Consider the following 57,671-nt stretch of genomic DNA (forward strand, 5'->3'; position numbering starts at 1 on the left):
AGTGGGGGTGGGGGGGTTTGGATTGCCTTCTTCCCCTCTAGGGGGTGGTCGTCCCCCGCGTCGCATTGCAGTCGCAGGGAACGGCAATGCCGGAACAACAGCCCCCACAATCAGGAGCGCTTGCCGGCGAGCCTGCCGCGTAACCAGTCGACCAGCACAAACACCACCAGGCTCGCCCCCATCACCGGCAGACACCATGCCAGCATGACTGCCAGCAGCAGCACCCCTCCCTTCCAGAACAACGGCAACGCAGCCCAGGCACGGCCCAGGGTCTGACCAGGCACCGGCGCAGCAGGCCGGCGACTCCACCACATGCGATAGCCCAGCACGATCATGAACATGAGTGCCATGCCCATGGATGCCATCAGCACTTGATTCACGACACCGAACAGGACGCCCATATGTGCGTCGATGCCCCAGCGGATCAGTTTGGATACCAGCGGAAACTCGGCAAAATCGGCACGGCTGGTCACCTGCATCGTTGCGGGGTCCACGGCCACGGTATCGACCTGGGTTGGCCAGCTCCGATCGATTTCACTGATCCGCCAGGCCTGCCGGTCATTGCGGGGCGGGCGTATTTCGAGCATGCCGGCATCGATGCCGGCTGCACGGGCTGCCGCCAGCACCGCATCCAGTTGGGCGGCCTCGCCTGCAGGCGCATGCAGAACGTGGGACGACACGGAGGTGTGCCCACTGTGCCCGCCATGTTCCGCATGGATCATGGCATTGTCATGGGAGGCATGCCCTTCATGCCCGGCATGTGGATCCGTCGGCGCGGGCGCATCGATCGGTCTGTCCAACTCCACGGTGATGGCCGGTGTGATCCATCCCATGGCGTTGCGCAACATATCCACCCGTTCGCCGGCCCAGCGCGACCAGGTCAGCCCGGTTGCAGAGAAGAACACCAGCCCGAGCGCCAGCCACAGCCCGATCAAAGCATGCAGGCGACGGTGCCTCAAACGGGGGTTACGTGTTGCCACGTCAGCCTGGTTGCGCCGGCCTCCCTGCCACCACAGAACAAGTCCACCCAGAATGGCAATCCACAACCAGGAGGCAGCCAGTTCACTATAGTTGCGCCCCAGGTCGCCCAACAGCAGGTTGCGATGCAGATAATCCAGAGTCATGCGCAGCGGCAGGATGCCACTGGTACCGTAGACGATCTCCTCGCCCAGCACAGTCAGGGTTGCAGGATCAACAAATACGGCACGGGTTTCGGATTCCCCCAGGCCTGGCTGGGTAAACATCACTCGCGTGGTCGCCCCCGGAGCCGGCGCTGGCCGTATCGCAAACAGGCGCGGGTCCTCGCCGACTGCCATGCGCGCAGCCTCGACCTGGAGGGCCAGCGGCTGTGGCGGCCCTTCAGCGTCACTCTGCAACATATCGGCATAGACATACTGCTCGAGCTGGGGCGTCAGTACATAGAGCGTACCCGTCAAGGCAGCAATGAAAATGAACGGGCCGACGAAAAGACCGATATAGAAATGCATGCGCGTCACGAACGCGACCAGCGCATGCCTGCTGGAATTGAGGGGCTTCATGATTCAAACCTGTATCGATACGGTCGCACAGCATGGCAACCGGAGCGGAAGCGCCATCGGACGCTCCCCCGCAAGCAGGATCAGGCAAAGCCGGGTGGGGCCCGCTGCCCAAGCGGAGGGCCGATTGCGGGCTGTACGGGAATGGCCTGGAATATCGGCAACAACACGATATGCCAGGACAGGAGCAACCTGCCCACGCTGTCACCTGTCCGCATAGAATCCAGAACAGGCTGGCTCATGACGCCAAACATACAGTCCGGCACCGTGTCGCCATCAGCCCCTTGGATCGCTTCGCCTTCCCATGTTTTCTGCACAACAGCCAGGGTTCGGTCCGAACTCAGGCACAGACTCAGCCCCAGCCAGGTGGCATTGCGCGCCGTCCGGTCAGGCATGTATCCGAACGGCACCAGGGCCCGCACCAGCACGGCCAGCACGAGCGCCCACAGCAGCAGACGCAGCGTGAGCGGACGCGAAAGAAGGTGGGAGGGAAACATGGCCGCGATTCTAGCATCGGCTCCAGATGCCTTTGCGCCTATATAACCAGACCCGTTATCCACCGGAAACCAGTGGTCTTTCTTCTGTGGCATCGCTCATCCGAACAATTGATGGCAGCCCCTAGTGCCGCGGGAACTGTGTCGCCGGCACCAGCACACCCTTCACATCATGCGGTTCTGCGCGCAGATACTGGGGCGCGACCGGCACCGTCCGACCCAGTGCCGCGGCGGCATGCCACGGCCAGCGAGGGTCGTACAGCACACCCCGGGCAATGCCGATGGCATCGGCCTGTCCCTGGTCGAGAATGGCCTGCGCATGATGGGGATCAGTGATCAGGCCCACGGCAATCACCGGCGTGCCGACCTGCCGGCGTATCTCCTCCGCAAACGGCACCTGGTAGCCGGCACGCAACGGGATCTGCTGCAACGTGCTCAAGCCGCCACTGGAAACGTGGATGAAATGGCTGCCCCGCTGCTCCAGTTGCCGGGCCAGCTCTATGCTCTGGGCCACATCCCAGCCCCCCTCGGCCCAGTCGGACGCCGAGATCCGCACGCCCACGGCTCGCGACGCGGGCACGGCAGCTCGTACGGCATCGAATACCCGCAGGGTCAGGCGCAGCCGGTTTTCGAGCGTCCCGCCGTAGTCATCCTCGCGCCGGTTCGCCAGCGGCGACAGGAACTGATGCAACAGGTATCCATGCGCGGCATGGATCTCGATCACCTCGAAACCCAGCGCATCGGCACGGCGGGCAGCGGCGGCGAAGGCCTGGACGATATCGTCCAGCTCGGACAGGGTAGCCGCCTGCGGTGCCGGCCCGTCCGGCAGGAACGGCAGGTCCGAAGGCGCAATGGTCTGCCAACCATGCGGATCACCGGGCGGCAGCGGCAGGCCTCCTTCCCAGGGACGCGCCACGGAGGCCTTGCGCCCGGCATGTGCCAGTTGGATGCCCAGCGGCACATGGCTGTAGCGACGCACCGCAGCCAGCACACGTGCCAGCGCAGCCTGCGTGGCGTCATCCCACAGACCAAGATCGGCCCAACTGATGCGGCCACGCGGCTCGACGGCCGTCGCCTCGAGGATCAGCAGACCGGCACCGGACTGGGAAAGCCCCCCCAGATGCTGCACATGCCAGTCGGACGCCAGGCCATTTTCGGCCGAATACTGACACATGGGCGCAATCACGATGCGATTGGGAATCTCGACCGGACCGAGTGCCAGGGGTGAAAACAGGGATGTCATGCCAACGCTCCACCAGAATGAAAAAGGTCTATCGACTATAGAAGCAAATTGCTGCCGGCGGTCATGACGATCCGGCACACCCTCATTCCATCCACTTATATCCAGGAAGAAGCACCTGGTAAATGCCTCAATGGCGCAAAAAGACCGCTTGTGTTACAAACGATGCATACCGTTTCGGTTATGCTCACTTTTCCTCAACTTGTCCGGAAGGACGATGTCAGATCCCAACTCTAGCGGGGCGGATACCGCCCAATCTTCCAAATCTCCCAAGCCTTCCCTGCTGGACCGGCTCCAGAACATGCTGCGGCGCGAGCCCAGCGATCGCGAAGGCATCAAGAACCTGCTCGACGACGCGCGTGCGCGCGACCTGATCGATGCCGAGTCCTACGCCATGATCAAGGGTGCACTCGCCATCTCGGAGCAAACCGTTGACGATGTCATGGTGCCACGTTCGCGCATGGATATGCTCGAAGTCACGCAGCCGATCAATGAGCTGGTCACCACCATCATCGAGACGGCGCACTCGCGTTTTCCCGTCTACGAAGATGATCGCGAAAACATCCTGGGTATCCTGCTGGCCAAGGACTTGCTGCGCAGCCTGCTCGACCCCGAGCAGGACATCCGGACCCTGCTGCGGCCGGCCATGTTCGTCCCCGAAACCAAGCGGCTCGACGCGCTGTTGCACGATTTCCGTCGCACCCGCAATCACCTGGCCATCGTCATCGACGAACATGGTGGCATTTCGGGGCTGCTGTCGATGGAGGACGTGCTGGAACAGATCGTCGGTGCCATCGAGGACGAATACGACGAGGACAGCGAGCAGACCATTTTTTCCGAGTCCGACAACCGTTGGCGTGTCCTGGCCACGACCGACATCGACCAGTTCAATGCCACCTTCGGCACCGATCTGCCCGAGGACGAATACGACACCATCGGTGGCTGGCTGGCAAGCGAACTCGAACGCATTCCCCAGCGTGGAGACCAGTGCGCTCGCGGCAACCTGACCATCGAGGTGATCCGCGCCGATAGCCGGCGGGCATTGTGGCTGCGTGTCGAACGCAACCAACCCGGAATCCAGCCTGCGCCGGACGCCTTACCCAACGACTGACCTGGAACGACGAAACAGAAGCATGCGCACACTCCTGCTGATCCTGATTGGCGCTCTGTGCGCGCTGAGTTTCTCCCCAGGCCCATTGCCTGCCAGCCTGCTGTCGGTACTCAACCTGCTGTGCCTGGCCTTCCTGGCACGGCTTGTCCTGCAAGCCCGCTCGTTACGGCGGGCCGCTGCCGACGGCTGGGGATTCGGCACCGGCCTGTTCGGTGTCGGTCTCTACTGGCTGTACATCAGCATGCACGATTACGGCAACATGCCCGCTGCGCTGGCGGGCCTGGCGGTCTTCGTGCTGGCGGCCTTGCTGGCGCTGTACCCGGCATTGGCCTGCTGGCTGACGCGGCTGCTGGCAGGGGCCGATCCCTTGCGCCGCCCCATGACGGCAGCCTTTGTCTGGGCAGCCTGCTGGACCGGGGCTGAATGGCTGCGAGGCACGCTGCTGACCGGTTTCCCCTGGCTCAATGCAGCTTATGCCCATGTCGACAGCCCCTATGCCGGCTGGGCACCCGTGCTGGGCAGCTACGGTGTTGCGTTCATGGCGACCCTGAGTGCCGCCGCCCTGGCACTGCTCACATTGCCTGCCGAGCCCCAGTACGGGCAACGCAATGGCGGTACGCGCAAGCTGAGCCCCTTGCTGATCGTATTTCCTGTCCTGCTGACCGGCTGGTGGAGCCTGTCCAACCGCTGGGCGGAACCCTATGGCGAACCGCTGCAGGTCCGGCTGGTTCAGGGCAATATCGACCAGGGCGTCAAGTTCAACCCCGAAACGCTGGCCGCGACACTCGCACATCATCAGCAGCTCAGCCTGAGCCCTTTCCCTGAGAACACGCCGGAACTGATCGTCCTGCCCGAAACCATCGTGCCGGCCTTCCAGAACCAGATCGATCCGATGCTGTGGGACGACTGGCGCATGCTGGCACGCTATACCGGCGCAACCGTCATGCTGGGCGCGCCGCTGCTTGACCCTGCCCGTGGCGAATACGCCAACAGTGTCATCGGCATCGATCGCGACACCTCCCGCGAGGCCCTGTTGTCGGGCCGGCCAGACATGCGCTATGACAAACACCACCTGGTGCCTTTCGGCGAATTCGTACCGCCCGGATTCCGCTGGCTGGTCGACAGCATGCGCATTCCACTCGGGGATTTCACCCGGGGCACGACCGCACAGGCCCCCTTCCCGCTAAAAGGACAGTACCTGGCCCCCAACATCTGCTACGAAGACGTCTTCGGCAACGAACTGCTGCCTGCCCTGCAACCAGATGCAGCAACAGGAACACCGGGTGCCACGATTCTGGTCAATGTCAGCAACCTGGGATGGTTCGGCGATTCATGGGCCCTGCGCCAGCATCTGCAGATCGCCCGCATGCGTGCGCTCGAAACCGCCCGCCCCATGCTGCGGGCCACCAATACCGGCGTCACGGCCGCCATCGATGATGGTGGCATCGTGATCGGCCAGTTGCCAGTCTACGAAGCGGGCGTGCTTGATGCGCAGGTACAGGGCATGACAGGCCTGACACCCTATGCCCGCTGGGCCGACCGACCGGTCCTCATCCTGTGTGGACTGATCCTGGCGCTGGCCCTGCTGACGCGCCTGCGTCGACGCGACTGACCCAGCCATTGCAGCGTGTCTTTATAGCCTGTCGAAAGGTCGACGGGGCCGTTCATGCAATCTGGAAATAATCTTTCAATTTCCCTGTATTTCACCCAGAGCGAAATTCTGCCTAAGCTGTCGGCATCCGATTCCTGAATATCCGATACCACGGCCTATCCCATGACAGAACTACGCTCGGGCATCCTGCCCTACTCCGGCCCCTCGCGCTGGAATATCGACCAGATCGTCGCTGAACTCTACACGGTGCGTGCCCGCTGGCGCAGCCGCCAGCAGCGCAACCAGGAAGAAACCAACCGCGAATTTCCCTCACGCGAGGTGCTGCGCCGACTGGTGCAGCAACTGACGGGAGCACTGTTTCCGATGCGCCTCGGTCCGGCCGACCTGAAGCAGACCCGCGAAAACTACTACATCGGCCATACGCTGGGCACGGTGCTTGACGAATTGCTGGCACAGGTAAAACTGGAACTGCGCTACGCAGCTCGTCATACCGACCCCACGCCCGAGGAAGAACAACGCGCCGTGGATATCGTGGCCGACTTCGCCGCGCAGTTGCCGGACCTGCGCGCACTGCTGGATACCGATGTGCAGGCCGCCTTCGACAACGACCCGGCCGCACGCAGCGTGGACGAGGTCCTGCTCTGCTATCCGGGCATCACGGCCATCATCCACCACCGCCTGGCCCATGCTCTGTATCGCCTCGGTGCCCCCCTGGTGGCCCGCATCGTGGCCGAGATCGCCCACGGCGACACCGGCATCGATATCCATCCGGGCGCGGTTATCGGTGGCAGCTTCTTCATCGATCATGGTACCGGGGTCGTCATCGGCGAGACCACGGTGATTGGCGAGCGGGTCCGCCTCTATCAGGCCGTGACACTCGGGGCCAGGCGTTTTCCGACTGACCAGAACGGTGTGCTGCAAAAGGGTGTTCCCCGCCATCCTGTGATCGAGGACGATGTGGTGATCTATGCCGGTGCCACGCTGCTGGGCCGGATCACCGTCGGCAGCCGCTCAGTCATCGGTGGCAATGTCTGGCTGACACACAGTGTCGATGCCGACACGCACATCACGCAGAACAGCCTGCTCAACACACCGGCAGCCGACATCCTGGCCGAGCATGCGGGGTAACTCACTACGGGCCCGACCAAGTAGTCCATACCGCAGGCTTTGCAGACACAGCACCGTCAACCCAGCCGTTGCAGATCCATCAGTACCTTGCGGGTGGCCAGTTCCCGGCCGCTGAGATGCTGCTCCAGCCGTTCGCGCAATTGCTGGCGCAATTGCGGTGCCAGCGCGGGATCCCCGAAATCCGGCATGGCCTCGTCCACACCATAGCCATTCTCGTGCAGCAGGATCCATTCGAAGCGACGCAACGCCGCCGCCGGGCGCAACCCGGCAGCCAGGGACAGCAGCGCATACTCGTAGGCATCATACAGCGCAGGATGGGGGTCTTCGCGCGGCAGCATGCGCAGCAGCAGTTCGTTGAGGTACCAGGCCGACATCCAGGCCGTACCTTGCAGCGGACGAATGCCTGCAGCCTCGCCATGCGTCATGGTCTTGACCTCGGCGGCACCGGTCCAGGACAGCAGCAGCGGCTGAAAGGCCGACAATACGGGACGCAACTGGGAGTGGGGCCGCTTGGCACCTTTCGCGACCAGTGCCAGCAAGCCATGCTCACGGGAAAAGGCCTGCACGACCAGCGATGTTTCCTTCCAGGCAGTGCTGTGCAGAATATAGGCTGGGGCATCCTGCACCCGCTGGGTCCGTGCCCGCGGGCGTGCCGGGCGGCGCTCACGCCCGGCGGCCGGACCGGCCTCGGGCGCAACAGTCGCCACCGGGCTATTCATACCCCAGTTCGCGCAACGCGCTTTCCTTGTCCGACCAGCCCTTGCGCACCTTGATATAGACCTCGAGATGCACGGGCTTGTCGAGCAGTTTGATCAGTTCCTGGCGTGCCTCGGTGGCAATGCGCTTCATGTGCTGCCCGCCCGCGCCCAGCAGAATGGGGCGATGGCTGTCGCGCTCGACTACGATGCAGGCCGCCACGCTGGCCCCCTTTTCGGTTTCTTCCCATTGCTCGATGACCACGGTACAGGCGTAGGGCAACTCGTCACCGACCAGGCGGAAGATTTTTTCGCGAATCAGTTCAGCCGCGATGAAACGGGTCGAACGGTCCGTCAGCGCATCCACTTCGAACATGGGCTCGCCTTCCGGCAGGCGTTGCGCAATTTCCGTGAGCAGGTGATCCAGTTGGCGCGACTTGAGCGCACTGACAGGCACCACGGCATCGTAGGGATACAGGCTGGCCAGCTTGCCGACATAAGCGAACAGGTCGTCGCGGTTCTTGAGGGCATCGATCTTGTTGACAGCCAGGATCACCTTGGTGCCATCCTTGGGCAACAACGGCAGCAGATTGGCATCGCCCGCCGACCATTTGCCAGCTTCGACCACATGCACCACCACATCGACATCGGCCAGCGTCTGCGTGACCACCCGGTTCATCATCCGGTTCATCGCGCCGCCATGGCGGGTCTGGAAGCCGGGGGTATCGACAAACACGAACTGCTCGTGCTCGCGTGTCAGCACGCCATGGATACGGTGCCGTGTCGTCTGCGCCTTGCGCGACACAATCGATACCTTGGCACCGATCAGGGCATTGCTGAGCGTGGACTTGCCGACGTTGGGTCGACCGACCACAGCCACAAAACCACAACGGAAAGGCGTACTCATCGGGATTCTCCTTGTGCCGCCCGTCCATGGGTAGCCTTGAACTGTGCCAGGCGCTCGGCCTGCTGGCGCGCCTTGCCGGCGGCCTGCCGGCGCTTGATGTCGACCGGCGACAATGGCAGAAGCTGCTCGAGCACCAGCCCGGCAGCCGTCTGCTCGGCAGCACGGCGGCTGCTGCCGGTAGCACGGATATGAATATCGAAAGCCGGTACGGCACACTCGACCTCGAACTGCTGATCATGGGCTACGCCGTGAATGCAAACCACCTGATACTGCGGCAATTCGAGATGACGCCCCTGCAGCCACTCCTGCAGCAGCGTCTTGGCATCCTTGCCCTGCGTATCGGGATCGACCTTGTCGAGCAACTCTCGGTACAGGCCGGCAATGACCTGCCGCACAGCCTCGAAACCCTGGTCGAGATAGATGGCCCCCAGAATGGCCTCGACGGCATCGGCCAGGATCGACGGCCGGCGAAAGCCACCACTCTTGAGTTCACCCTCGCCCAAGCGCAGATAGCCTGACAGGTCCAGCCGCTGCGCAATATCGGCCAGCGTGGACTGCTTGACCAGGCTGGCCCGTACGCGCGACAGGTCACCCTCGTCGATGTTCTGGAAACGCTCGTACAACAGCGCTGCCACCACGAAATTGAGTACGCCGTCGCCCAGGAACTCAAGGCGCTCGTTGTGGTGGGCGCTATGGCTGCGATGGGTCAGCGCCTGCTGCAGCATGGCAGGATTGGCGAAGGTGTAATTGAGGCGGCGCTCTAGGGCGGCAAACGACATGCGAAGGTTTATCTATTGAAAACGGTTAATCGAAGCGGCCAATACGGCCCAGGTCGCTGAAGTTCATCCAGATGAAGAATGCCTTGCCGACAATGTTCTGGTCGGGCACGAAACCCCAGTAACGACTGTCCTGGCTGTTGTCGCGGTTGTCACCCATCACGAAATAATGTCCTTCCGGCACCTTGCAACGCACACCATTACGGGCATATTCGCACTGGTCACGGAAGGGAAAGTTGGTGATCGGGCCCAGCGCCTGGTAATTGCGCTCATCGAGCAGGATGCTGTGATCGACATCGCCCAGGTGCTCCTGGTAGCGCGTGGTATACAGCATGCGATCCGGCTCGAAATATTCATCGGCACGTTCATGCTTGATTTCCTGGCCGTTGACAAAGAGCCGCTTGTCCAGATAAGCGACCTCGTCGCCCGGCAATCCGACGACGCGCTTGATGTAATCGACCTCGGGTTCGACAGGGTAGCGGAACACGATCACATCGCCACGTGCCGGCTGACCGGTTTCGATGACCTTGCGGTCGAGCACGGGCAAGCGCATGCCATAGCTGTACTTCTTGACCAGGATCAGATCGCCCGACTGCAACGTCGGCAGCATGGAGCCGGAAGGGATGCGAAACGGCTCGACCACAAAGGAGCGCAGCACGAACACAAACAGGATGACCGGAAAGAAGCTGACGCCATACTCGATCCACCAGGGAACGTGACGGGCTTCTTCGAGGGCGCGTTCACGCTCCTGTGCCACCACTTCAGCCGGACCGGCCGCAATCGCATCATAATGGGCCATGACATCAGCCACGCGCTGGCGGCGCCTGCGGCGCCAGACTGCCACATCCAGCCCCCAGATCACACCGGTGACCAGCAGCAGGATGAACAGGATCAGGGCAAAGTTCCAACTCATTTTTCTTCCACCTGCAAAATGGCCAGGAAGGCTTCCTGCGGGATTTCGACACTGCCGACCTGCTTCATGCGCTTCTTGCCGGCCTTCTGCTTTTCGAGCAACTTCTTCTTGCGACTGATATCGCCACCGTAGCACTTGGCCAGCACATTCTTGCGCAGGGCCTTGACGTTTTCACGGGCAATGACCTCGGCCCCGATGGCTGCCTGGATCGCCACATCGTACATCTGGCGCGGGATCAGGCCACGCATCTTGGACACCACCTCGCGGGCCCGGTAGCGGGCGTTGGAACGGTGCACGATCAGCGACAGCGCATCGACCCGGTCACCGTTGATCAGAATATCGACCTTGACCACATCGGCGCTGCGATACTCCTTGAACTCGTAGTCCATCGACGCGTAACCGCGCGAAACCGACTTGAGACGATCGAAGAAATCGAGCACGATCTCGGCCAGCGGGATTTCATAGACCAGGTGTACCTGCCGGCCATGGTAGGACATGTCGATCTGGGTGCCGCGCTTGGCGGTACACAGCGTCAGGACCGGTCCCACATATTCCTGCGGCATGAACAGCGTGACCGTGACCACCGGCTCGCGGATATCGAGCAGCTTGCCCACTTCGGGCATGCGTGCCGGACTGTCGACCGAGATCGTGGTGCCATCGCGCAGATCGACCTGATACACCACCGACGGCGCGGTCGTGATCAGGTCCATGTCGAATTCGCGCTCCAGGCGCTCCTGCACGATTTCCATGTGCAACAGCCCCAGGAAGCCGCAACGCACGCCGAAGCCCAACGCCTGGGACACTTCGGGCTCGTACTGCAGGGCGGCATCATTGAGCTTGAGCTTGTCGAGCGAATCGCGCAGCGCATCGTACTGACTCGACTCGACCGGGAACAGGCCGGCGAACACCTGCGGCTTGACTTCCTTGAAGCCTGACAGTGCCGCGCTGGCCGGCTTGTTGGCCAGGGTAACGGTATCACCGACCTTGGCGTGTGCCAGATCCTTGATCCCCGTGATCAGGAAACCGACCTGACCTGCCGACAGGCTCTGGCGCTGTTCGGCCTTGGGCGTGAACACACCGATCTGCTCGCAGGGATGCGCGGCCCCTGTCGCCATCAACAGGATCTTGTCACGTTGCTTGAGTGAACCGTTGAAGACCCGTACCAGCATGACCACACCCACATAGTTATCGAACCATGAGTCTACGATCAGCGCCTGCAGAGGGGCATCCGGATCGCCTTTCGGCGCAGGAATGCGTTCAACGACAGCTTCGAGGATATCGTCGATACCCATGCCTGTCTTGGCACTGGCAGGAATGGCGCGTGTGGCATCGATGCCGATCACGTCTTCGATTTCCTCGACAGCCGCCTCGGGATTGGCCGACGGCAGATCCATTTTGTTGAGCACGGGGACGACTTCGACATCAAGGTCAATGGCGGTATAGCAGTTGGCCACAGTCTGCGCCTCGACCCCCTGCGATGCATCGACCACCAACAACGCACCTTCACAGGCTGCCAGGGAGCGGCTGACCTCATAGGAGAAGTCGACGTGTCCCGGGGTGTCGATCAGATTCAGATAATAGGTGTGACCATCACGGGCCTTGTAGCTGAGCGAAGCCGTCTGTGCCTTGATGGTAATGCCGCGTTCGCGTTCGATGTCCATCGAATCAAGCACCTGCTCGGACATTTCGCGGTCCTGCAGGCCACCACAGCGTTGGATCAGGCGGTCAGCCAGGGTCGACTTGCCATGGTCGATGTGAGCAATAATCGAAAAGTTGCGTATACGCTGCATGTAGTGTGAAGGGCAATCAGAGAGAGGTCCGTCAGCCAGGACAAAAAAAGGGGCGCAGCGCGCCCCTTCGCGTCAATCCGCCATTTTAGCGTTACTTGGCGGGCTGCACAGCGACCCATTGCGTCTGCTCGCCCCGACGCACCAGCAATGCGGCAGCACGGGACGTATCCAGCCCCGTGACCAGTTGGTTGAACTGGCTGGGTGACGTCACATCCTGGTCATTGAGCGCCAGGATGACATCCCCCTGGGTCAGGCCTGCCGATGCTGCGGCCCCCTCGGCCGACTGCACCAGCACGCCACCACGCACACGCATGCGTTCGCGGGCTTCGGCCGTCAGTTCCGTCACCGCCAAGCCCAGTGCGTTGGTCTGCGCAGGTGCGGCATTCTCGGTACTTTCACTGTCGGCGACAGCGGCATTGCCATCTTCCATCTGGGCCACAGTGACCTTGAGCGTACGGGCACGGCCCTTGCGCCAGACTTCAAGCGAAGATTCGGTGCCCGGCTTGACCTGGCCCACGATGCGCGGCAGGTCAGACCAGCGAGTGATCGGCTGCTTGTTGAACTTGATGATCACGTCGCCCGCCTCGACACCCGCCTTGTCGGCAGGACCATCGGGCTCGACCATGCTGACCAGTGCGCCTTCCGCCTTGGGCAGGCCAATGGCATCGGCCACTTCCTTGCTGACTTCACCGATCTGCACGCCGATACGACCCCGGGTCACATGACCGGTAGCACGCAACTGGTCGACCACCTGCATGGCCTCGTCGATGGGAATGGCCAGAGAAATGCCCATGAAGCCGCCACTGCGCGAGATGATCTGCGAGTTGATACCCACCACTTCACCGTTCAGGTTGATCAGCGGGCCACCCGAATTGCCGGGGTTGACGGCCACGTCGGTCTGGATGAACGGCAGGTACTCGCCCGTATCACGACCTGTAGCACTGACGATACCGGCCGTCACAGTGGATTCGAGTCCGAACGGAGAACCGATGGCCAGCACCCATTGCCCCTTGCGCAGCAACTTGGGATCGCCGATCTCGAGTGGCGTGATGTTCTGGTCGGAATCGATCTTGACCAGCGCCACGTCGGTACGGGCATCGGAGCCGATCAGTTTGGCCTTGAATTCGCGGCCATCGCTGAGCGTGACGAAAATGTCGGTTGCCTCATCGACCACATGAGCGTTGGTCAGGATATAGCCATCATTGGAGATGAAGAAGCCCGAGCCCACGCCACGCGGCACGGTGCGCTCTTCCTGCGGTGCCTGGGGTTGCTGCGGCTGTTGCTGACGACCGCGCGGACCGGGTGCGCCCTGTCCACCCGGATTGAAATCCGGGCCAAAGAACCAGCGGAACATGTCGTAGGGATCACCATTGCCGCCAAAATTGCGCACAGGAACGGTCGCAGTGGTACGGATGTTGACGACGGCAGGATCAGTCTTTTCGACGATCTGGGTGAAATCAGGCAGACCAGTCACCGACTGGGCCATTGCGGCCGGCGCCTGCAGCAGGCTGATGGCAGCCGCCGCGGCGGCAATCAGCCGCAGAAAACGATGAGAAACTTTATCAATATGCATGTGTCATGCTCCGAAAATGATACTGCAATACCAGATGGGGACTGGCATACGATTATCAACGGGGCGCTGCATCCTGCCTGGGCACATATTCACTATCCTGCACCAGGCGCTGCAGTGTCCGGGCCGGCACCTCGCCGACCGCTGTCAGCCAGAAATCCGCCAGCCGCGCTCCATATACATGGACAGCGCCAAACTGCAAAGTTCCCTTGGGATGGTGTTCAGCATCCTGATCTTTGTAAAGTTCGATAAAGACCGACAATGCAGACAGGCCATCAGACAAAACCCATTGGCTGACAGGGCGTTCCGGCCCCATCATGCGTTCGACTTCCAGCACGGGCTTGAAGCCTGGCGGCACGGGAATGCGCCAGCCCTGTCCCGCCAGATCGACCGATGCCACCACCGGCTCCACCACTTTCCAGTCGCGCGGGGCCCAATCGCTCTTGAGCCAGTCAGTCTGCACCTGATCACCCAGTTGCAGCATATTGAAAGCGACCTGCTCGACCAGTTGACCATCGGTATCGAACGTCTGCCGTTTGAGCAGAAGATCATTGTCGGTATCGACGCACAGGCGGTAGCCATAGCGCAGGTCATCTACCGGCTGCAAGGCGACCCAGTTGCAGGTATGGCCCGCAACGCGTTCCTGCTCGCCTGTAGGCACGACGTTGTAATGGCTGCCGATATCGTGGCTGTCTTCGCGCAGCAGGCCTGGAAAGCGATCCTGGCGATGCTTTTCCATGTAGACCGTTTTCTGCTCCGGCATCAGGCACTGCACTTCATCGTTGTGGCGCAGAAACTCGCGACGCTCACCATCGAGAGACTCGACCCGCTCCCGCTCGCCGGTACCATCCAGGATATGAACAATACGTGATGCGTACAGTTCATTGCCATACTGGCGAGTGAAAATACCGCTGTAATCCAGGCGGGATGCAGCACGCTGGATACGATCCAGCAATGCCACCGCGTCCTCGTCGACCTGCGGAGCATCCTGTGGCGCAGGAGCCTGTGCCTGTGCCAGGCCCGCCGCCAGGAACAGGCACAGCGCCACGCACCTTTGCGCCAGACCGCCTCGCTTGCTCCCCGCCATCGCCAGACGCGCCGACATTATCGGGGCACCCCGTAGGATGCCTGCTGCACCATGCCGCTGCCTGCAAACTGCCGATGCGCATCGAGATATCCATGCAGCTTGCTGGCATCTGCGGCATCGACGGGACCGGTGGAGGCCTCGGCCAATATCCGTGTACTGTCAGGCGATGGGGTCACCATATACGGCTGGGCGATCCAGACGACCGTGGCCACGGCTGCGGCGACGGCCAGTCCGGACAGGCCGGCACGGGCAAAACGCTGCCTGCGCGACAGCGAGACGATGACCGCCTCCTGTTCCAGCGCAGCCGCCATGTTCGCCCGAAAGCGTGCACTGGGCCCCGCCGAAAGCTGTTCACTGCGCAGCACGTCGCCGATCAGGTGCCAGGCTTCCCATTGTGTTCGCCCGGCTGCGGTATGCAGCACTTCCGGCAGCGGCCCCGCATGTTCGCCATCCATCCAGGCAGACAGCAGCTCCTGCCGGTTCGGCGAGGCAGCCTGATCGTCAGTTTTTACAGCAGCTTGCATTTTGTGTGACTCCTACCAGCGACGCTCGGCGTCGGTATCCAGCAATGGCCGCAGGCGTGCGGATATAGCTTCGCGTGCCCGGAAAATTCGTGAACGCACCGTGCCAATCGGACAGCCCATGCTCTGTGCAATGTCTTCATAGCTCATGCCTTCTATCTCGCGCAAAACGATTGCCGTACGCAACTCGTCCGGCAAGGTTTCGATCGCCTCATTGACTGCAGCGGCGACCTGACGACTTGCCAGCACGGATTCAGGGGTGCTGATATCCGTTAGGTTGTCTGTTTCGTCAAAAGTTTCACCGTCTTCCGTTTCGATTGCGCTGGGCGCACTCGGACGGCGACCTGCCGATGACAGCCAGTTGCGAGCCGTATTGATGGCGATCCTGTAGAGCCAGGTATAGAAGGCACTATCGCCGCGAAACTGGGGCAGCGCCCTGTAGGCCTTGATAAAGGCTTCCTGCACGACATCCTCGACCTCGGCCTGATCGCGCACCATGCGGGACACCAGCCGCATGATCTTGCGCTGGTACTTGAGCACCAGCAGATCGAATGCGGTCTTGTCCCCGCGCTGAACGCGAACGACCAGCTCGTTATCCACATCGCGTTCGCTCATACATATTCCTGTTGACGGACATCTGCCATGCGGCGCTGCCCCTGCCACATGGCGATGACCTGAAGCCGACGCCAGGCGGGTGCCGGCATGCTGTCACGCCACAGCGTAAACCAGAACGGCCTGCCCGTGGAGGCAACAGCAGAAGTGCCATCATTGCACGGCTGCAATTGGATGCGCAGCCAGCCCGGCCCCCGGGCAAAACCAAGCGCCCTGCCACTACGCCAGCCGGTACAGGCCGTCCGCACCTGCCAGGGTGCGCCCGGCGCTGCGGCCACCGCAGCGATGCGTTGCCGCCATGCATGCCGGCATGCCGCCAGCACCAGGCAAGATGCCACCAGCAAGACCAACCAGGACACCATGACAGGCAAGTCCCGGCTCAGCAGCAAAATGGAGAGGAGAAAAAACAGCGCCAGCAACAACGCTGCCAGCGCCATGAAACGGGATGGCCGGACAGTGGTATGGACCGTCCGGAATGCTGTCTTGGAAACAGGCCCCCGTGCCGCCGTCAACTCAGACCTTGCGCACGGCCATGGAACCGTTGGTTCCGCCGAAGCCGAAAGAGTTGGACAGGGCGATGTCGATCTTCATCGACCGCGCCTCGTTGGCGCAGTAGTCCAGATCGCAATCCGGATCCTGATTAAAGATATTGATGGTCGGTGGCGAGATCTGGTTGTAGACGGCCAGCGTCGTGAACACAGCCTCGATACCGCCTGCCGCGCCCAGCAGGTGGCCGGTCATGGACTTGGTGGAGTTGACCGTGAGCTTGCGTGCGTGATCGCCAAAAGCCAGCTTGAGTGCCTCGGTTTCGTTGCGATCACCCAGCGGCGTGGAGGTGCCGTGCGCATTGACATACTGCACTTCGTCGGGATTGAAGCCGCCATTGCGCATCGCATTGAGCATGCCACGGCGTGGACCATCGCGATCCGGCGCGGTGATGTGGTGAGCATCGGCGCTCATGCCATAGCCAGCCAGCTCACCATAGATGCGGGCACCACGTTTCTTGGCATGCTCATACTCTTCGAGCACCAGCACGCCAGCGCCTTCGCCCAGTACGAAACCGTCGCGATCCCTGTCCCAGGGGCGCGACGCCGTTTGCGGATCATCGTTGCGAGTCGACAGTGCACGCGCGGAGGCAAAGCCACCGACACCCAGGGGCGACACACTCGACTCGGCACCGCCGGCCAGCATGACATCGGCATCGCCGTATTCGATCAGGCGGCCTGCATCGCCGATGCAGTGAAGGCCTGTGGTGCAGGCGGACACGATCGAATAGTTGGGCCCCTTAAGGCCAAACTGGATCGACAGGTGTCCGGAAATCATGTTGATGATGGATGCCGGCACGAAGAACGGCGAGATACGCCTCGCGCCACGTGCCTGGTATTCGATCTGAGTCTGCTCGATCAGCGGCAGGCCACCGATACCGGAGCCAACCACCACGCCGATGCGCTCGGCGTTTTCCTCGGTGACGACAATGCCGCTGTCACGCCATGCCTGCATGCCTGCGGCCACTCCATAATGGATGAAGGTATCCATATGGCGGGCTTCTTTTTCGGAAATGTACTGGCCGATATCGAATCCCCTGACCTCGCCGGCGATGTGGCAGTTCAGGCCCGAGGCATCGAAACGGGTGATCCGGTCAATGCCGGAGCGTCCATTGACGATGTTGTCCCAGGCGGTGGCAATGTCGTTGCCTACGGGAGAGACGATGCCCAGGCCGGTGATGACGACGCGTCGCTTCACGCAAGACTCCTAAAACATACAAACAATGCCTCCATGCGGCACCATCGGCTGGCAGCATGCTGAGACGCACGCCTTTGCCAGAGGTGCAGCCTGGCGACAAAAAAAGGTGGCCGAGGGATCCGGGAAGCATGAGCCGCTTCTGCGCCCATCATGCAACACGCCGGACCCACCTGCGCCACCCATGTAGACTGGGTCATGCCACGATGGCATGACCAGCTTCGAACATGCAAGATTACTGCTTGGAATTGGCAGTAATGTAGCCGATGGCCTGTTGCACGTTGGTGATTTTCTCGGCTTCCTCGTCGGGAATCTCGGTTTCGAACTCGTCTTCGAGTGCCATTACCAATTCGACCATGTCGAGTGAATCGGCACCGAGGTCGTCAAGAAAGGAAGATTCGTTCTTGATCTCGGCTTCGTTGACGCCAAGTTGTTCAGCGACGATCTTCTTGACGCGCTGTTCGATGCTTTCCATGCAGATCTCCAATAAGGGACAAGTCCCGCGAATTATAGCCAAGCGTAGGCGCTTGCATACACCGGCCATGACAAAAAACCGCATTGAATGGGAAAAAAAGCCTTCCGGACGCTGTTTGTCCGGGTAAGCCCCATGCTCAACGCACCTCAAAATCCTGTTTCCAGCCCTGTACAGCGAGTGTATCTGGCCAGATACGGCTTTATTCCATATACATGCCGCCATTGACGTGCAGCGTTGCCCCCGTTACGTATTCGGCACGGGGACTTGCCAGAAAACCAACGGCATGGGCGATATCGGCAGCCGCCCCCAGGCGACCCAGCGGAATCTGGCCCAGCAGGGCGGCGGTCTGGTTTTCGCTCAGGCCACGCGTCATATCCGTTTCGATGAAGCCGGGTGCGACACAGTTTACCGTAATATTACGACTGCCCAGCTCGCGCGCCAGCGCGCGGCTCAGGCCGGCCACACCCGCCTTGGCGGCTGCGTAGTTGGCCTGTCCGGCGTTGCCGCTGGCACCCACCACCGACGTGATGTTGATGATGCGACCCCAGCGGGCTTTCATCATGTTGCGCAGCACGGCGCGCGACAGACGGAAAACGGCAGACAGGTTGGTATCGATCACGTCCGACCATTCGTCGTCTTTCATGCGCATGGCCAGCATGTCGCGCGTGATGCCCGCATTGTTCACCAGGATGTGGGGACCGGCAGCAGCTTCCTTGTTCAGTTCGGCCACCAGCGCCTCACTGGCTGCTGCATCGGTGACATTCAGTACGACGCCACGCCCGCCGAAGGGTGCCAGAGAAGCGCTGATCGCCTGGGCACCGGACTCGGAAGTTGCCGTACCGACCACGACCGCACCGGCACGCGCCAGCTCGAGTGCAATGGCCTGGCCGATACCGCGAGTGGCACCGGTCACCAGCGCAACCTTGCCAGTCAGTTCAAGAGTGGTTTCAGACATGTTCATGCTCCCAAAGCAGTCAGGGCGGCATCAAGCGATGCCGGATCGGTAATCGACAATGCGGTCAGGTCGGCATCGATGCGCTTGACCAGTCCGCTCAGCACCTTGCCAGGGCCGCACTCGACCACGTGCGTGATGCCCTGTGCCTTCATGGCCTGGATGGTCTCGACCCAGCGCACAGGGTGCCAGGCCTGCCGGACCAGCGCATCGCGGATGGCATCCGGTGCAGCCTGGACAGCCACATCGACGTTATTGATGACAGCCACCTGCGGTGCCTTGATCTCGACACCGGCCAGCGCCGACTGCAACACCTTGGCGGCCGGCTCAAGCAGGCTGGAATGAAAGGGGGCAGACACAGGCAGCAGCAGGGCGCGCTTGGCACCGGCTGCCTTGGCAGCCTCGCAGGCGCGCTCGACGGCCGCCTTGGCCCCAGCGATCACGACCTGAGCCGGCGCATTGAAATTGACGGCCTCGACCACCTCGCCCTGCGCGGCCTGCTGGCAGACGGCAACGACAGCCGCATCATCCAGCCCCAGAATGGCGGCCATCGCCCCGGTACCCACCGGCACGGCGGACTGCATGGCATCGGCACGCACGCGCACCAGGCGCACGGCATCCTCAAGCGACAGCACACCTGCCGCCGTCAAGGCGGCATATTCGCCCAGACTGTGCCCTGCCATGACGGCGGGTTGTGCACCGCCAGCAGCCAGCCAGGCGGCATGGATCGCCACATCGGCAGCCAGCATCACGGGCTGGGTGTTGGTCGTCAGGTTGAGCTGCTCGGCAGGGCCCTGTGCGATCAGCGCAGCCAGATCCTGACCCAGCGCCTGACCGGCCTGCTCGATGATCGCTGACACAGCCGCATTGCCGGCCCATGCATCAAGCATGCCGACAGACTGGGAGCCCTGACCCGGAAAGACAAAAGCAATTTTCATGGATGGATTTGCCTCGTTTGCGAATGATTGGTTGCAGAGAAATCGCGCCGCCCGGCAACATTACATGCGGGCCAGCACGGATCCCCAGGTGAAGCCGCCACCCACACCCTGCATCAGCACATGTTGTCCTGCCAGAATGCGGCCTTCGCGCCGCGCGACATCCAATGCCAGCGGTACGCTGGCAGCCGATGTATTGGCATGGCGATCCAGCGTTACCACGACTTGCTCCATGGGAACGCCCAGCTTGCGTGCCAGCATATTGAGAATGCGCAGGTTTGCCTGGTGCGGAATCATCCAGTCGATCTGATCGAGCGCGACTCCGGCCTCTTCGCATACCTCACGCGCCGATTTCTCCAGCACGGTCACGGCCTGCTTGAACACCGCCTGACCATCCATCCGCAGGAAAGGATCACCGGTCACCTGTCCGTAGGCCACATTGCCTGCCGCACAGAGGATTTTCATCTGGCTGCCATCAGCATGCAGACTGGCAGCCTTGATGCCCGGCTCGTCGGCTGCGCGCAGGACGACCGCACCGGCACCATCGCCGAACAGGACGCAGGTACTGCGGTCGCTCCAGTCCAGAATGCTGGAAAACACTTCCGCACCGATGACCAGCGCACAGCGTGCGCGACCCGCACGGATAAAACTGTCGGCTGTCGTCAGGGCATAGACAAAACCACTGCACACTGCCTGAACGTCGAACGCCGCGGCACCAACGGAACCAAGGCGTCCCTGCACCAGGCAGGCCGTACTTGGAAACACGAAATCGGGTGTGGACGTCGCCACGATGATGAGATCGACCTCATCGGCCGTGACATTGGCATCCTCGAGTGCCCGCCGGGCCGCTTCGGTCGCCAGTGCACTGGTTGTCACGCCCCGATCGGCAATATGACGCTGCCGGATACCGGTACGATCGACGATCCACTGATCGGAAGTTTCAATGCCACGACTTGCCAGCTCTTCAGCCAGCATGTCATTGGACACCACTCGTGGGGGCAGATAGCTGCCGGTACCGGCGATCTGAGCATATTTCATGGTGACTCCCATCAAGCGACGGCGCCTCCTTCTGCGCCATTCGCATCATGCCGTGCATCGGCCGGCAATACGCCCGCCGCATCAAGGCTGCGCCGAATCTCGGCAACCTGCTGTGCAGTTCGTTCCAGCAGGCCATTGGCCACTGCCTCGCGGGCACGCTCAAGCGCGCAACCGTAGGCATAGGCATCGGCAGAACCGTGGCTCTTGATGACCACGCCGCGCAACCCCAGCAGGGCTGCGCCATTGTAGCGACGATTATCCACCCGGGTACGCAGTCGGCCCAGCACGGGACTTGCAAACAGGCCAGCCAGCTTGCTGAGCAAGCCGCGGTGGAATTCTTCGCGAATCATGCCCGACAGCATACTCGCCAGCCCCTCCACCGATTTCAATACGACATTGCCGACGAAGCCGTCACAGACCACGACATCGACCGTACCCTTGAAAATATCGTTGCCCTCGACGTTGCCGTAGAAGTTGAGCGGACTGGCACGCAGCAATTCTGCCGCCTCCTTGACCACATCATTGCCCTTGATCGCCTCTTCGCCGATATTGAGCAACCCTACGCTGGGTCGGAGTCCGGCAGTCTGGCACTGGACCAGAGCGGCCCCCATGACCGCGAACTGCAGCAGGTGCTCGGGCGTGCAATCGACATTGGCTCCGAGATCGAGAACGGTCGTTCCGCCACCCTTGCGGTTAGGCAGTGCAGTCGCAATCGCCGGCCGGTCTATGCCATCCAGCGTTTTGAGCACATAACGCGACACCGCCATCCAGGCACCGGTATTACCAGCAGAGATACAGGCGTCGGCCTGACCATCCTTGACTGCCAGAGCAGCCAGTCGCATGGAGGAATTCTTCTTGCGACGCAGGGCAACCTCGACAGGATCATCCATGGCCACGACTTCGTCGGCATGGATGATCTCGATGCGATCCCTGGGTGCAGCAGCATCTGCGGCAACAAGCGCGCCAATGGGTTCGGACAGGCCGACCAGCAGCACATGAACATCCGGATAGCGACGCAAGAAATCAAGCGCTGCCGGCACGGTCACGGGCAAACCCGCATCCCCGCCCATGCAGTCAATAGCGATACGTATCACGATGTCAGCTTTTCAGGACCAGAAAGAAGTCGGCGCCGGACCTGCCGGCGCCACTGTTCGACCTGACAGGCGGATCAGTCTTCGCTGTTGGTCTTGAGCACCTTGCGGCCACGGTAGAAACCGTCGGCGCTGATGTGGTGACGCAGGTGAACCTTGCCCGTCGTCGGCTCGACGGCCGTGGGTGGGTTGGTCAGAAAGTCGTGGGAACGATGCATGCCACGCTTGGAGGAAGACTTCTTGTTTTGTTGAACAGCCATGATAACTCCTGGAAACGGATCGTATTGTACGCGATGTACGCAACTGGCGACCCGCAAGTGGTTCAAAAACGATTACTGCTTTTTATCTTTCAATGCCGCCAGCGCCGCAAAAGGTGACGGACGCTCGGGCAACTCGGGTGCCGGCTCGACCTCGACCGGCAATTCACACTGCGCATGACGAGGCACATAAGGCACCGCCAGCACCAATTCATCCTCGATCAGACCAAGCAGATCGAATCGACTGGAGCACAACAGCCGCTCGGGCTCCTCCAGCATGCCATCCTCTTCTTCACCACCTGGCGCGTCGGCATTCAGTTCTGCCTCGCTATCGACCAGATCAAACGTGGCATGCACATCGATTGACCAGGGAAAGGGCTCCAGGCAACGCTGACACTCGACCTGCGGATCCGCCTTGACCTCGAGCTCGAAACGCGGCTCGCCACGCACACCCCTGACGCAACGTGCAGACCATGACACACCGGCCTGCGACAACTGTTCAGGCAGACCATCAAGCAGCCGGGAAAAACGCGCCAGCGGCAACCGACCTTCCGTCGAGTACGACAATCGTCGCCACTCAAGCAAATTCACGCAATGCAGATTCTGTTCTGCTGATTGCTGCCCTGCTTTTTGCAGTTTATCCTGAGGCGATCCACTCATTACAGAGGCCTAGCCGACGAAAAACATAAGATTCTAGCTTTTTCCGACCACACTGGTCAAATCCTGCCTGTCGGCAATCGTCAGTTTCACGACACTATGGTCCGGCATCACGGCACATGAACGGCCCTCATGCTTGGCCTGGTACATCCGATGATCAGCCAGTTCAACCAATGATGTCCAATCCCCGGCACCATCGGCGCGCCGTTCGGCAATGCCCACCGAGGCAGCCAGCGCGCGTCCATCCAGCCGCTGCCCCAGCCCTCCCGCCTGTATCCGCCCCAGGAAAATAGGTAGCTGGGATACTGCCATCTCAGGCAGTACGACGACAAACTCCTCTCCGCCCCAGCGCACCAGCGCATCCCCTCGCCTCAGGTATTTTTTCAGTTCGGCCACCAGCGACCGCAGCGCCTGGTCACCCGCATCGTGCCCAAACTGGTCATTGATAGACTTGAAATGATCAATATCGAAAAAGGCCAGCGCCAGTGGCGCATCCGCCTGTTCCGCCAGCAAAAACAGCCGCTCCAGGGTTTCAACCCCCGAGCGCCGCGTCAGCGCCCCCGTCAGAGGGTCTGTCGTGGCCTGGTGCACCAGACTCTCCATGTAGTGCGACTGACTCATCCCCGAAAACATCGACACGCCCGTCATCATGCACATGAACCAGAGTGTCGCCCCATGCTGCGTCAGCGAGAGTGCATGATCGGACAGTTGCAACCCTGCCACCGCCGTCGTCAGGGCAGGCAGTGACAGCAACAGGATTTCAAGCGCAGACAGCGGAAAAATCGCCAAGCCGCCCAGCACGATAGTCGGCATCAGGGCATACAGCTGCACGACCAGTCGCTGTTCCTCGGTCAGGCTCGCAATATCGACAGCCAGCAGAACGCCAAGGTAAAACAGCGAAGGAACCAGCAGCATGCAAAACAGCATTCGCATGGCCTGGCGATATGGCCGACGCGGCGGCAGATCACGCGGCCAGGCCAGCACGGCAAAGACCGCTCCGGCGATGAAGCGCAAAATGGTCAGCCTGGTTGCCTCGACCGCATCAAAGACCCACCAGTCAACGATTGCGCACAGCGGCACCAGCCAGGCAAACAGGAAGCAGATCAATTGCACCCGAGCCATGATGACCGAAGCCGCATGACGACGAATGGATGGGGAACGCCCAAACGGCACCACCAGCCGCAGTAATTGCCGAAACGAAGGATGCGTCGGTCCAACGATATTCTGCAGGATAGAGGACCAAGAGTGCTTGATGTTCAGCATATCGGAACCGCTCCTTCTCAACGAGCAATCGTTTTTTCTTGCTCCTCGATATCCCATTTAATCAAACGGCAACAAAAAATGTCTTGTTCCATATCAACGTGTCTATCTCCAGCATTGACTCACGCGACGATGGGGCCGCATCTGCCAAGAGATGCGGCCCCATCAAACCGCTCATGCGTCGATTATTGCAACACGTGCGAAAATACAAACTGACCATCGCGCCAATCAACCGGCACGACATCACGCGGCCCGAAGCGCCCCTCCAGAATCAACTTGGCCACGGGGTTCTCGATATACTGCTGGATCGCCCGCTTGAGCGGACGGGCGCCGAATACAGGATCAAACCCAGCCTGGGCAATCTGCGCCAGTGCAGCCTCAGACACATCAAGCTCCATGTCCATTTTCTGCAGCCTTTGCGCCAGACGCTGCAACTGGATGCGGGCAATCGACTCGATGTGCTTGCTGCCAAGCGCATGAAACACCACCACCTCGTCGATACGATTCAGGAACTCGGGACGGAATGCCTGTTTCAGCTCATCCCACACCACCGCCTTGACCGCCTCATACGGCTGGTTCGCCATGTTCTGGATCTGCTGCGAGCCCAAATTGGACGTCATGACGATGACGGTATTGCGAAAATCGACCGTCCTGCCCTGACCGTCCGTCAGGCGACCATCATCCAGCACCTGCAGCAGCACATTGAATACATCGGGGTGCGCCTTTTCGACCTCATCGAGCAGCACCACGCTGTACGGCTTGCGCCGCACGGCCTCGGTCAGATAGCCCCCTTCCTCGTAGCCCACATATCCCGGCGGCGCGCCGATCAGGCGGGCAACCGAATGCTTCTCCATGAACTCACTCATATCGATGCGAATCAGATGATCCTCGGCATCGAACATGAACTCGGCCAGCGCCTTGGTCAGTTCGGTCTTGCCCACCCCCGTCGGCCCCAGGAACAGGAACGAGCCATAGGGTCGGTTCGGATCAGACAGGCCGGAGCGGGAGCGGCGGATGGCATCCGACACCAGCCGCACCGCCTCGTCCTGCCCGACGACGCGCTTGTGCAGGAAGCTTTCCATCTCAAGCAGCTTGGTGCGCTCACCCTGCATCATCTTGGACACAGGAATGCCGGTGGCACGCGACACGACCTCGGCAATCTCTTCGGTGCCTACCTGGGTACGCAACAGGCGCGGACGCTCGCTGCCCCCCTCGTTCACCACCTTTTCGCTACCCTCGGCAGTACGCAGGCGCGCCTCCAGTTCAGGCAACTGCCCATACTGCAGCTCGGCCAGCTTGTCGAACTGCCCCTTGCGCTGGGCCTCGGCCATCTCGGCACGCAAGCGCTCGATCTCTTCCTTGATCGCCTGGGTACCCTGCACGGCAGCCTTCTCGGCCTTCCAGATCTCTTCGTAGTCGTTGTACTCGCGCTGCAGACTCTCCAACTCGTCTTCAATAGCCTTGAGTCGGCGCAGGGACGCCTCGTCGGTCTCCTTGCGCACGGCCTCGCGCTCGATCTTGAGCTGGATGATCCGTCGGTCGAGGCGATCCATCACCTCAGGCTTGGAATCGATTTCCATCCGGATGCGGGCAGCCGCCTCATCGATCAGATCGATGGCCTTGTCGGGCAGGAAGCGGTCGGTGATGTACCGATGCGACAACTCGGCCGCCGCCACGATGGCCGGGTCGGTAATCTCGACGCCATGATGCAGTTCATAGCGCTCCTGCAGACCGCGCAGGATCGCGATAGTCGACTCGACATCCGGCTCGCCGACCAACACTTTCTGGAAGCGACGCTCCAGGGCGGCATCTTTCTCGATGTACTTGCGGTATTCATCGAGCGTGGTGGCACCAATGCAATGCAGCTCGCCACGCGCCAGGGCAGGCTTGAGCATATTGCCTGCATCCATGGCACCCTCGGCCTTGCCGGCCCCCACCATGGTGTGGATTTCGTCGATGAAGACAATGCAGTTGCCCGCCTCCTGGGCCAGTTCCTTGAGTACCGACTTCAGGCGTTCCTCGAACTCGCCGCGGAATTTGGCACCTGCCAGCAGGGCGGCCAGATCGAGCGACAGCACGCGCTTGTTCTTGAGCGTCTCGGGTACCTCGTGATTGACGATACGCTGGGCCAACCCTTCCACGATGGCCGTCTTGCCGACCCCCGGCTCACCGATCAGCACCGGGTTGTTCTTGGTGCGACGCTGCAGGATCTGGATGGCCCTGCGAATTTCGTCGTCCCGGCCGATCACCGGATCGAGCTTGCCTTCCCGGGCACGCGCCGTCAAATCGAGCGTGTACTTGCCCAGCGCCTCGCGATTGGCTTCACCTTCGGCATCCTGCACCGATGCACCACCACGCACTGCCTCGATGGCGGCTTCGAGCGGTGCGCGCTGCAGCCCCGCATCACGCAGGATGCGGCCCGCTTCGCCCTTGTCATCGGCCAGCGACAGCAGGAACAGCTCGCTGGCAATATAGGTATCACCACGCTTGGCAGCCTCTTTGTCAGTACGAGCCAACACTGCCTGCAGGTCACGGCCGACCTGCACATTGCCGTCTCCGCCCTGCACCTGCGGCAACGCCTTGAGCGCACCATCCAGCGCCGCCCCTACCCGGTTGACGGCCACCCCGGCACGCGCCAGCAGGCTGCCGGCCCCGGAATCGGCATCCGCCAGCAGCGCCGACAGCACATGCACCGGCTCTATATATGGATGGTCATTGCGTACAGCCAGGCTCTGGGCATCGGCCAGCGCCTGTTGGAACTTGGTCGTGAATCTGTCGAATCGCATGATTTTTTCCCTGTTTGTTTCTATATCCGCGCAGCCAGACAGGCCAGCATTACCCGGACATTGCTGATGGACAATTAGATAAGGGTGAACCCGCAAAACTCAAGACATGCCACCACAATCAACACAGATATGGTAAAAGCGAAGATAGCCGAAAAAGGGGCCATCTGCCTATCTTCATAGATACAGACTACAATAGCCTCCACTGTTGACCAGATATTCACGCAGATACATGCAAAAACGGGTACCCATTACTGGCGATTCCACCCAATGTTCGACCTGTATGCTAGGGCATGTCTGTCTGCCGGTCGGCATGCCGGCCGAAGACATCGACAAGCTGAGCGCACTGGTTCGTGAGCGCGTGCGGGTAGAAAAAGGCCGTACGCTCTACACGCTGGGCGACGAACTGGATGCCGTGTACGGCGTGCGCTCGGGCTCGATCAAGACCCAGATAGAGCGCGCCGAAGGCCAGCTCCAGATCACCGGCTTTCATCTGCCCGGTGAACTGGTCGGCATGGATGGCATGCTCGAAGGCCATCATATGTCCACGGCAGTGGCATTGGAAGACACAGAAATGTGCGTCATCCGCCTCGCAGACCTGGATCGCATTGCCTCACAGGTCCCTGCCCTGCAGCCACAATTCCGCCGCTTCATGAGCAAGGAAATCATCCGTTCGCAGCACATGCTGCTGACGGTGGGTTCGCTGCGTTCCGAGCAACGTCTGGCCGCCTTCCTCCTCAATTTATCCCAGCGGCTGTCGATGCTGGGCTACTCGGCCAACGAGTTTGTGCTGCGCATGAGCCGCGAAGATCTCGGCAACTATCTCGGGCTGACGCTGGAAACCGTCAGCCGACTGTTTTCGCGGTTTGCCCGAGAAGAAATGATCCGCATCAACCAGCGCGAAGTCGAGATTCTCGACATGCCACGCCTCAAGAAACTGATCGGCCAGGACACTTAGCCTGCGAAGGCCTGGCAGAGATCGCCCTTGCAATCACGGGACACGATCCGATCACATCCGTCACGAAAAACGGGCTCCTTGCGGAGCCCGTTTTCATTTCAGCAAGGAAATTTCACGCCTGCAGCAAAGCGCCTGCTCAACCCGGTGCCAGCACATAGCGGACAAGCGCGATCCAGCCCGGCGCAGCAGCTGCAAAAGCCAGGACGCAGACAATCAGGGTCGAAGATGCCTCATTGATGTAGGTCTGGAAACGGCCCGCCATCACGATGCCGGTAAAGGCCGGAGGCAACGCAGCCAGCAGTACCATTTGCTCCAGGTGCGCATCAGGAACGCCAAGCAGCAGGCAGACCGCCAGCATGCTGGCAGGCATCAGGATCATCTTGACAATGCTGTTCCAGATGACTTCCAGACTGATCTGGAATTTGTGCGCAGACAGGACCAGGCCTGCGGCAAAGACGGCAACCCCGGAGTTGGCGTGTCCGATCAGCGACAGCGGCGGATCGATCATTTCAGGCACCCTGACGCCAATCAAGACCAGCACAAAACCGATCAAAGGTGCCAGCACAACCGGCTCCTTGACGGCCTTGATCAAGGCCGCTGTCGGCTTGGTACCCGCAGGTGCCACGAAAAACATGCCAAGCGGTACCAGCAGGACATTGACGATCAGCGCCATAATGGCCACGGTCATTGCCGCCGAACCACCGAAGATCGGTGTCAGCACCGCGATACCCAGAAAGCCGACCGTTGGAGCCCCTGCGCTCAAGCCTGCCAACCCGGCTTCCTGTTTGTCATGCTTGAATACCAGGCGAGCCCCGATCAGCGCGATGAAATACCAGGCGATCAGCACCGCAAAGGCGGCAATGAAAAGCCGACTATCGGCAAACAGCTCTTGGCGTGAAGACTTGACGATGGACACGAACAGCACCGCCGGCAAGCAGTAATCCAGGACCAGTTTATTGAATCCGGCAGCCTGGGTCTGATCAAAAATATTGCGCTTTCCTGCCAGAAAACCAAGCAGCAGCACGAAAAAGATCGAAACGATGTCCTGAATGATTGCAGTCATGACAGTACTCCATTGCCTTTTGAAGGCCGGGCTTTCCGGTTTGTTGCCGGAAAGCCCGGGCACCAGCCTTTACTTGACGACGGAGCGTCGTTCGCGGCGCAGCGCAGCCATGGCCACATCATCGAGATTGAGGTGTCCACGCACCAGATCCGGCGGCGTCAGGGCCAACCACTGGTTCAGGGAAATATCCTTGTAGATCGGCGTATTGAAGATATTGAGCACCCGTACAGGCTTGTCGCCGATATTTTCGATATAGTGCGCCAGCGTACGGGGCACATAACCCACATCGCCCGCCCGATAATTGAAGGTACGTGCCTTGGACGTCGCATCAAACACGGTCATGCGCGCCTCGCCCGACAGGTAATACTGCCACTCGTCACCGTCCGGATGCCAATGGATTTCACGCAATGCACCCGGCTCCAGATCGATGATCAAGGCCGACATATTGGTGATCGGGAAATTCTTGGCATCAATGATGGTCGTGGCACCTGCCGGCCCCCATTGCGTAGGCTTCAGTTCAGATGAGTGGATCGTGTAGGGATTGTGTGGACGCTGGTCGGGCAAGTCCTTCAGCACCTCTTCCAGCGGTGCCGGCACAGGCAGGCGGAAAATATACTTTTCCTTGGGCGGCAGATTGTCGAAATGCTCGGCAGGAATGCCGAAATTCTTGGCGATCACGTCACGCGGCATATGCGCCATCAGCTCGGTAACCAGCAACGTCTCATTTTCCGAGAAGTTGCCATCATCGAACACCAGCAGGAATTCGCAGCCGCCCTCCAGACCCTGGATCGAGTGGGGTGTCCCCGAGGGAAACAGCCAGATATCACCGGCTTCCAGATCATCAATGAACACGTTGCGGTCGGGATCGACCACAGTGACGCGGCAACGGCCTTCCAGTACATACCCCCACTCCGCTTCCTTATGCCAGTGCAGTTCGCGCACCACACCCGAATCCAGGCGCATATCCACGCCAGCCAGACCCTTGGCCGCCGGCAATTCGCGCACCGTGACCTCGCGTGCCCAGCCACCTTCTTCCAGGCGGTTATGCGCCATGCCGAAGGAGAATTTGAGATTGGGGATGGAACCGTTGTCGGTTTCGGGAGGAATCAGAATATCGGGATTCTGACGATCAAGTTCAATATTGCGAGGGCCAGGATCAGTCGCACCTTTATCACCACGAATAGGCTGCAGAGCGTCTTTCTCAGTCATACATATCACCTCGATCAAGTTATGTCCAAAAAAGCCATTGATCTATTTAACCGATAGATCAAGACCCAATCGATATTATCAGTAGCAACATGACCATTCAAGGTAATACTGAAATTCAATTTCCCATAAGGGAAAACACCTAGTCAATTTTGAAATATACAAAAACAATGAATTAATATTTGCCCTGTCGAAAGCAAAAACCCAATCAAAACAAATCGATTGCCATCAGCCACAAAAAAACCAACGGAACTGTGAATATATTATTAATTCATAAATATAAAACACAAAAAAACATTCAAAACATTCCAACACAACTCAATATGATTCACGACAAAAAGCACAAAACAGCGTCATGATGCACAGTCAAAGCCGTCGATTCACACATATGATCTACTGTCAGGGGCTATCGACAGGCAAAAAAAATGCCTGCCCGAATCGGGCAGGCATTTCTGCATCAACAGATGGGTGATCAGCGCTCCGTCACATCCACCTGCTCGATCACCACAGATGCTGCGCCAGCCTGGGCAGGCTGCACCCGTTCGATCACCAGCCCGCGCTTCAGGCCTTCGTTGAGAGGCTGATCACTGAATTGCTGCAGTGCCAGGGTAATGGTCACGGCACAGGCAACGATCGCAATGGCCGGCCCCGCCATCAGGAACCAGGGCCAGGGCTCACGCCACCACGGGCCGGATTGCAGATTCGTTGCTTTTACTGTTGCCATGTTGACCACCCAAATAAGTGCATGTTGAAACGAAAGCGCCGCCCCCGTTCCCTGATGCCGATATCTTCATGATACGCGCTTCGGAAAGGGTGCGGCAAGGATCACACTGACTGGTGCGATCCTTCCTGCTGTTTACTGCTGCGCAACAGGAGGCACAGGATTGTCCGGGCGGCTCCAGACCCAGGCAGCCAGGATCTTGATCTGCTCGGGCGTCAGGATCTTCTCGTGCGCCGGCATGCGGTTGGTACGGCCATTCTGGATCGCCTCGACGATCTTGGCTTCGGAACTACCGAAGATCCAGACATCGTCCGTCAGGTTGGGCGCACCCAGCAACTGGTTGCCCTTGGCATCTGCGCCGTGGCAAGCCACGCAGGTTTCCATGAAAGCCCGCTCACCGCGAACGGCACGCAGTTGGTCATGGGCCAGACCAGACAGGGAACGCACATAGTTGGCGATATCCACAGCCGTTGCACCGTCGATCACCTCACCCAGCGGTGCCATGATGCCATGGCGACCATAGGTGATGGTCTGGACGATGGTCTCAGGGTCGCCACCATATTGCCAGTCATCGTTGGCCAGGTTGGGAAAACCGGTGCTGCCGCGTGCGTCGGAACCGTGGCACTGTGCACAGGTATTCAGGAACAACCGCTGACCAATGGCCATGGCATCCGGATCCTGGGCAATCTCGGTGACATCCATCGCACCGAACTTGGCATAGATCGGACGAACCCGCTCAGCCTCGGCAGCCAGAGCATCCTGGACTTCCTTGGCCTGCGTATGCTGCAAGTAGCCGCCATAGCTGCCCAGGCCCGGGTAGAGCACCAGATAGCCAATGCCGAAAATACACATCAGCAGATACATCCAGGTCCACCAGCGCGGCACCGGGTTGTTCAGCTCGGCCACACCATCCCATTCGTGGCCCGTGTTTTCAGCAGTGTTGGGCGGTCGCTTGCCCAGCCAGGCGCGCTGCGTCCAGAGCAGCCAGACGCACCAGAGAATACCGGCCAGGGAAATGCCGCCAACGTAATATCCCCAAAAGCCGCTGACATAATCATTCATGCCCGTTCTTCCTTTCTTTTTGTTCCACGGAGTCTTCTTCCGGCAGATCGAATGGCAGCATTGCTGCTTCTTCGTTGGCCTTCTTGCGGCCCTTGGAAAAAGCCCACCATACGATGCCGATGAAGAACACCAGCCCGACCAAAGTCATGATGCCATTCAGAGTGCCGTTCATATAAAGATCCTGTTATTGCTGAGCAGCCTGCGCTGCCTGTTCACGGGCGTCACGCACGCCCACCCCAAGCCCCTGGAGATATGCGACCAGGGCGTCCTCTTCCGTATAGCCTTGTCCATCAACCTGAGCAGGTGCCGCGGCAATCTGTTCTTCGGTGTAGGGCACGCCCAGGAAGCGCAGCGCATTCATGCGCGACTGGAGCTCGCTGGTATCCAGAGCCGTGTTCTGCAGCCAGGGATAGGCAGGCATGTTCGACTCGGGCACCACGGCACGGGGATTGCGCAGGTGAATGCGGTGCCATTCATCGGAATAGCGCTCACCCACGCGGGCCAGATCGGGACCGGTACGCTTGGAGCCCCACAGGAAGGGGTGGTCGTAGACCGACTCCCCTGCCACCGAGAACTCGCCATAGCGCTGAACCTCGGCACGCAGTGCACGGATCTGCTGCGAGTGGCAGCCGACACAGCCTTCGCGGATATAGATATCCCGACCCAGCAGGCGCAGCGGCTCGTAGGGCTCGACGCCCGGAGTCGGTGTAGTGGTCGAATGCTGGAAGAACAGCGGCACGATCTGCACCAAGCCAGCAACGGCAACGACCAGGATGCTCAGAACGATCATCAGGCCGACGTTCTTTTCAATCGTTTCGTGCGAAAAGAATTTGGATTTTTTTTCTGACATGACCTTTCTTCCTCAAACTTGAGCTGTCGCGACAGAAGCTGCTGCAGCCGGCTTTGCCTTCGACTGATCAGCCAGGCTATCCGGGATCTCGAGATTGTCGATAGCCTTGCCAGCCATCGCCGTCTTGTAGGTATTCCAGGCCATGACCAGGGCACCCGTCAGGAACAGTACACCGCCCATCAGACGAATCAGGTAGAACGGATAGGTCGCCTTCACGCCTTCGACGAAGGTGTAGGTCAGCGTACCGTCAGGCTCGGTAGCACGCCACATCAGACCCTGCATCACACCGGCAATCCACATTGCAGCGATATAAAGCACGATACCGATGGTCGCAACCCAGAAGTGCAGTTCGATCAGCGAGGTGCTGTACATTTTTTCGCGACCAAACATGCGCGGGATCACGTAGTAGAGCGAACCGAAGCTGATCATGGCCACCCAGCCGAGCGCACCCGAGTGCACGTGGCCGATTGTCCAGTCGGTGTAGTGCGACAGCGCGTTGACCGTGCGGATCGACATCATCGAACCTTCGAAGGTCGACATACCGTAGAAGGACAGCGACACCACCAGGAACTTGAGGATCGGATCGGTGCGCAGCTTGTGCCAGGCACCGGACAGCGTCATGATGCCGTTGATCATCCCGCCCCAGGAAGGAGCCAGCAGGATCAGCGAGAACACCATGCCCAACGACTGGACCCAGTCAGGCAACGAGGTGTAGTGCAGGTGATGCGGACCGGCCCACATGTAGGTGAAGGCCAGCGCCCAGAAGTGGACGATGGAGAGGCGATACGAATAGATCGGACGATCAGCCTGCTTCGGCACGAAGTAGTACATCATGCCCAGGAACGCGGTGGTCAGGAAAAAGCCCACGGCGTTGTGGCCATACCACCACTGCACCATGGCATCCTGCACGCCGGGATAGGCCGAGTAGGACTTGAACCAGCCCCAGGGCACTTCCAGGTTATTGAAGATGTGCAGAATGGCGATGGTCAGGATGAACGAACCATAGAACCAGTTGGCCACATAGATGTGGCGCGCCTTGCGCTTGACGATGGTACCGAAGAACACGATCGCATAGGACACCCAGACCAGCGTGATCAGGATGTCGATAGGCCATTCGAGCTCAGCGTATTCCTTGCTGCTGGTGTAACCCATGGGCAGGGAAATGGCGGCTGCCACGATGACGGCTTGCCAGCCCCAGAAGGTAAAGGCCGCCAGCTTGTCGCAGAACAGCCGCGCCTGACAGGTGCGCTGTACCACGTAGTACGACGTTGCGAACAGTGCACTGCCGCCGAACGCAAAAATCACTGCATTGGTATGCAGCGGCCGCAGGCGACCATAGGTCAGCCAGGGCGTATCGAAGTTGAGTGCAGGCCAGATCAGTTGGGCGGCAATAATGACCCCCACAAGCAAACCAACAACCGCCCACACCACCGTCATGATGGCAAATTGCCGGACTACCTTGTAATTAAAGGTATCCGCAATATTTGCGCTTACCGCGCGATCACTCATGGTCCATCCCCTATTAAGGAACACAAATTTACGGATGCTATTTTGCCTATAAGCACCCGCTATTGTGTTGACCTATATCAACGCCCGTCAGTCTGCTCCGGAGACTCTGAAGGCGTATCGGATGGCTTGTCATCGTCCAGCAGGACGGATTGCGCGGCATTATCGGTGCCTTCGAACTGGCCGGAGAAGATCGCCCACCAGAGCGCCCCGCCGATCAACAGCACGAATCCCATGGAAATGGGCAGCAACAGGTACAGAATTTCCATTGCGCTCCCCTATTTCGAACAACAGATTCGTTGTTTTTGGTCACAAAATACCGCTTGCCTGTTCATGCCTTGCGCATGAATCGAGCGTAAAGAATAGCACACGCACGATACCGCACAGAGCATCACGCCAGGGCCTTTGCGACACCCAGCGTAGCCGTCTGCGATCGCCAGCTCAGGCGCCAGGCATTGATAACCACGGCCAGGGACGACAGCAGCATGCTGAGCGCCGCCAGCCAGGGCGCAACCCAGCCCATGGCAGCCAGGGGCAATGCCAGCAGGTGCCATGCCAGCGAGCCGTAGAGGTTCTGGTTGGCCACACGGCGCACCCGCGCATAATAGGCCTGCAACTGGCTTTCGCCCAGCCCGCCGATGCGCGCCACCGTGGCGTCGCCTGCTGCCATGGCGGTCGGCACGGCCATCGCCAGGGCACAGGGACAGCTCATGACCAGCAATGCCACGCTGATCGGCAGGACCTGGGCTGGATCGAGCTGCCACCAGACCAGTGCCACTATCAGGGTAATGGATATCTGCAGCGTCACAAAAACCCCTGCGATGCGATCCGCCTGGGCCTCCATGCGGCGACGCACCTGAATGTCGGCGGGCAGGCGCAGCCCTTCACAGGACTGCCGCGCCGCCAGTTCGAGATAGCGGGCCGTCAGCAGGAATGATACGAACATGACGACGGAGTCGAAATAGACGTGGCCATTCTGAGTCCAGGTGGCATAGGCACTCGGAAAAAAGGCCGCCACGATCCCCAGCGCCACCGGCACGTCCATGCCCATCCGACCATTGCGCAATGCGACAAACGCACCGCGCCAGATCGGCAGCGCCGAATAGAGCACGACCGGCAGCGTCATGACCAGACTGGCCCAGTTCATCAGATAGATCGCCCAGTCGAGCGTGATCAGCGTTTCCTCGGCCATCGAACTGCTGCGCAGATAGCCAGGCAGGGCCAGCGTACTGACCTGCATCATCATCAGCCAGGCCAGCCCCAACTTGGCCAGCATGCGACGCCGCTCGAGGCGGGACTCCGGAGACAGGCGTTCCCCCGCCTTGAACAGGCCCTCGAGAAAGGACGCCCTTGGGGCAGTCGCTTCCGGCTCGGAAGAAATAGGTGCAGAACTCATGATGAGCATCATAAATCAATGCTGCCCTGCCGATTTGATGCATCTCAAGATTGACACGCATCAATACACTTGGGCTACAAAAGCAAAAAACCACCCGTCCTGGGACGGGTGGTTCCATATGCGCCACACCCAGCCTGGAAGACGGGCGGCACCTGGACAAGTACCGACTACGCTACTGCGGGCGCTGCGCCGTCAGGCGATGGCAGCAGCCTCGAACTGGGCCTCTTCGGTCGAGCCGGTCAGTGCCGTGGTCGACGAACGCCCCCCCTCGATGGTCTGGGTCACGACATCAAAGTAGCCGGTCCCAACTTCGCGCTGATGCTTGACGGCGGTAAAGCCACGTTCGGCCGCATCGAATTCCTTCTGCTGCAACTCGACAAAGGCGCTCATCTGGCGACGCGCATAGCCATGCGCCAGGTCGAACATGCCATAGTTGAGCGCGTGGAAACCGGCCAGCGTGATGAACTGGTACTTATAGCCCATGGCACCCAGCTCGCGCTGGAACTTGGCAATGGTGGCATCGTCGAGATTTTTCTTCCAGTTGAACGACGGCGAGCAGTTATAGGCCAGCAGCTTGCCCGGAAACTGGCGATGGATGGCATCGGCAAACTGGCGGGCATACTCCAGGTTGGGCGTAGCCGTTTCGCACCAGATCAGATCGGCATAGGGCGCATACGCCAGGCCACGAGAAATCGCCTGTTCGATACCCGCGCGGGTCCGATGGAAACCTTCCACAGTCCGCTCACCGGTCAGGAAAGGCTGGTCGTTTTCATCCACATCACTGGTCACGAGATCGGCCGCATCGGCATCGGTACGCGCCAGCAACAAGGTGGGCACATCCAGCACATCGGCAGCCAGGCGTGCGGCAATCAGCTTTGACACCGCTTCGCGGGTCGGCACCAGCACCTTGCCACCCATGTGGCCACACTTTTTGACCGAGGCCAACTGATCCTCGAAATGCACCCCCGAAGCCCCCGCCTCGATCATGGCCTTCATCAGCTCGTAGGCATTGAGGACACCACCGAAACCTGCCTCGGCATCGGCCACGATGGGCGCAAAGAAATCGAGATAGCCCTCATCACCAGGGTTGCGGCCTTCCGACCACTGGATCTGGTCGGCACGCTGCAAGGTATTGTTGATGCGGCGCACCACCTGGGGCACCGAGTTGGCTGGATAGAGCGACTGGTCAGGATACATCTCGCCCGCCAGATTGGCATCGCCCGCCACCTGCCAGCCCGACAGGTAGATTGCCTTGAGACCCGCCTTGACCTGCTGCATGGCCTGGTTGCCGGTCAGTGCCCCCAGCGAATTGATGAAGGGCTCGGTATGCAGCAATTTCCAGAGTTTCTCGGCGCCACGGCGGGCCAGCGTATGCTCGATCGGCAGCGAACCGCGCAGGCGGATCACGTCCTCGGCGCTGTAGCCACGCTTGATCCCCTGCCAGCGGGGGTCCTCGGCCCACTTCTTCTGCAGATTGCGGATTTCGGTTTCACGGGTATTGCTCATGGCATCGTCTCCAGTAATGACAGGAAGGAAATCTGTATGTGGGCCAATGTGTGCCCATCTGTTGAGAAACAGTGTATGCCTATGTTGCGCAGCAATAAACACTTATGTCTTATACAAGACAATAAATTTAATTCTTTATTATCAATTAAATAAGAAATTATTTTCACGATACGAAAAGAAAATGCAACCTATGAAACCGGACTGCGTTGCTGTGCAACATGACTTTTCGTATTATGAAAAGCACTGTCCGGCATATGAAATCGGCGATCCCCTACAATCACCGCATCCGCATTCAGGCAACCCCGACATCATGACGACACATCTGTCCGCACTGGGCCGCACGGTGCACTACCCCGACCAATACCAGCCCGACATCCTGCAGGCCATTCCGCGTGTAGAGGGCCGCCGTCACATCGGACTGGATGAGTCGCCGACATTCCATGGCAGTGATATCTGGAACGCTTACGAACTGTCCTGGCTCAACGCACGCGGCAAACCCGTCGTGGCCCTGGCCGAATTCGACTTTCCCTGCGACACGCCCTGCCTGATCGAGTCCAAGACGTTCAAGCTCTACCTGAACTCGTTCAACCAGACACGCTTTGCCGACGCCGACACCGTACTCGGCCACCTGCGCCAGGATCTCAGCGCAAGAGCAGGCGGCCCGGTCGAGGTCCGCCTGCTCTTGCAGGACACGCTGACTCAGACACGCATTGCAGAACCGGATGGCCTGTGCCTGGACCTGCTCGACATCGACATCCACGACTACCACCCGGCTCCCACCCTGCTGCAGTGCCTGCCGGAAGCACCTCACCTGGAAGAGCGGATGTATTCGCGGTTGCTGCGCTCGAATTGCCCGGTGACCGGCCAGCCCGACTGGGGCCATGTGGAAATCCATTACCGGGGACACCAGATCGACCATGCCAGCCTGCTGCGCTACATCGTCTCGTTCCGCCTGCACACCGGCTTCCACGAGCTGTGCGTGGAACAGATCTACGGCGATATCATGGCCCATTGCCATCCCGATGAACTGTTCGTGTATGCGCGCTATACCCGGCGTGGCGGTCTGGACATCAATCCCTGGCGCGCCAGTCACGCCCGTGTCGCTCCCCCAAATCTGCGCAGCGCCCGTCAGTAACACCTGTGGGAATGTCGCCACCCTTACAAAAAGATGCATTTAAAACACCAGGGATAACACGCGGCGTATTTACAGGGCAAAGTGGCGACGCTTCCTGTTCCACCCTATTCTCGGGAATTAGGTGCATATAAGTTCGACCTTTTCAAGGACTACGCATCACGCCTTGAAAAGAGTACACTCCGGCTCATCACAGGGTGATTGATATCTACCATATATATGGCCCAGACTATCAACACGCCTCTACATGTAGTTAATTCCACGAATCATCCAGACAGCTCCCCCCAGGGACCGCCCGGCCATCCGGTGCGTTGCGCCCGGTACGGCGCTTGTGGGACCACCACTGTCCGTGGAGTCGTCGCTATTTGTGGAGTCACCTCTATTCACGCACAGCAAAAGGTTTTTGCCATGACCAAATACGAGACGATGAAAGTCACCAAGCGCGACGGCCGTCTGGAGCCGATCGAGCTCGACAAGATTCATCGCGTCATCGACTGGGCCGCCAAGGATCTCAACAATGTCTCCGTCTCGCAGGTCGAACTGCGATCGCATATCCAGTTCTACGACGGCATCCGTACCGACGACATTCACGAAACCATCATCAAGTCGGCAGCCGACCTGATCTCCGAAGAAACGCCCGACTATCAGTATCTGGCCGCGCGCCTGGCGATCTTCCACCTGCGCAAGATCGCCTATGGTCAATTCGAACCACCGCACCTGTATGACCACGTCCAGCGCCTGACCGAGCTGGGCAAATACGATCCACACCTGCTGGCCGACTACAGCCGCGCCGAGTTCGACGAGCTGAACGACTACCTCGACCACTGGCGCGACATGAACTTCTCGTACGCGGCCGTCAAGCAGCTCGAGGGCAAGTACCTGGTCCAGAACCGCGTCACCAAGCACATCTACGAAAGCCCCCAGTTTCTCTATATCCTGGTGGCGATGTGCCTGTTCGCCAAGTATCCGGCAGAAACCCGGCTGGCCTACGTCAAGCGTTTCTATGACGCCGTATCGCAATTCAAGATCTCGCTGCCGACGCCGATCATGTCGGGGGTGCGCACGCCCACGCGCCAGTTCAGCTCGTGCGTCCTGATCGAGTGCGGCGACAGCCTCGACAGCATCAATGCCACCACCAGCGCCATCGTGCGCTATGTGTCGCAACGTGCCGGCATCGGCATCAACGGCGGGCGCATCCGCGCCGTCGGCAGCGAAATCCGGGGCGGCGAGGCGCAGCACACCGGCTGTCTGCCCTTCTTCAAGATGTTCCAGGCGGCGGTCAAGTCCTGCTCTCAAGGCGGCGTCCGGGGCGGCGCGGCCACACTGTTCTATCCGCTGTGGCATCTGGAAGTCGAGTCGCTGCTGGTACTCAAGAACAACCGCGGCGTCGAGGAAAACCGCATCCGTCACCTCGACTACGGCGTGCAGATCAACCGTCTGCTGTACCAGCGCCTGATCAAGGGCCAGAACATTACGCTGTTCTCGCCGCATGACGTACCCGGCCTGTACGATGCCTTCTTTGCCGACCAGGATGCGTTCGAGCGCCTGTATTCGCAGTACGAACAGGATCCGGCCATCCGCAAGCGCAGCCTGCCGGCCGTCGAACTGTTCTCGCTGATGATGCAGGAGCGCGCCAGCACCGGCCGCATCTACATCCAGAACGTCGACCACTGCAACACGCACAGCCCGTTCAATCCGGACAAGGCCCCCGTGCGCCAGTCCAACCTGTGCATGGAAATCGCCCTGCCCACCAAGCCGCTGGACGACATCAACGATGCAGAGGGCGAGATTGCCCTGTGCACGCTGTCGGCCTTCAACCTGGGGGCACTCGAATCACTGGATGAACTCGAAGGCCTGTCCGACCTGATCGTGCGCGCACTCGATGCCCTGCTCGACTATCAGGACTATCCGGTCAAGGCAGCGCTCAATGCTACCGAAAAGCGCCGCTCGCTCGGCGTGGGCGTGATCAACTATGCCTACTACCTGGCCAAGAACGGCACCCGTTATTCCGACGGCTCGGCCCTGGGCCTGACGCATCGCACCTTCGAAGCCATCCAGTACTACCTGCTCAAGGCCTCGGTCCAGCTTGCCCGCGAATACGGCCCCTGCAAGGCTTTCGACGAAACCACCTACGCAGCCGGCCTGCTGCCCGTCGATACCTACAAGAAGGATATCGATACCATCTGCGCCGAACCGCTGCACCTGGACTGGGAAGCCCTGCGCGCCGAGATCCTGGCCCATGGCCTGCGCAACTCCACACTGACGGCCCTGATGCCTTCCGAGACCTCCAGCCAGATCGCCAATGCCACCAACGGCATCGAGCCGCCCCGGGGCCTGGTATCGGTCAAGCAGTCCAAGGACGGTATCCTGCGGCAGGTGGTACCCGAGTTCGAGCGTCTCAGGGACCAGTACGAACTGCTCTGGAAGATTCCCAGCAATGACGGCTACCTCAAGCTGGTGGGCGTCATGCAGAAATTCGTGGACCAGTCGATCTCGGCCAACACCAACTATGATCCGCAGCGCTTCGAAGGCGGCCGCGTCCCCATGAAGCAACTGCTCAAGGATCTGCTGCAGGCCTACAAGTACGGCGTCAAGACGCTGTACTACCACAACACGCGCGATGGCGCCGAAGACGTCCATGGCGAAGTCGAGGACGACGGCTGCGCAGGCGGCGCGTGCAAGATCTGACGGAAGGCGTACACCATCATGGCATACAGCATTTTTTCCAAGACCGACAATGACCAGCTCAAGGAGCCGATGTTCTTCGGCCAGCCGGTCAACGTGGCGCGCTACGACCAGCAGAAATACCCGATCTTCGAGAAGCTGATCGAAAAGCAGCTTTCATTCTTCTGGCGACCGGAGGAAGTCGATATCTCCCAGGATCGTATCGACTACCAGAATCTGCCGGATCACGAAAAGCATATTTTCATCAGTAACCTGAAGTACCAGACACTGCTCGACTCCATCCAGGGACGCAGCCCCAACGTGGCGTTCCTGCCGCTGGTGTCGCTGCCGGAGCTGGAAACCTGGATCGAGACCTGGGCATTTTCTGAAACGATCCATTCGCGCTCGTACACGCACATCATCCGCAACATCGTCAATGATCCGTCGATCATTTTCGACGACATCATGCGCAATGAGCAAATCAGGCTGCGCGCCAGCGATATATCGTCGTACTACGATGAACTGATCCACGACACCATGCTGTATTCGCAGTTGGGTGCGGGCGAACACGTCATCAACGGCGAGACGCGACGCGTGAGCGAGTACGAACTCAAGAAGAAGATGTACCTGTGCCTGATGAATGTGAACATTCTCGAGGCCATCCGCTTCTACGTGAGCTTCGCCTGCTCGTTCGCCTTTGCAGAGCGCAAGCTGATGGAAGGCAATGCCAAGATCATCCGCCTGATCGCACGCGACGAGGCACTGCACCTGACCGGCACCCAGCACCTGCTGAACATCATGCGCTCGGGCCAGGATGATCCCGAATTCGCCAAGGTGGCCCAGGAAGTTGATCAGGCCTGCTTCGAGATGTTCAAGCAGGCAGCGATCCAGGAAAAGCAGTGGGCGGAATACCTGTTCCGCGATGGCTCCATGATCGGCCTGAACAAAGACATCCTCAGTCAGTACGTCGAGTACATCACCAACATCCGCATGACGGCGGTGGGTCTGAAGCCTGCCTTCGAGCAGGTCAAGCACAATCCCATTCCCTGGATCAATACCTGGCTGGCCTCCGATACCGTGCAGGTCGCGCCCCAGGAAGTGGAACTGAGTTCGTACCTGGTGGGCCAGATCGACGCCGAGGTTTCGGCCGATGATCTGAATGACTTCGAGCTATGACGCCACTTGTCACCACTTGGGACAAGCAATTCACGCTGCGCGAAGGGGAAACCTTGCTGGAAGGCCTGGAGCGCACCGGCCATGATGTCGAGTACCAATGCCGCAGTGGCTACTGCGGCATGTGCCGCCTGACCCTGCTGGAAGGCCGGGTCAGCTACCAGGAAAAGCCCCTGGCCTTTGTCGGCCCCAGCGAAGTATTGCCTTGCTGCTGCACTGTTCAGGAACCTGTCATGGTGGGCTGCGGCCTGCGTGCCGACCTGGACAGCCAGTTCGAACTCTTCCCAACCGATCTGCTCGGTACGCCGGACACGCCTCCGGCCTGAACGGCCCCCAGTGCTGGAGGCCGCCTCTGGCCCAACCGCTTATCGGCGCAATACCTCAGCCCAATGCGCGCCGCCCGGCAGCCAGGGCTGCCGTCCCGACATCATCTTCCATATCGATGATCTGCCCACCTTCGGGCAATCGGAACACCGCGACAGACTGCTGCAACTGATCAGCCTGCTGCTCCAGGGAACTGGCAGCCGCAGCGGACTGCTCGACCAGTGCCGCATTCTGCTGCGTAACCTGATCCATCTGCCCAACCGCAAGGTTGACTTGCTCGATGCCGCTGGATTGTTCCTTGGCAGCCGCTGCCATTTCGCTTACCAGGCCGTTGACATCGCGTACAGCCTTGAACAGTTCGTCCATGGTCCGGCCCGTGGACTCCACCAGGCGCGCACCGTTGTCGACCGTCGCCACCGATGACCCGATCAGTTCCTTGATCTCACGCGCAGCATTGGCGCTGCGCTGTGCCAATGCACGAACCTCGCTGGCCACCACCGCGAAACCCCTGCCCTGCTCTCCAGCGCGGGCAGCCTCGACGGCAGCATTGAGCGCCAGGATATTGGTCTGGAAGGCAATGCTGTCGATGACGCCGACAATTTCGCCGATCCGCTTGGAACTGCCGGAAATTTCGGCCATGGTCTGTACCACCTGCTCGAGTGCCTGCCCGCCGCGCTCTGCTACCTGGCCGGCAGTCGTCGCCATATGATTGGCCTGCACCGCATTGTCGGCACTATGACGCACCGTAGAGGCCAACTCTTCCATGCTGGCAGCCGTTTCTTCAAGCGAGGCGGCCTGCTGCTCGGTACGACTCGAGAGGTCTGTGTTGCCCATCGCAATCTCGCGAGCACCTGTGTGGATCTCATCCACACCCTGTCGCACGGTACCTACGGTACGGATCAGGTTGCCCTGCATATCGCGCAGAAAGGGGATGATGCGCCCCACACAATTGCGCCCGAACAGTTCGATCCGCCCAGTCAGGTCGCCTGCGGCAATGCGCTGAAAATGTCCGCGCAGCTCATCAAGAGGCCGGCGCACATACTTGACGACATAGCGATCAGCCAACAGCACGACCAGCAGGCAGAAACCCAGTACTGACAGCATGGCGGTAATGGCCCGCTGCCGATCCTCGCTGGCCTGTGCAATCTGTTCGACTTCGTATTTCTCGATGGCATCGATGTAGGCACCGATGCGCTGCTCGAAGGCCCGACTCAGGTTGACCATCACTTCCACATTATGCTTGCGAAAGCCCTCCTGGTCGCCTCGCGCCAGGAACTGCCCCAGTGGCTCAACCCCCTGGTCGAAGACTGCCTTGAACGCATCGCCCAACTGGCTGGCCTCCTGCGTGAAGCGCTGCTGGCGCGCAGCCAGATCCTGAAACCGCTGAAAACTCTGGCGCGAAGCTTCGACGGCAACCCGCACACTGTCGCCCTCGGCACGCGCCTGCTCGGTCCGCCCTGCCTGCACATGCTCGTACTGCCGTCCCAGTCGCAACCGGGCCCGCATGAACTGGTCATTGCTCTTGCCCAATTCTGCCACTTCCATGAGGTAAATATGGCTTCCATCGAGCACTCTGCCGGCGTTATTGAGTGCACTGATACCAAGAGCCGATAATGCCAGAACCAATACGCTGATCAACAGCAGAATAAAAAGAACCAGTGCGCGTATCGTGACATTACGCAAAAAGCCATCCAAACCCCGAACCTGCTTCATGATGCTTCATCCTATTGTCATGCGAGCTACTGGGGGCAGATGCTAACACGAAGGTGTTTCATAAGGTTATGTCGTTATCGATAATAGGAAAATTGGTAAAAAAACGACGTGCACAGGATATGGAATGGCAACGAAACAGGCCATTGATGACATCAAAATTTCTATTTATTGCCAATTATCACGTTTGCGGCAACCGTGCCAACGGGTCCTGCCGATAGAATTTCGAGAGCAGTGCATACCAGCCGGGAAACCAGTCGGCCAATGGCGCAGGGTCAGCGAAGAACACTTCGGAACTGACCGCAAAGAACTCCGCCTCGTCCGTTGCAGCATAGGGATCCATGGGGAGGCTGGCGTACCATGGAAACGCGTCCTCCGACTCCGGGTCCATGTCCGGAGGAATGGCGGCCTCGACCTGCAGGACTGCCGTCTCAAAAGCATCCAGAGCCTGTTGCAGGGTCTGCTGCCAGACCGCAGGCGAAATGCCCGTCCCCACCAGGCTGGGCATCCCCTCCATGTCGCCACTGCGCAGATCCAGCTTGTGCGCGAACTCATGGATGACCACATTGTCACGCAGCGCCTGTCCTGGCCCCGCATCTTCCCAGGACAGGATGACCGGGCCGCCCTCCCAGGCCTCGCCCGAGGCTTCCTGCAGGTACTCGTGCACCACGCCGCTGTCTTCCTGCTCACGACGTGGAATCATGAAGCCGCCTGGATAAACGATGATCTCGACCCAGCCTTCGTACCATGCAGGATCCAGCGCCAGAATGGGCAATGCGGCCTGAATGGCGATCGACAGCATGATGTCGTCGGTGATCACCATGCCATGTGCACCGCTGAAGGTTTTGCTGGCCAGCAGCCAGGCTGCCCGGGCCCTCAGACTGGCATCCTCTTCGGCGCTCAGCCCCGCGAGGAATGGCAACGCCGCACATGCAGCCTGCCAGGCCGCATCCTCGATGCGTGCCTGCTGCAATGCCGTATCACGCGATGTCGCACCACGACCTGCCAGCCATCGAAACATCGCCCCTCCAGTACAAAGAAATGCATTGTACCCACGGCATGGGCGGGGCCGCAGTCACCCCTCCCGTCGTCCCCGAAGACACAATGCGAAAGCAAGGGCACCACACAGGGCAATGACCACCGGCAAGGCCCCCGGCCCGGACGGTGCCATGCTGAGACCGTAACCGACCAATGCCGACATCAGATACTGCACCATCCCCATCAGCGCCGAGGCCATGCCTGCCTGCGGCCCTGCGCTGGCCATGGTCAATGCCGTCAGATTGCCGAACACCAACCCCAGCGCACCTATCGCCAAGGCAATGAAAGCGATGTACACGCCCAGCGTCGCTGCTCCGGCCTGCACCGCGCCCCAGAGCGCCAGGCCCGCCATCGTGTGCACGGCCAGACCGAGATACAGGATCCGCTGCTCTCGAACGCCCCTTCGCAACAGGACGTTGCAGATCTGCCCCCCTGCCACCAGGCTCAGGGAATTGGCAGCAAACAGATAGCTGAACTGCGCAGGCGTCAGGGCGAAATGCCCACTGAAGATAAATGCCGCGCCACTGATATAGGCAAACAGCGAACTGAGGACAAAGCCGCCCGCCAGCACATAGGCCATGAAGACCCGATTGCCCAGTTGCTGCAGCCATGTACGCAATAGCGGGCCGGGCTGCAACGCCACCTGTGCCGATGGTGCCAGGGTTTCCGGCAAGGCTCGCCATGTCCATATAAGTCCCAGAACCGACAATCCCGCCAATGCCCAGAAAATGGCGCGCCATCCGCCAAATCCCAGCAACTGGCTGCCCAGCAAAGGCGCGAGGATGGGTGCGATCATCATGACCTGCATCAACAGCGAAAAAATCCGTGCAGCTTCCAGCGTCGTACAACAATCCGCCACCACGGCACGGGGTGCCACCAGACCTGCGGCCGCGCCCAGTGCCTGCAGGAAACGGGCTGCCATCAGCCATTCGATGCTGGGAGCCAGAGCTGCCAGCGCCGACCCCAGGGCAAAGACCAGCACGCCCACCAGCAGCGGCAGACGCCGGCCATAACGATCCAGCAACGGTCCATAGAGCCCCTGACCGATCGCCAATCCGATCAGAAATACAGACAGCGTCTGTTGCGCCTTGCCTGCCGACACGCCGAAATCCTCGGCAATGGCCGGCATGCCTGGCAGATACATATCGATCGCCATCGCATCCAGTGCCGTCAGCAAGGCCAGCAAAAGAATCATTGATGTGCCAAGCGACAGTGGACGCGCTCCAGCGCCTGCTGCGACGGTTTTCATGCCTTGCCCTTCCTGTTTCAACCATGTACGCCATGTCGGCGATTTACATACAAGAGGCCGAATGCTACCTATCGTTAGGTAGGATGTCAATTCAAAGCAGCCTATCTATCCTGCCGCGGCTTGGCGGCCACGACAGGTGCGGCCTGCCTCCCGATATCAATAGCCGACGGTAAAGCGGCGGCGCGAATGCGCCGGCTTTTCGATTTCATCCACCATGGCAACGGCGTAGTCCTCGAAAGAAATGCGGCTCCCCTCTTTCCCGACCAGCAACGCATCATTTTCGAGACGAAATTTTCCGGTGCGCTCACCCGGCACGAACTCCGCCGATGGCGACAGAAAAGTCCAGTCCAGATCAGGCTCTTCCTTCAGGCGTGCCAGGAAAGCGGCACCACGAGAGGCTTCGGGACGATAGGCCTCAGGAAAATCAGGCTGGTCGATCAGACGCTGGCCCGGAGCAACCTCCAGACTGCCCGCTCCACCTACAACCAGATAACGCGGCACACCCGCTTCCTTGACCGCACCGATCAGCACTTCAGGGTTCGACTGACCGAACATCACGGCACTGACAACGGCATCGTGTCCCTGCAGCAGTTGAGCCAACTCCACACGATCCTGCGCATCCCCCTGCCGTGCAGCCACCCCTGGCAGCGCAGCGATTTTCTCGGGATGGCGCGCGATGGCGGTAATCGTATGTCCACGATCCGACAACTCCTTGAGAATACGCGCCCCTGCCCGCCCCGATGCGCCGATCAATGCGATATGTGCCATGCTCCAGACTCCTTGAAATCATATGTCAAAACAAGGTCTACAAAATAGACCAATGAGATAAGCGATGCTACAGTAGAACGACAGCAGCCACAAGAAGTCATCACTGTGTGACCTGGTACCTGCATACTGACCTTTTCCCTCGTCCACCTCATGACACTCATGTCCACGTCCGAATTGCCCAGTTTCGACCAGCCCTGTCCGATCCGCGATGTACTCGACCGGATCGGTGATCAATGGAGCCTCCTGATTCTGGAGGCGTTGGCGCAGCGCACACTGCGTTTCAATGAGTTGAATCGGGAAATCGGCGATATCTCGCGCCAGATGCTGTCGCGTACGCTCAAACGCCTTGAATATGATGGTTTCGTCAGTCGCACGCTGTATGCAGAAGTGCCTCCTCGCGTGGAATATGCACTGACTGACCTCGGACGCTCGTTCCTTGAGCCCATGCAGCGATTGGTGGAATGGGCCGATCATCATCACGCGGCCATTTGCGAGGCCCGCCGTACGGCCATGATTCATCCGGCCTGAGCGGGGTTCGGACAGGCAATGTCCGTATAATCGCCGGTTATCGTACCCACACGAGTGGTTGCGCAATCCATGCGCCACCACCCAACACGCAATTGACCTGAATGAGTAAAGCAGACCTGTCCGGCCATACCCCGATGATGCAGCAATACCTTCGTCTCAAGGAGGAAGCAGGCCCTCTGCTGCTGCTCTATCGCATGGGCGACTTCTACGAGCTGTTCTATGAAGATGCCGAACGGGCCTCGCGCCTGCTCAATCTCACCCTGACCAAGCGCGGCACCTCCAATGGCGTTCCCATCCCCATGGCAGGTGTGCCGGTACATGCCCTCGAGCAATACCTTGGCCGGCTGGTGGTCGCCGGAGAATCGGTCGCCATCTGCGAGCAAATCGGCGATCCAGCGGCCAGCAAAGGCCCTGTCGAACGCAGGATCGTACGCATCGTCACGCCCGGCACGCTGACCGACGAAGCCCTGCTGCCGGCCAAGGCCGACCGCGTACTGGCTGCGTTGCAGGTCGGACGCCGCAGCGCACGCCAGTCTCCGGAAAACACACCGGTCGGGCTGGCATGGCTCAACCTGGCCAGCGGCGAATTCCGCCTGACCGAATGCACGCTGGCGCTGCTCGACTCCGAACTGCACCGCATCGATCCGGCCGAAGTCGTGCTGCCCGACAGTCTGGAACTGCCCATCGATCTCGATGGCGCCCGCAGCCGCGCCCCCGACTGGCATTTCGAGGCCGACAATGCCCGCAGCCATCTGCTGGTGCATTTCGGACTCGACAGCCTGGACAGCTTCGATGTGGGTGACATGCCGGTCGCCGTATGTGCGGCCGGTGCCCTGTTGCGCTATGCAGCACGGACCCAGTCGCAGACACTGAGCCATATCCAGACGCTGAGTTCCGACCGGGCCGGTCAGTACGTCATTCTCGACCCCGTCACCCGGCGCAACCTGGAACTGACGCTGACCCTGCAGGGCGAAGAAGCGCCTACCCTGTTCTCTATCCTCGACCACTGCCGCACGCCCATGGGCAGCCGCATGCTGCGCCGCTGGCTACACCACCCCTTGCGGGACAACGCGCCTGTACAGGCGCGCCAGCAGGTCATCGCCACCCTGCTGCAACACCATGAATACAGCCTGCAGCACGGCACGGCCGGCAGCCTTGACCTGCTGCAGGACGCATTGCGGCGCATGCCGGATCTGGAGCGGATCTCCAGCCGCCTGGCATTGCGCGCCGCCCGTCCCCGCGAACTGGCCAGTCTGCGCGATGCGCTCCATACGCTACCCGCATTGCATGGGTTGCTGCGCCATATCGATGCGGCTAACGGCTCAACCGCCGATGCCCGCCTGACCCAGCTTTGCCAGCCACTGGCGCTGGATCCGGCCCTGGCTACCCTGCTGGCGGCCTCGATCGCCGAAGAGCCCGCCCTGCTGATCCGCGATGGCGGAGTGATCGCCACCGGCTACGATGCCGAGCTGGATGAACTGCGCACGCTGGCGGCCGACAATGGCGACTTCCTGCTGCAGATCGAGGCGCGCGAGCGCGAACGCACCGGCATCTCCAACCTGCGGGTCGAGTACAACCGGGTGCATGGCTTTTTCATCGAAGTCACGCGCGGCCAGACCGACAAGGTGCCTGATGACTACCGACGGCGGCAGACGCTCAAGAATGCCGAACGCTACATCACGCCCGAGCTGAAAAGCTGGGAGGACAAGGTGCTGTCCGCCAAGGACCGCGCCCTGGCACGCGAAAAATGGCTGTTCGAGCAACTGCTCGACGCACTGGCACAGCATGTACCGGACCTGTCGGCTGCCGCCACGGCGATGGCCGAACTCGACACCCTGGCAGCACTGGGCGAGCATGCACGCACACACGGCTGGGTCGCACCCGAACTTGACGAACAGGCCGGCATCCACATTGTCAGTGGCCGGCATCCGGTGGTCGAACTCAGCATCGAGCGATTCACACCAAATCACTGCACACTCGACAACACCCGTCGCATGCTGCTGATCACCGGCCCCAACATGGGGGGTAAATCGACCTACATGCGCCAGATTGCACTCATCGCGCTGCTGGCGCGCACGGGCAGCTTCGTCCCCGCGCAGCAGGCCCGCATCGGCCGCATCGACCGTATTTTCACCCGCATCGGTGCTGCCGATGATCTGGCCGGTGGTCGCTCCACCTTCATGATGGAAATGACCGAGGCGGCTGCCATTCTCGCTGCCAGCACCCCCAACAGTCTGGTCCTGATGGATGAGATCGGTCGCGGCACCTCGACCTACGACGGCCTGTCGCTGGCGTGGGCAATTGCCTGGCGGCTGCTGGCACACAACCAGGCCCTGACCCTGTTTGCCACCCACTATTTCGAACTGACGCGCCTGCCTGCGGAACAGCCCCTGGCGGCCAACATCCACCTGGCCGCGGCAGAATCAGGCAGCGGCATCGTCTTTCTGCATGAGGTGCGCGAAGGCCCGGCCAGCCGCAGCTACGGCATCCAGGTTGCCCAGCGGGCCGGCATTCCCCAACCCGTCATCCGCATGGCAGCCCGCGAACTCGAAAAGCTTGAAAACCAGGGCGCGCCCTCGCCACAACTGGGCCTGTTTGCCGCGCCTCAGGCAACGGCAGCAAGCGAGCCCGTGGCCCCCGCCCTGCAGGCACTGCACGACGAACTGGCGGCACTCGACCCCGATGCCCTGACGCCGCGCGAGGCGCTGGATGCGCTATATCAACTCAAGAACCGCTTTGCCGATCTATCCTGATCTTTTTTCTCCGGACACCTGTCACCTGCCATGCATGCACCCATCGACATCAACCAGCCCCTGGCCCTGCTGGGCGGCCTGACGCCCAAGACTTTCATGCGGGAATACTGGCAGCGCAAGCCGCTGCTGATCCGCCAGGCCATTCCGGGCTTCAAGCCCCCTGTCTCTGTCGCCGACCTCAAGCGCATGAGCAAGCAGGACGCAGTCGAGTCGCGCCTGGTCTGGAAGGAAAACGACCGCTGGCAGCTTGAGAAAGGTCCGTTTTCGCGCTTGCCCAAGGCCGGCGAGCCGGACTGGACCCTGCTGGTGCAAAGCGTCGACCAGCATGTCGATGCTGCCGCCGCATTGACGCACCAGTTCCGCTTCGTGCCGGATGCGCGCATGGACGACCTGATGATCAGCATTGCCACCGATGGCGGTGGCGTGGGCCCCCACTACGACAGTTACGACGTTTTCCTGCTGCAGGGTGTCGGCCAGCGCCGCTGGCGCATCGGCGCCCAGCAGGACCAGACCCTGATCCCCGGCCTGCCGGTCCGCATCCTGCAGAACTTCCAGCCCGAAGCCGAATATGTGCTGGAACCGGGCGACATGCTCTACCTGCCCCCGCAGTATGCCCACGATGGCATCGCCGTCGGTGACTGCATGACACTGTCCATCGGTTTCCGCACCCTGACCCAGCAGGCGTTGGCACAGGGCATGCTCGAAGCCGCACTTGACCAGATGGCTGCCAGTGCCGGCATGCAGGGCGGTCTGTACGCTGATCCGCCGCTGCCCATGCCGCGCCTGGACAATGTGTACTACCGCGATCCCGGCCAGCCAGCCGTCACCACCCCTGCCGCCCTGCCCGACGGCATGATCAAGGCCGCCCTCCAGGCCGTCGGCAAGATCCGTTTCGACGAAAAGCTCGCAACCCGGTTCCTGGGCTGCTGGCTGACCGAGCCAAACGCCCTGGCCGAGTTCGACAGCCCGGAAGAGGCTCCCGACTTCACGGAAGCATGGCCAGCCTCCGGCACCCTGAGGCTGGATCGCCGCAGCCGCCTGCTCTACCGTAACAAGCGTTTCTTCATCAACGGCGAAACGCTTCAGCACGCAGCCCATCCCCTGCTCTATGCCCTGGCTGACCAGCGTACGATAGTCTGCGCAGACTATCGACGCCTGCCGGCCTCGCTGCGCGATCTGTTGACAGCCTGGGTCGAGGACGGCTGGTTGCACTACGAAGCAGCGCAGTAAACTGGCCGCTGACCACCTCCTGCTGGCAGTCCTGGGCAGGAGACACTGAATCAGGAGCAACGCAACGAGAAACATTAAGTTTCAATAGATACTGATTTTAGTTTCTTGTTGCATTGGCGAAGCCAGCGCTTTAACTTTTCTACTTTTCCTATTAGGGTTTTCCGGTAATCTGCTCTCCATGCCGGGACACATGAATGGTCATGAGAATTATCCCGCCCTGTATTCACACAGATGCTTCCTCATAGGAGAATATATATGCACAAGTCCCTGATTGCCGGTGCCATCATTGCCTTCGGTCTGGCCGCTTGCGGCCAGAAAGACGACGCAACGCCTCCGGCAAACACCAACGCACCTGCCGCCACCGCACCTGCACCGGCTGCGACGCCGGCTCCCACGGCACCTGAGACCCAGGCCCCCGCCGGTACGGCTCCGGCAGGCACCGAAGGTGCCACCGAATCCCAGCTCGACCAGAAGATCGACCAACTCTCGCAAAGCGCCGATCAACTCAAGGAAGACGCCAAGACCGCTGCTGGCGACGTGAAGGATGCCGCCGCCGAACAGATCGACCGCGCCAAGGAAGCCATCGACGAACACCGCGATGCGCAAAAGGCCGAGGAAACCAAGGCCAACTAAGTGACGGTGCCCGCAGGGGCAAAGTCCAGAGCGGCGATCTCATCAGAGGTCGCCGCTTTTTTATATTGCAGTCTTCATGCGCCCGCCGATCCAGGCCATCAGGATATCCACCAGCAGCGCCTGCTAGACCGTTGACAGGGTACGCCCCTTGGGCAATCCATGCCATTTTTCGAGGCATACCCGGCAACAGGTGGCCGTGGCGTGCTGGGCGACAAACACAGGGTGTCCGCGCATCGGGGTCTGGCGGCTGTCTCCAGCCACTCATGGACGAACTGTGCCCCGGCATCGGGAAACAATTCGCCCTGGCCTGCCTGCATGGCAGAAAAAACGTGTCTGGATTCTTTCATCCGGTGATCCTCCGCCGCCTTCTTGAAATCTGGCGCAGGAAAAGAAAAACCCGCCTGACCATATCGATCCGGCGGGTTTCCATGTCAATTACAGTCAACGCAAGCTATCAGCCAACACACTCAGCATGCGGCGCGCCGTGGCACTCTGGTCAGGCTGTCCATTGGGATCGAGCACCGACACCGTGGTACGCCCCTGATCCGACTTCAGAACCAGGCGATAGATCGGCTCCTTGGAAGGATCGCTGCCACCGAAGATGCGACCGAAGAAACCCGGCTTGTCATCGCCTGCACCCGTATCGGTATCGTTGTAACGCACATAGTACTCACCGGTGCTGCGATTGCGATCCTCGACCGCAAAGCTGGCCTGATCCAGTGCCAGGCCCACACGACGCCAGGCCTGGTCGAACGAATCGGACAAGACCAGTACGGGATCGCCACTCGAGACTTCCTGGACCTGGGCACGCGCCGGCGTGTTGCGGTTTTCTGCCGCCTCGATCATGGCACGGGCACGCTCCTGATCGGTGCCAAGCTGCACCATCAGGCGGGCCAGCATCACTGCATTGAGACCCGGGTCCTCGTCAGCCATCTGCCACATGACATTGCTGCCATCCTTGGAAAGCTGCTCGCGCATCTGGCGGTGGCTGATATAGATTTCGGTCGAGCCATCAGGCATGCGCTCCAGACGGGTACGGAAACGCTCACGCTCGCCGCTGTCGAACACCGAGTCCAGCACCCTGCCCAGCATGTTGCGCAACCAGCCCTCGGGGACCTTGGCACGATTTTCGGCCCAATCCGTCTCGACCACACCGATATTGGGATCATTGATCGCCAGCGTGAAGCCCTGCTCCACCCAGAAATCGCCGACCTCGGGGAAAATGGACTCAACCGGACGCTGCACCACCAGCCAGCGCATGTCGCCATCCCGCATGATGCGGATGTCGTCGCGCTGCGGCAGGACGGTAGTGGCAGTTGGTGCCTGTTGCTGCTCCTGAGCCAATTGGGTCTGACCCTGGGCGTATTCGGAGAAGGTGGTGCTGCCAGAAGCAGGGGCCCGGTAACGGGGATCACTGGCGGCCTGGGTCAGATCGGGAGGGATGCTGAGCGTCTCACGCGGCGCAGAAGCCGAGCTCTTGTAGTCGATGGAGTCTTCGGTACCCAGCAGTTCATTGACTTGGCTGCAACCGCTGAGCAGAGCCAGTCCGACCAGGGCCGACAGGCCCGTGTAACGCTTATTCATGCAATTCCTCATAATCAGGCCGCCTGTGCGGCGCCAATATCCAGCAAGGCACGACGCACCACATCGTGATGCACCGCAGACAGTTCACACAGCGGCAACCGATATCCCAGTTGTGTACGCCCCATTTCGGCCAGTGCCCACTTGACCGGAATAGGGTTGGACTCGATAAACAGCACCTTGTTCAATACGGACAGCCGGTTGTTCAGTTCGCGCACACGGACCAGATCACCCTCGAGTGCTGCCACGCAGAGCTCGTGCATCAGGCGCGGAGCCACATTGGCAGTCACCGAGATATTGCCTTCCGCCCCCATCAGGATGAGGGAGGCTGCAGTGGGATCATCCCCGCTGTACACGGCAAAACCCTCGGGCCGGTCGCGCAACAGCTCGATACCCCGGGGCAGGTTGCCGGTTGCGTCCTTGATGCCGATGATGCCCGGCACCTCGGCCAGTCGCAACACGGTTTCGTTGGCGATATCGGCAACGGTACGGCCCGGCACGTTGTAGAGAATGATGGGCAGGTCGACCGCCTCGGCAATCGCCTTGAAATGGCGGTACATCCCTTCCTGGGAAGGCCGGTTGTAATACGGCACCACAGACAGGCCGGCATCCGCCCCCACGCTCTTGGCATGTTCGGTCAGGTGAATGGCCTCGGTCGTGGAGTTGGCCCCTACGCCGGCGATGACCGGCACGCGACCGGCCGTATGCTCGACGGCGATGCGGATCAGCTCCTCATGCTCCATGATGGAGACCGTGGGCGATTCGCCCGTGGTACCTACCACCACCAGCGCATCGGTACCTTCCTCGATGTGCCAGTCGATCAGGGCGCGGTAGGCATCGAGGTCAAGCTTGCCATCCGGTTTCATGGGGGTCACCAGCGCGACCAGACTGCCCCGGATCATTGTCCCTGTATCGGTTGCCATTTGAAATTACTCCTGACCCTGCGGTATGCAAAAGCGCCACTCACCATGACGCATGAAAGAAAAATCGTATTATGCAGCAAGCGGCACTGCGTCATGGAAGAAATAATCGCACAATCATCGTCCCCACGGCCATGATCGGGCGCAAAAGCGGCCACAACACCCCGGTTACCAGCAAAAGGATGATGATCATCATGCCGTAGGGCTCGAGCTTGGCATACTGCCAGGCAGCGCGACTCGGCAACAGGCTGAATACAATGCGTCCGCCATCGAGCGGCGGCAACGGAAACAGGTTGATGGCCATCAGCACCAGATTGACGCTGATCCCGGCCAGCGCCATCTGCCCCCAGAAACCCGATATGCCCTCGCTCTGGTAAAGCAGACGCAGGCTGATGGCCCAGATGATCGCCATGATCAGGTTGGACATGGGACCGGCCAGCGCCACCCACAGCATGTCGCGCTTGGGATGCCGCAGCCGCCCCCAGTCCACCGGCACGGGCTTGGCCCAGCCGAACAGCATCCCCGCCCCCCCGGCCAGCTTGGACAGCAACAACATGCCCAGCGGCACCAGGATCGTGCCGACGAGATCTATATGAGGAATGGGATTGAGGGTCACACGCCCGGCCTGATAGGCTGTAGGGTCGCCGAACATGCGAGCTACATAGCCGTGAGCGGCTTCATGCACCGTGATCGCGAAGATCACGGGCAGTGCATATACCGTAATGGTCTGTATGAGTTCGTTCATGGCGCCGATTGTACGCTGACTGCGCGAGCATCGCCCCTGGCGTGACGAGACTCAGTTCAGCCCAAGCGTGGCCGGGTCGCCCGCCCCGAGCCGCTGGATTTCGACCGGGGAAGTGGTGAGATCCAGTACCGTGGTGGGCTGCAGCGGGCAACCGCCACTATCGAGGATAGCGGCCAGTTCGTGGCTGTAGCGCGACTCGATCTGCTCGGCATCGTTGAGCGGCTCGTCTTCGCCATCGGGAATCAGCGTGGTGGAAATCAGCGGTGCGCCCACGGCTTCGAGCAGGCCGAGCGTGACGGCATGCTGCGGCACGCGGATACCGATGGTCTTGCGCGACGGATGCGAAACACGGCGCGGCACTTCCTTGGTGGCTTCGAGGATGAAGGTCCACGGCCCCGGCGTGGCAGCCTTGAGCAATCGGTATTGAGTGTTGTCGACCCGGGCGAAATGGCCGATCTCGGTCAGATCACGGCACAGCAGCGTGAGATGATGGCGCTCATCGAGACCGCGCAGCCGTCTCAAGGCATCGGCCGCATTCTTGTCGTCGAGCCGGGCCACGACAGCGTAGCTCGAATCGGTCGGCACGGCCGCCAGGCCACCATTCTGGAGCAGCATGGCTGCCTGCCTCAGCAGGCGCGGCTGCGGATTCTGGGGATGGAGTGAGAATATCTGAGCCATGCACCTATGCTAACTGATTCTCGCCCGGTGAACAGTTTTTTTTGGCATTAGCTCAATTCACCGACTCGTTGTACAATGCGCCTCCGCCTTCCTCTGGAAAGCGGAGCACGTTGTAATGTCGTCGGGGCGTAGCGCAGTCTGGTAGCGCATCTGGTTTGGGACCAGAGGGTCGTAGGTTCGAATCCTATCGCCCCGACCATGGACAGAGCGGCGAACTGCCCATAGCTCAGTTGGATAGAGCAGCGGTCTTCTAAACCGCAGGTCGGGGGTTCGATTCCCTCTGGGCAGGCCAGAAAAAAATGTGCTAGAATATTTTTCTTTCAGCGGTGGCTGTAGCTCAGTTGGTAGAGTCCTGGATTGTGATTCCAGTTGTCGTGGGTTCGAGCCCCATCAGCCACCCCAAGTATTTCAAAAAAGGCCCGTCCACATGGATCGGGCCTTTTTTTCAGGAATTTTCACATGCAGAACGCTCCGCTCAACCAACCGCTCGCCGACGAAGAGCTCGACCAGCTGGATGCGCTGCTGGCGCAGATCGGCCCCAACTCCATGACGCTCGAAATGGTCGATGGCTATTTCGCCGCCCTGCTGTGCAGCCCGGAACTGGTACAGCCCAGCGGCTGGCTGCCACGCATCTGGGGTGAAGGCTACAGCCTGGAAAGCGAAGAACAGTTCACGCTGGCTACCACCTTGCTGATGCGCCACTGGAATGCCGTTGCCGCGTCTCTGCGTGCCATGCAGGATAGTGAAACCCCCTATCAGCCTGTCGTGCAGGAAGACGATGACGGCGTGATCCTGGGCAATGACTGGGCCATGGGCTTCCTGGAAGGCATCGATACCAGCCCGGCCGGCTGGGATGAGTTGCTTGACAGCGATGACCCGGAAAACCCCCTGATCCCCTTCATGATCCTGGCCTACGAAAATGACCCGGATCCGGAAATGCGCGCCAAAGAGATCTCCCCCGAGGAACGCGAATTCGTGCTGGGTGCCATGATCGATGGCCTGGAAGCCGTCTACAACTACTTCGAGCCCATGCGCCAGGCTGGCAGCGCCTCGCGTGAACCGGTGCGGCGCAGCGAGCCCAAGACGGGCCGCAACGAT

At 60.4% G+C, this 57,671-nt stretch carries 55 protein-coding genes and 3 tRNA genes (1 of these 58 running past the window's edge); 16 read left to right on the forward strand and 42 right to left on the reverse strand.

Annotated features, from left to right (window positions below):
• Positions 1 to 110 precede the first annotated feature (110 nt).
• The 3 genes from ABN482_RS11260 to ABN482_RS11270 all read right to left on the reverse strand — a co-directional run bounded on the left by ABN482_RS11260 (position 111) and on the right by ABN482_RS11270 (position 3,272).
• Positions 111 to 1,538, reverse strand: coding sequence for a PepSY-associated TM helix domain-containing protein (locus tag ABN482_RS11260; protein WP_349504077.1), 1,428 nt, complete (start codon positions 1,536 to 1,538; stop codon positions 111 to 113).
• Positions 1,539 to 1,618: 80 nt separating this feature from the next.
• Positions 1,619 to 2,032, reverse strand: a complete 414-nt coding sequence (locus ABN482_RS11265; protein ID WP_349504078.1) for a hypothetical protein — start codon at positions 2,030 to 2,032, stop codon at positions 1,619 to 1,621.
• 121 nt (positions 2,033 to 2,153) lie between these two features.
• Positions 2,154 to 3,272 (reverse strand): NADH:flavin oxidoreductase/NADH oxidase, encoded by a 1,119-nt coding sequence (locus ABN482_RS11270; RefSeq protein ID WP_349504079.1) that lies wholly within the window; start codon positions 3,270 to 3,272, stop codon positions 2,154 to 2,156.
• Between the two features lie 214 nt (positions 3,273 to 3,486).
• On the opposite strand from ABN482_RS11270, the gene ABN482_RS11275 reads away from it, so the two are divergent.
• The 3 genes from ABN482_RS11275 (at position 3,487) to epsC (ending at position 7,120) form a co-directional block, all read left to right on the forward strand.
• Positions 3,487 to 4,380 (forward strand): CorC family transporter, encoded by an 894-nt coding sequence (locus ABN482_RS11275; RefSeq protein ID WP_349504080.1) that lies wholly within the window; start codon positions 3,487 to 3,489, stop codon positions 4,378 to 4,380.
• Positions 4,381 to 4,402: 22 nt separating this feature from the next.
• Positions 4,403 to 5,992 carry an apolipoprotein N-acyltransferase gene (gene lnt / locus ABN482_RS11280; RefSeq protein ID WP_349504081.1) on the forward strand — a complete coding sequence of 530 codons (1,590 nt, stop codon included), beginning with the start codon at positions 4,403 to 4,405 and terminating at the stop codon, positions 5,990 to 5,992.
• Positions 5,993 to 6,154: 162 nt separating this feature from the next.
• Entirely contained in the window at positions 6,155 to 7,120 is a 966-nt protein-coding gene (epsC, locus tag ABN482_RS11285; protein ID WP_349504082.1) for a serine O-acetyltransferase EpsC, read from the forward strand.
• Positions 7,121 to 7,176: 56 nt separating this feature from the next.
• Here epsC and recO read toward each other — a convergent pair whose 3' ends face one another.
• From recO to clpB, 20 genes are all read right to left on the reverse strand, one after another.
• Complete coding sequence (recO, locus tag ABN482_RS11290; RefSeq protein WP_349504166.1) at positions 7,177 to 7,746, reverse strand: DNA repair protein RecO; 570 nt, start codon at positions 7,744 to 7,746, stop codon at positions 7,177 to 7,179.
• An 85-nt stretch (positions 7,747 to 7,831) separates the two neighbouring features.
• Complete coding sequence (gene era, locus ABN482_RS11295) at positions 7,832 to 8,722, reverse strand: GTPase Era (RefSeq protein WP_109061454.1); 891 nt, start codon at positions 8,720 to 8,722, stop codon at positions 7,832 to 7,834.
• Positions 8,719 to 9,501: a ribonuclease III gene (rnc, locus tag ABN482_RS11300; RefSeq protein ID WP_349504083.1), complete on the reverse strand. Its 783-nt coding sequence runs from the start codon at positions 9,499 to 9,501 to the stop codon at positions 8,719 to 8,721. Before rnc ends, era begins: the two co-directional genes overlap by 4 nt.
• Positions 9,502 to 9,526: 25 nt before the next feature.
• Positions 9,527 to 10,411, reverse strand: a complete 885-nt coding sequence (gene lepB, locus ABN482_RS11305; protein ID WP_349504084.1) for a signal peptidase I — start codon at positions 10,409 to 10,411, stop codon at positions 9,527 to 9,529.
• A complete protein-coding gene (gene lepA / locus ABN482_RS11310) occupies positions 10,408 to 12,201 on the reverse strand; it encodes a translation elongation factor 4 (protein ID WP_349504085.1) in 1,794 nt (597 codons plus the stop codon). Before lepA ends, lepB begins: the two co-directional genes overlap by 4 nt.
• A 91-nt stretch (positions 12,202 to 12,292) precedes the next feature.
• Positions 12,293 to 13,774, reverse strand: a complete 1,482-nt coding sequence (locus tag ABN482_RS11315; protein WP_349504086.1) for a DegQ family serine endoprotease — start codon at positions 13,772 to 13,774, stop codon at positions 12,293 to 12,295.
• A 55-nt stretch (positions 13,775 to 13,829) separates the two neighbouring features.
• The gene (locus tag ABN482_RS11320; RefSeq protein ID WP_349504087.1) at positions 13,830 to 14,876 is read right to left on the reverse strand and encodes a MucB/RseB C-terminal domain-containing protein; all 1,047 of its coding nucleotides are present in this window, start codon (positions 14,874 to 14,876) and stop codon (positions 13,830 to 13,832) included.
• A complete protein-coding gene (locus tag ABN482_RS11325; RefSeq protein WP_349504088.1) occupies positions 14,876 to 15,382 on the reverse strand; it encodes an RseA family anti-sigma factor in 507 nt (168 codons plus the stop codon). The genes ABN482_RS11320 and ABN482_RS11325 overlap by 1 nt, the downstream gene beginning before the upstream one ends.
• 12 nt (positions 15,383 to 15,394) lie before the next feature.
• A complete protein-coding gene (rpoE, locus tag ABN482_RS11330) occupies positions 15,395 to 15,994 on the reverse strand; it encodes an RNA polymerase sigma factor RpoE (protein WP_349504089.1) in 600 nt (199 codons plus the stop codon).
• On the reverse strand, positions 15,991 to 16,503 hold the full coding sequence (locus tag ABN482_RS11335; protein ID WP_349504090.1) for a protein YgfX: 513 nt from the start codon (positions 16,501 to 16,503) through the stop codon (positions 15,991 to 15,993). Before ABN482_RS11335 ends, rpoE begins: the two co-directional genes overlap by 4 nt.
• Before the next feature lies 1 nt (position 16,504).
• A complete protein-coding gene (gene fabF, locus ABN482_RS11340) occupies positions 16,505 to 17,734 on the reverse strand; it encodes a beta-ketoacyl-ACP synthase II (protein ID WP_349504091.1) in 1,230 nt (409 codons plus the stop codon).
• A gap of 232 nt (positions 17,735 to 17,966) precedes the next feature.
• Positions 17,967 to 18,206, reverse strand: a complete 240-nt coding sequence (acpP, locus tag ABN482_RS11345) for an acyl carrier protein (protein ID WP_109061444.1) — start codon at positions 18,204 to 18,206, stop codon at positions 17,967 to 17,969.
• A gap of 199 nt (positions 18,207 to 18,405) precedes the next feature.
• On the reverse strand, positions 18,406 to 19,161 hold the full coding sequence (fabG, locus tag ABN482_RS11350) for a 3-oxoacyl-ACP reductase FabG (protein WP_349504092.1): 756 nt from the start codon (positions 19,159 to 19,161) through the stop codon (positions 18,406 to 18,408).
• Positions 19,162 to 19,163: 2 nt separating this feature from the next.
• A complete protein-coding gene (fabD, locus tag ABN482_RS11355; RefSeq protein WP_349504093.1) occupies positions 19,164 to 20,096 on the reverse strand; it encodes an ACP S-malonyltransferase in 933 nt (310 codons plus the stop codon).
• A gap of 60 nt (positions 20,097 to 20,156) precedes the next feature.
• Positions 20,157 to 21,143, reverse strand: coding sequence for a beta-ketoacyl-ACP synthase III (locus ABN482_RS11360; RefSeq protein WP_349504167.1), 987 nt, complete (start codon positions 21,141 to 21,143; stop codon positions 20,157 to 20,159).
• Positions 21,143 to 22,225: a phosphate acyltransferase PlsX gene (gene plsX / locus ABN482_RS11365; protein ID WP_349504094.1), complete on the reverse strand. Its 1,083-nt coding sequence runs from the start codon at positions 22,223 to 22,225 to the stop codon at positions 21,143 to 21,145. The genes ABN482_RS11360 and plsX overlap by 1 nt, the downstream gene beginning before the upstream one ends.
• A 74-nt stretch (positions 22,226 to 22,299) precedes the next feature.
• Entirely contained in the window at positions 22,300 to 22,482 is a 183-nt protein-coding gene (gene rpmF, locus ABN482_RS11370; protein ID WP_109061439.1) for a 50S ribosomal protein L32, read from the reverse strand.
• A gap of 72 nt (positions 22,483 to 22,554) precedes the next feature.
• Complete coding sequence (locus tag ABN482_RS11375; RefSeq protein ID WP_349504095.1) at positions 22,555 to 23,070, reverse strand: YceD family protein; 516 nt, start codon at positions 23,068 to 23,070, stop codon at positions 22,555 to 22,557.
• A gap of 102 nt (positions 23,071 to 23,172) precedes the next feature.
• Positions 23,173 to 24,399, reverse strand: coding sequence for a GGDEF domain-containing protein (locus ABN482_RS11380; RefSeq protein WP_349504096.1), 1,227 nt, complete (start codon positions 24,397 to 24,399; stop codon positions 23,173 to 23,175).
• Positions 24,400 to 24,581: 182 nt separating this feature from the next.
• Complete coding sequence (gene clpB / locus ABN482_RS11385; protein ID WP_349504097.1) at positions 24,582 to 27,182, reverse strand: ATP-dependent chaperone ClpB; 2,601 nt, start codon at positions 27,180 to 27,182, stop codon at positions 24,582 to 24,584.
• 229 nt (positions 27,183 to 27,411) lie between these two features.
• Here clpB and ABN482_RS11390 point away from each other — a divergent pair, with 229 nt between their 5' ends.
• Positions 27,412 to 28,137 carry a helix-turn-helix domain-containing protein gene (locus ABN482_RS11390; RefSeq protein ID WP_349504098.1) on the forward strand — a complete coding sequence of 242 codons (726 nt, stop codon included), beginning with the start codon at positions 27,412 to 27,414 and terminating at the stop codon, positions 28,135 to 28,137.
• Positions 28,138 to 28,273: 136 nt separating this feature from the next.
• Here ABN482_RS11390 and ABN482_RS11395 read toward each other — a convergent pair whose 3' ends face one another.
• The 10 genes from ABN482_RS11395 to aceA all read right to left on the reverse strand — a co-directional run bounded on the left by ABN482_RS11395 (position 28,274) and on the right by aceA (position 37,447).
• Positions 28,274 to 29,200: an AEC family transporter gene (locus ABN482_RS11395; RefSeq protein WP_349504099.1), complete on the reverse strand. Its 927-nt coding sequence runs from the start codon at positions 29,198 to 29,200 to the stop codon at positions 28,274 to 28,276.
• A 69-nt stretch (positions 29,201 to 29,269) separates the two neighbouring features.
• A complete protein-coding gene (locus ABN482_RS11400) occupies positions 29,270 to 30,409 on the reverse strand; it encodes an oxalate decarboxylase family bicupin (protein ID WP_349504100.1) in 1,140 nt (379 codons plus the stop codon).
• Between the two features lie 469 nt (positions 30,410 to 30,878).
• The gene (locus tag ABN482_RS11405; protein WP_349504101.1) at positions 30,879 to 31,130 is read right to left on the reverse strand and encodes a FixH family protein; all 252 of its coding nucleotides are present in this window, start codon (positions 31,128 to 31,130) and stop codon (positions 30,879 to 30,881) included.
• 132 nt (positions 31,131 to 31,262) lie between these two features.
• Positions 31,263 to 32,189 carry a cytochrome-c oxidase, cbb3-type subunit III gene (gene ccoP / locus ABN482_RS11410; RefSeq protein WP_349504102.1) on the reverse strand — a complete coding sequence of 309 codons (927 nt, stop codon included), beginning with the start codon at positions 32,187 to 32,189 and terminating at the stop codon, positions 31,263 to 31,265.
• On the reverse strand, positions 32,182 to 32,361 hold the full coding sequence (locus ABN482_RS11415; protein ID WP_349504103.1) for a cbb3-type cytochrome oxidase subunit 3: 180 nt from the start codon (positions 32,359 to 32,361) through the stop codon (positions 32,182 to 32,184). The genes ccoP and ABN482_RS11415 overlap by 8 nt, the downstream gene beginning before the upstream one ends.
• A 12-nt stretch (positions 32,362 to 32,373) precedes the next feature.
• Positions 32,374 to 33,039: a cytochrome-c oxidase, cbb3-type subunit II gene (gene ccoO / locus ABN482_RS11420; protein ID WP_349504104.1), complete on the reverse strand. Its 666-nt coding sequence runs from the start codon at positions 33,037 to 33,039 to the stop codon at positions 32,374 to 32,376.
• 12 nt (positions 33,040 to 33,051) lie between these two features.
• A complete protein-coding gene (gene ccoN, locus ABN482_RS11425) occupies positions 33,052 to 34,548 on the reverse strand; it encodes a cytochrome-c oxidase, cbb3-type subunit I (protein ID WP_349504105.1) in 1,497 nt (498 codons plus the stop codon).
• Between the two features lie 77 nt (positions 34,549 to 34,625).
• The gene (gene ccoS / locus ABN482_RS11430; RefSeq protein WP_349504106.1) at positions 34,626 to 34,814 is read right to left on the reverse strand and encodes a cbb3-type cytochrome oxidase assembly protein CcoS; all 189 of its coding nucleotides are present in this window, start codon (positions 34,812 to 34,814) and stop codon (positions 34,626 to 34,628) included.
• A gap of 122 nt (positions 34,815 to 34,936) precedes the next feature.
• Positions 34,937 to 35,821, reverse strand: coding sequence for a P-type ATPase actuator domain-containing protein (locus ABN482_RS11435; RefSeq protein ID WP_349504168.1), 885 nt, complete (start codon positions 35,819 to 35,821; stop codon positions 34,937 to 34,939).
• Positions 35,822 to 36,133: 312 nt separating this feature from the next.
• The gene (aceA, locus tag ABN482_RS11440; protein WP_349504107.1) at positions 36,134 to 37,447 is read right to left on the reverse strand and encodes an isocitrate lyase; all 1,314 of its coding nucleotides are present in this window, start codon (positions 37,445 to 37,447) and stop codon (positions 36,134 to 36,136) included.
• Positions 37,448 to 37,757: 310 nt separating this feature from the next.
• Between aceA and queF the strand changes: the two genes are divergently transcribed.
• The 4 genes from queF (at position 37,758) to yfaE (ending at position 42,742) form a co-directional block, all read left to right on the forward strand.
• On the forward strand, positions 37,758 to 38,582 hold the full coding sequence (gene queF, locus ABN482_RS11445) for an NADPH-dependent 7-cyano-7-deazaguanine reductase QueF (RefSeq protein WP_349504108.1): 825 nt from the start codon (positions 37,758 to 37,760) through the stop codon (positions 38,580 to 38,582).
• A 405-nt stretch (positions 38,583 to 38,987) separates the two neighbouring features.
• Positions 38,988 to 41,267, forward strand: a complete 2,280-nt coding sequence (nrdA, locus tag ABN482_RS11450; RefSeq protein WP_349504109.1) for a class 1a ribonucleoside-diphosphate reductase subunit alpha — start codon at positions 38,988 to 38,990, stop codon at positions 41,265 to 41,267.
• Between the two features lie 18 nt (positions 41,268 to 41,285).
• Positions 41,286 to 42,419, forward strand: coding sequence for a class Ia ribonucleoside-diphosphate reductase subunit beta (gene nrdB, locus ABN482_RS11455; protein ID WP_349504110.1), 1,134 nt, complete (start codon positions 41,286 to 41,288; stop codon positions 42,417 to 42,419).
• Complete coding sequence (gene yfaE / locus ABN482_RS11460) at positions 42,416 to 42,742, forward strand: class I ribonucleotide reductase maintenance protein YfaE (protein ID WP_349504111.1); 327 nt, start codon at positions 42,416 to 42,418, stop codon at positions 42,740 to 42,742. The genes nrdB and yfaE overlap by 4 nt, the downstream gene beginning before the upstream one ends.
• Positions 42,743 to 42,797: 55 nt before the next feature.
• On the opposite strand, the gene ABN482_RS11465 is transcribed toward yfaE, so the two are convergent.
• From ABN482_RS11465 to ABN482_RS11480, 4 genes are all read right to left on the reverse strand, one after another.
• Positions 42,798 to 44,453 (reverse strand): methyl-accepting chemotaxis protein, encoded by a 1,656-nt coding sequence (locus ABN482_RS11465; protein WP_349504112.1) that lies wholly within the window; start codon positions 44,451 to 44,453, stop codon positions 42,798 to 42,800.
• Between the two features lie 178 nt (positions 44,454 to 44,631).
• On the reverse strand, positions 44,632 to 45,471 hold the full coding sequence (locus tag ABN482_RS11470; RefSeq protein ID WP_349504113.1) for a M90 family metallopeptidase: 840 nt from the start codon (positions 45,469 to 45,471) through the stop codon (positions 44,632 to 44,634).
• 54 nt (positions 45,472 to 45,525) lie between these two features.
• Positions 45,526 to 46,737: a multidrug effflux MFS transporter gene (locus ABN482_RS11475; protein ID WP_349504114.1), complete on the reverse strand. Its 1,212-nt coding sequence runs from the start codon at positions 46,735 to 46,737 to the stop codon at positions 45,526 to 45,528.
• A 156-nt stretch (positions 46,738 to 46,893) separates the two neighbouring features.
• Positions 46,894 to 47,505: an NAD(P)-dependent oxidoreductase gene (locus tag ABN482_RS11480; protein ID WP_349504115.1), complete on the reverse strand. Its 612-nt coding sequence runs from the start codon at positions 47,503 to 47,505 to the stop codon at positions 46,894 to 46,896.
• Between the two features lie 159 nt (positions 47,506 to 47,664).
• On the opposite strand from ABN482_RS11480, the gene ABN482_RS11485 reads away from it, so the two are divergent.
• The 4 genes from ABN482_RS11485 (at position 47,665) to ABN482_RS11500 (ending at position 52,649) form a co-directional block, all read left to right on the forward strand.
• Positions 47,665 to 48,033, forward strand: coding sequence for a winged helix-turn-helix transcriptional regulator (locus ABN482_RS11485; protein WP_502877282.1), 369 nt, complete (start codon positions 47,665 to 47,667; stop codon positions 48,031 to 48,033).
• A 101-nt stretch (positions 48,034 to 48,134) separates the two neighbouring features.
• On the forward strand, positions 48,135 to 50,786 hold the full coding sequence (gene mutS, locus ABN482_RS11490) for a DNA mismatch repair protein MutS (RefSeq protein ID WP_502877283.1): 2,652 nt from the start codon (positions 48,135 to 48,137) through the stop codon (positions 50,784 to 50,786).
• 30 nt (positions 50,787 to 50,816) lie between these two features.
• The gene (locus ABN482_RS11495) at positions 50,817 to 52,016 is read left to right on the forward strand and encodes a JmjC domain-containing protein (protein ID WP_349504117.1); all 1,200 of its coding nucleotides are present in this window, start codon (positions 50,817 to 50,819) and stop codon (positions 52,014 to 52,016) included.
• A gap of 255 nt (positions 52,017 to 52,271) precedes the next feature.
• Positions 52,272 to 52,649, forward strand: coding sequence for a hypothetical protein (locus ABN482_RS11500; RefSeq protein ID WP_349504118.1), 378 nt, complete (start codon positions 52,272 to 52,274; stop codon positions 52,647 to 52,649).
• A gap of 123 nt (positions 52,650 to 52,772) precedes the next feature.
• On the opposite strand, the gene ABN482_RS11505 is transcribed toward ABN482_RS11500, so the two are convergent.
• The 5 genes from ABN482_RS11505 to ABN482_RS11525 form a co-directional block, all read right to left on the reverse strand.
• Complete coding sequence (locus ABN482_RS11505; protein ID WP_349504119.1) at positions 52,773 to 52,910, reverse strand: DUF4186 family protein; 138 nt, start codon at positions 52,908 to 52,910, stop codon at positions 52,773 to 52,775.
• A gap of 180 nt (positions 52,911 to 53,090) precedes the next feature.
• Complete coding sequence (bamC, locus tag ABN482_RS11510; protein WP_349504120.1) at positions 53,091 to 54,233, reverse strand: NlpB/DapX family lipoprotein; 1,143 nt, start codon at positions 54,231 to 54,233, stop codon at positions 53,091 to 53,093.
• Between the two features lie 14 nt (positions 54,234 to 54,247).
• Positions 54,248 to 55,153 carry a 4-hydroxy-tetrahydrodipicolinate synthase gene (dapA, locus tag ABN482_RS11515; RefSeq protein WP_349504121.1) on the reverse strand — a complete coding sequence of 302 codons (906 nt, stop codon included), beginning with the start codon at positions 55,151 to 55,153 and terminating at the stop codon, positions 54,248 to 54,250.
• A gap of 91 nt (positions 55,154 to 55,244) precedes the next feature.
• Positions 55,245 to 55,895 carry a site-2 protease family protein gene (locus ABN482_RS11520; protein WP_109061413.1) on the reverse strand — a complete coding sequence of 217 codons (651 nt, stop codon included), beginning with the start codon at positions 55,893 to 55,895 and terminating at the stop codon, positions 55,245 to 55,247.
• Between the two features lie 51 nt (positions 55,896 to 55,946).
• Positions 55,947 to 56,573, reverse strand: coding sequence for an L-threonylcarbamoyladenylate synthase (locus tag ABN482_RS11525; protein WP_349504122.1), 627 nt, complete (start codon positions 56,571 to 56,573; stop codon positions 55,947 to 55,949).
• 122 nt (positions 56,574 to 56,695) lie between these two features.
• Here ABN482_RS11525 and ABN482_RS11530 point away from each other — a divergent pair.
• The 4 genes from ABN482_RS11530 to ABN482_RS11545 form a co-directional block, all read left to right on the forward strand.
• Positions 56,696 to 56,772: transfer RNA gene (locus ABN482_RS11530), tRNA-Pro, on the forward strand.
• Between the two features lie 16 nt (positions 56,773 to 56,788).
• A tRNA-Arg gene (locus tag ABN482_RS11535) sits at positions 56,789 to 56,865 on the forward strand.
• A 34-nt stretch (positions 56,866 to 56,899) separates the two neighbouring features.
• Positions 56,900 to 56,975 (forward strand) — tRNA-His (locus tag ABN482_RS11540).
• A gap of 57 nt (positions 56,976 to 57,032) precedes the next feature.
• On the forward strand, positions 57,033 to 57,671 hold the 5' portion of the coding sequence (locus ABN482_RS11545; protein WP_349504123.1) for a UPF0149 family protein. Its footprint extends 69 nt past the window's final position; 639 of the gene's 708 nt are visible here — the first part of the coding sequence; its start codon is at positions 57,033 to 57,035; its stop codon lies off the right edge, out of view.

Source organism: Corticimicrobacter sp. (genome assembly GCF_040137905.1).
Taxonomy (GTDB): domain Bacteria; phylum Pseudomonadota; class Gammaproteobacteria; order Burkholderiales; family Burkholderiaceae_B; genus Corticimicrobacter.

Bases quoted from the DNA above. Each gene is read 5' to 3' on its own strand.
- ABN482_RS11260 (WP_349504077.1), bottom strand. From the start codon at position 1,538: ATGAAGCCCCTCAATTCCAGCAGGCATGCGCTGGTCGCGTTCGTGACG.
- ABN482_RS11265 (WP_349504078.1), bottom strand. From the start codon at position 2,032: ATGTTTCCCTCCCACCTTCTTTCGCGTCCGCTCACGCTGCGTCTGCTG.
- ABN482_RS11270 (WP_349504079.1), bottom strand. From the start codon at position 3,272: ATGACATCCCTGTTTTCACCCCTGGCACTCGGTCCGGTCGAGATTCCC.
- ABN482_RS11275 (WP_349504080.1), top strand. From the start codon at position 3,487: ATGTCAGATCCCAACTCTAGCGGGGCGGATACCGCCCAATCTTCCAAA.
- lnt (WP_349504081.1), top strand. From the start codon at position 4,403: ATGCGCACACTCCTGCTGATCCTGATTGGCGCTCTGTGCGCGCTGAGT.
- epsC (WP_349504082.1), top strand. From the start codon at position 6,155: ATGACAGAACTACGCTCGGGCATCCTGCCCTACTCCGGCCCCTCGCGC.
- era (WP_109061454.1), bottom strand. From the start codon at position 8,722: ATGAGTACGCCTTTCCGTTGTGGTTTTGTGGCTGTGGTCGGTCGACCC.
- rnc (WP_349504083.1), bottom strand. From the start codon at position 9,501: ATGTCGTTTGCCGCCCTAGAGCGCCGCCTCAATTACACCTTCGCCAAT.
- lepB (WP_349504084.1), bottom strand. From the start codon at position 10,411: ATGAGTTGGAACTTTGCCCTGATCCTGTTCATCCTGCTGCTGGTCACC.
- lepA (WP_349504085.1), bottom strand. From the start codon at position 12,201: ATGCAGCGTATACGCAACTTTTCGATTATTGCTCACATCGACCATGGC.
- ABN482_RS11315 (WP_349504086.1), bottom strand. From the start codon at position 13,774: ATGCATATTGATAAAGTTTCTCATCGTTTTCTGCGGCTGATTGCCGCC.
- ABN482_RS11320 (WP_349504087.1), bottom strand. From the start codon at position 14,876: ATGTCGGCGCGTCTGGCGATGGCGGGGAGCAAGCGAGGCGGTCTGGCG.
- ABN482_RS11325 (WP_349504088.1), bottom strand. From the start codon at position 15,382: ATGCAAGCTGCTGTAAAAACTGACGATCAGGCTGCCTCGCCGAACCGG.
- rpoE (WP_349504089.1), bottom strand. From the start codon at position 15,994: ATGAGCGAACGCGATGTGGATAACGAGCTGGTCGTTCGCGTTCAGCGC.
- acpP (WP_109061444.1), bottom strand. From the start codon at position 18,206: ATGGAAAGCATCGAACAGCGCGTCAAGAAGATCGTCGCTGAACAACTT.
- fabG (WP_349504092.1), bottom strand. From the start codon at position 19,161: ATGTCTGAAACCACTCTTGAACTGACTGGCAAGGTTGCGCTGGTGACC.
- fabD (WP_349504093.1), bottom strand. From the start codon at position 20,096: ATGAAAATTGCTTTTGTCTTTCCGGGTCAGGGCTCCCAGTCTGTCGGC.
- ABN482_RS11360 (WP_349504167.1), bottom strand. From the start codon at position 21,143: ATGGGAGTCACCATGAAATATGCTCAGATCGCCGGTACCGGCAGCTAT.
- rpmF (WP_109061439.1), bottom strand. From the start codon at position 22,482: ATGGCTGTTCAACAAAACAAGAAGTCTTCCTCCAAGCGTGGCATGCAT.
- ABN482_RS11380 (WP_349504096.1), bottom strand. From the start codon at position 24,399: ATGCTGAACATCAAGCACTCTTGGTCCTCTATCCTGCAGAATATCGTT.
- clpB (WP_349504097.1), bottom strand. From the start codon at position 27,182: ATGCGATTCGACAGATTCACGACCAAGTTCCAACAGGCGCTGGCCGAT.
- ABN482_RS11390 (WP_349504098.1), top strand. From the start codon at position 27,412: ATGCAAAAACGGGTACCCATTACTGGCGATTCCACCCAATGTTCGACC.
- ABN482_RS11395 (WP_349504099.1), bottom strand. From the start codon at position 29,200: ATGACTGCAATCATTCAGGACATCGTTTCGATCTTTTTCGTGCTGCTG.
- ABN482_RS11400 (WP_349504100.1), bottom strand. From the start codon at position 30,409: ATGACTGAGAAAGACGCTCTGCAGCCTATTCGTGGTGATAAAGGTGCG.
- ABN482_RS11405 (WP_349504101.1), bottom strand. From the start codon at position 31,130: ATGGCAACAGTAAAAGCAACGAATCTGCAATCCGGCCCGTGGTGGCGT.
- ccoP (WP_349504102.1), bottom strand. From the start codon at position 32,189: ATGAATGATTATGTCAGCGGCTTTTGGGGATATTACGTTGGCGGCATT.
- ABN482_RS11415 (WP_349504103.1), bottom strand. From the start codon at position 32,361: ATGAACGGCACTCTGAATGGCATCATGACTTTGGTCGGGCTGGTGTTC.
- ccoO (WP_349504104.1), bottom strand. From the start codon at position 33,039: ATGTCAGAAAAAAAATCCAAATTCTTTTCGCACGAAACGATTGAAAAG.
- ccoN (WP_349504105.1), bottom strand. From the start codon at position 34,548: ATGAGTGATCGCGCGGTAAGCGCAAATATTGCGGATACCTTTAATTAC.
- ccoS (WP_349504106.1), bottom strand. From the start codon at position 34,814: ATGGAAATTCTGTACCTGTTGCTGCCCATTTCCATGGGATTCGTGCTG.
- ABN482_RS11435 (WP_349504168.1), bottom strand. From the start codon at position 35,821: ATGCTGGCCAAGTTGGGGCTGGCCTGGCTGATGATGATGCAGGTCAGT.
- aceA (WP_349504107.1), bottom strand. From the start codon at position 37,447: ATGAGCAATACCCGTGAAACCGAAATCCGCAATCTGCAGAAGAAGTGG.
- queF (WP_349504108.1), top strand. From the start codon at position 37,758: ATGACGACACATCTGTCCGCACTGGGCCGCACGGTGCACTACCCCGAC.
- nrdA (WP_349504109.1), top strand. From the start codon at position 38,988: ATGACCAAATACGAGACGATGAAAGTCACCAAGCGCGACGGCCGTCTG.
- nrdB (WP_349504110.1), top strand. From the start codon at position 41,286: ATGGCATACAGCATTTTTTCCAAGACCGACAATGACCAGCTCAAGGAG.
- yfaE (WP_349504111.1), top strand. From the start codon at position 42,416: ATGACGCCACTTGTCACCACTTGGGACAAGCAATTCACGCTGCGCGAA.
- ABN482_RS11465 (WP_349504112.1), bottom strand. From the start codon at position 44,453: ATGAAGCAGGTTCGGGGTTTGGATGGCTTTTTGCGTAATGTCACGATA.
- ABN482_RS11470 (WP_349504113.1), bottom strand. From the start codon at position 45,471: ATGTTTCGATGGCTGGCAGGTCGTGGTGCGACATCGCGTGATACGGCA.
- ABN482_RS11475 (WP_349504114.1), bottom strand. From the start codon at position 46,737: ATGAAAACCGTCGCAGCAGGCGCTGGAGCGCGTCCACTGTCGCTTGGC.
- ABN482_RS11480 (WP_349504115.1), bottom strand. From the start codon at position 47,505: ATGGCACATATCGCATTGATCGGCGCATCGGGGCGGGCAGGGGCGCGT.
- ABN482_RS11485 (WP_502877282.1), top strand. From the start codon at position 47,665: ATGTCCACGTCCGAATTGCCCAGTTTCGACCAGCCCTGTCCGATCCGC.
- mutS (WP_502877283.1), top strand. From the start codon at position 48,135: ATGAGTAAAGCAGACCTGTCCGGCCATACCCCGATGATGCAGCAATAC.
- ABN482_RS11495 (WP_349504117.1), top strand. From the start codon at position 50,817: ATGCATGCACCCATCGACATCAACCAGCCCCTGGCCCTGCTGGGCGGC.
- ABN482_RS11500 (WP_349504118.1), top strand. From the start codon at position 52,272: ATGCACAAGTCCCTGATTGCCGGTGCCATCATTGCCTTCGGTCTGGCC.
- bamC (WP_349504120.1), bottom strand. From the start codon at position 54,233: ATGAATAAGCGTTACACGGGCCTGTCGGCCCTGGTCGGACTGGCTCTG.
- dapA (WP_349504121.1), bottom strand. From the start codon at position 55,153: ATGGCAACCGATACAGGGACAATGATCCGGGGCAGTCTGGTCGCGCTG.
- ABN482_RS11520 (WP_109061413.1), bottom strand. From the start codon at position 55,895: ATGAACGAACTCATACAGACCATTACGGTATATGCACTGCCCGTGATC.
- ABN482_RS11525 (WP_349504122.1), bottom strand. From the start codon at position 56,573: ATGGCTCAGATATTCTCACTCCATCCCCAGAATCCGCAGCCGCGCCTG.